This window comes from Pseudomonas sp. UBA5666, from assembly GCF_002420785.1.
GTDB lineage: Bacteria > Pseudomonadota > Gammaproteobacteria > Pseudomonadales > Pseudomonadaceae > Aquipseudomonas > Aquipseudomonas fulva.
The window spans coordinates 1-44997 of sequence record NZ_DIIQ01000034.1 but is presented as its reverse complement, the minus strand read 5'-3'; the positions used below and the strand labels follow the sequence as shown (position 1 = coordinate 44997).

The window sequence follows — 44997 nt, the reverse complement described above, 5'->3', positions numbered from 1 at the left end:
GGGATGAGTTGACCACTACACTAGCGACCGGTCGAATTTTCCGTTCCTGCTGCCCGACGACCTGCCCGGCGATGTGCCAGCCAATGCCTGCGTGTTGCTGTCCAGGCGCGTCCTGCACCGGGCGGCCTACGCCAATGGCTTGACTGGGATGTTCGATGCTGCCGCGTTCAGCTATACCCACGCGGGCCAGGTATTGACTGAGATGCGGGCGACCTCCGGTGTGCTGCGCGGGGCTCGTAGGCAGGTGCGCACACGTGATTTCATGTTCAACTGCGAAGCATTCGAAGTGCCGGCGGCGGGCGGAATCGAGCCCTTGGGCGCGTTGTTCGACGACGACGGGGTGCAGATGACATGGCGTTCGCAGTTCGCGCTGAAGTGCTCCTATACCCGGCATGACTCGCAGTATCCGCAACTGCTGGCAGTAACCTTTGCGTTCACCATGTCGCACCGCTTCGACCTGTGCCTGGCGACCCCGGCCGAGGACGCCGGTGGGCTATTGCTGGGCTATTTCCACTGGCCCTTGGGTGTTATCGGCGAAGTCACCCCAGTATCGGGCATGCCCACCTTGCCGGCAGCTGAGGTGGCGCAAATCGAACACGCCGCCGGGTTGGTCCTCAAGCAGGCCATACTCGAAGGGCTTTCACGCAACCTGACGGCCTATGTTCCAGAGCAGTTGTTGGCCACCGCCTTGCTGCCCGGGGGCACGTCGTTGTTCGTGGAGCACGCCGAGTACCCCCATGGACTGGCGGCCTTCGTCAAGGCACAAGGCGCCGACGCTTTTCGCTTGATCGACGAGAATGTCCACTTGGCGGCAGGTGCATCCCATGTGTTTCGCGTCTATCCCCCACAGGTCGGTGTGCGTTGGAGCGTTGCAATCTTGCCGGGCGAGCGGGGCGAGCCCGGCAGAATCGACCCGACCACCGGTGTCTACACGGCGCCGCCACGGCATGCGATTGACGAGAATGGGGTGAAGATAAGGATAACCGTCACTCAACCCTCCACCGCAATACAGCAGGTTGGCTTGATCACCGTGTTGCCTCACGCACTGACCGTCAATCCGTTGATCCAGGTGTGTTGGTCGGAAGATCAGGTGGAGTTGTCGGCCGGGACCACCGGCGAGCAGCTTGAGTGGCAAATCATCAACCCGCGTCCAGGCAGCGGTACCTTGGACGTCGTGGAAGGGGCGCCGTTCAAGCGCACCTACATCGCCGGTGCCCAGGTCGCGGACCTGCACTATGTGCTGGACGAGGTACAAGTGCGCGACGTGACCAGCGGGCAGGAGCGCTCACTGCATGTGCTGGTCCGGCAAAAACCATCGAGCCTCACCCTGACGTGTACGCCACTGGCTGCCGGGCGTCGGCAGTTCACTGCGATGTTCAATGGGCAGCCCATGGCCGACGTGAATTGGCGCGTGGCCCTCGGACCGGGCCATTTCGTGCAGCGTGGCCGTTATGAGCCAGGCTCGAACGATGGTGAGCGTTTCCTGCTGGTGTTCGCCGACCTGGACTCCCCCTTCGGTCTTTTGGAAGGGCACCTGATTGTGGTGCTCGATGAGCGTTGGCCGGACGCGGTATGGGTCGGGTCCGAAACCACAACGCACTCAGACATAGATCCACGAGGATAGATCATGGCCTATTCAAAAAGACAAATGCTTGAGCGGCTGGGTAAAGGTTCCGCGACCTTGGGCTGGGGTGCAGTGGCGGCCTATAGCCGGTCCAGGCTTAACCGCTTGCTGATGCAACAGTATCAACAGCGCTTGGATACACTGAGCTTTCTGCCGCCCTTCAACGATGAGCTGGCGTTCACCGGCGCGCGTGCGGCGGTCATCGAGCTGGAGGGACTGGAGTTCGGTGCACCGCGACTGTCGTTCATCAACGCTTCTTTGAGCAATTCGCGGGCGCGTTTGATCATGAACCTGATCGCAGGGCGCTGCACCACCGTGCAACTGAGCGATGGCGCCTTGATCAACACGTTCAACGTGACCGAGGCCATGGGCTATACCCTGGAGATTGACCTGGACCTGATGCTGGTCACAGGCGAGGTCGATCGCCATGGCCGGGTTAGCCTGGACCTCGCCCATGGCAGCAGCCTGCGCTGCAGTTTGCTGCAAGACCAGCCAACCCTCAACGAGCAACTGGTGACAGCGCTTGAAACCTGGTTTCATGGCCTGCCTGCACGCATGACCCAGTTCGATCTGGGGATTGTTGATCTTCAAGGCTATCACCCACTGAGCCCACGGCGTTTCATCATCCGCACCCAGGCAGCGCCGGGCGCCAAGTTGAGTCAGGCTGTCAATCAGGGCGATGGCGCGGTACTGGTGTTCATTCGTGTGAGTGCCAACAGTGCCGACGGCTACTACCCCGACAGCAGTTACCCTTACCTGATCCCCGATGGTAACTACTCAGCCAGTTTGCTGTTGGACCGTTCGTTGACCAGGTATGCAGACGGTCAACAACTGGAAATACTCAATAGCCTGTTGTTTCCTGGCACCTATGCCTTCGTGGAGGCCGAGCGCCATGAGCCCTTCGACATGCTGGTGCTGGGCAATATCGACCCGCTGGTTACCACCTATTCGGTGGAGCCCGCCGAAGCGGTTATCAAGGCGGGCGAGGCGCTGAGTTTTACCTTGCATGACGGCCAGGGCAGGGCCGTAAGCGCTAGCCGTTGGCATGCAGTAAGCCTGCACAGCCACTTGCCGCAAGGGCATGGGCAGATCGACTCAAAGGGGCGCTACAGTGCGCCCAGCCCCCAGGACATTGGCCACCAGAGCCTGACCGTGGTGGTGACCGCCGAGCTCGATGGCACAAAGCCGGGCGAGGTCTTCGTCGCCTCCGCTCGCCTGCAAGTGAGTTTCGAGTCGCTAGCGACGTTTCCCAACGCTGCGAGTTACTGGCCAGACCAACAGGAGGTGATTCCTTTGGCTGGCTGGCAGAAGGATGCACAAGGGGTGCAGTGGTCGTTGCTCGAACCGTTTCACGGTGAGTTGTCCGACCAGGACCAGCACCGTGCGCTGTTCGTACCCGACCGCGGGCCTGGCGTACGGCCACTGGTCGTACAACAGGTGCAGGCGCACGCCGGACAAGCTCGCGATGCGGCATTGGTGATGGTCAATAGCCAGCCGCTTTTGAGCCTGTACCCAGCCCATGTGGCGAATGTACAACATGGGCAAACTGCGCAACTGAGTGAGCCCGTGCAGTTCATGCCAGGCGCCGACCGCCGCTGGCGTGTGTTATCAGGGGAGGGCGAAGTTGACCAGACTGGCGCCTTCTCCAGCCGTGGCCAGCACAGTGGCACCAGCGTGGTGACGTGTGAGGTGGTGAGTAATGGCGTGGTGTTCGCCAGCGGCCATAGCGTTGTGCAGCATAGCGACCTGGAAATGGAAGGCAGTTGGAAAGAGCTGAATCAGTTCACGGTCAGGGTCATGAGCGGCCAGGATGGCAACCGCCAGGGCCGCCAATTCAACAATGGCTTCCAGCAGCTGGAACTGGAAGTCTATGTCGAGACAGCTCAGGTCAATGGTAAGGACTATCCCTTGAGCGTGACCGAATTGGCAACGCTGGGGCTTTACCACGAACGCACGCCTGAGCGCGTGAGCACGCTTGCCCTGGAACGCGAAGGCATCGAACTGGGCGATCCTGAACTCTGGGCGGTCAGTACCCGACCCAATCGCTTTCACCTGGCGAACGGGCGCGCGGCGGCTGCCGCGCCCCGGCGTGCAGTCACTAACCGCGAAAGCATTGTTTACCTGTACTTGCACTGCCGAGCGGGCGCTGGGCAGACCCGGCAATTCTATGCGGGTTTCCAGGCCGATTCCAAACAGATGCATTATTCCACCGACACCACCGTGCATAACGCGAGGATCGAAGTGTCGGCGGCGCAGTTGCAGGTGCTCGAGAACGACTACAGTTTCACGCGCCAACGGGTCGATGGCGGGGGCGGCGATAATGAGCAAGATGATTTCGATTTTTTCCTGACGACCATTGATTACTGGACGTTCCGCTACGCGCACGCCAAATTCGTATCCTGTGAAGTGCTGGGTATGGAAGGAAATCAGGTGTCACCGCTTACAACACCGAACATATCGATGATCACGTGGGAAGGGCCCAGCCAGCATGACCGGATGTTCAGCTACACAGGGCTGATTTTCCATGACTCTCTTGAACCTTACCCTGAGACTGTAGAGTTTGATACTGTCATGGAATCCGTTCGCAAAGATCTTGAGTTGGACGCGCTGCCAGTTGATCGACGGTGGTATGCCTCTGGGTCATTGGTGCTGGTGAACTTGCGCCGGGAAGATGTTTACAGGCTCACTCTCCTGGATTGGGTAAAGCGGTGGTTGACACCATCGCTGGTCGTGTTGCTGCGTGACGAAAATGGCAACAGCCACTACCGTCGCTTCAGTTACTTGTCAACCAGTAAGCCTGAGCACCGTAATTACTTTGATCACGTCAGCGTTTCGCCGCACGTTCTGAACGCGCCCCAGCGCGCCGTATTGACCTTGCATAATAACGCTTGAATGAAAGGGGTCGACGATGAAAATCCAGTACTTGATGGTGCCAGTGCTATCGCTGCTCCAGGCGTGTAGTCATGGGACCGATGCGGTAGCTGCACAAGACTACGGCAGGTTGCTGATTGCTGAGCGTTATGAAAACCAGGCACCTGTCAATTCCTGTTCCATCCCGATACCGGCGCCAAGTTATTCGATGCACACCTATACATTAGAAGATCACGGTTGTAAGAGGAACTCGGATTATTTTTCCATGAGCAACGTCGCCTCGGCGGTGGAGATACGGTTCTATGATCAAGTTGATTGTAAAGAGGTGCCTGTGAAGCCTGTGTTTCCGCCCTTTGAAAACAATTGGACTGCCCACGTCGAAACGATAAAACATCCGACGACCACCCGGTGGGTAAAAATGACTGAAGTGCGAGACACGCCGGTCCGCGGTATTGTGGTAGCGGGTGTCCAATTACTTAAAAAAGAAGTGATTTCTTCCTTCGTTCCTCCATGGGAGCATCAACTCAGCTGCGTAAAGATTCGTAATCTCCCATAGCATCCAACCCACTGTTACCGCCAAGGCCGGGGGGGCACCATGTCCGTCAAGCACTCACTCCATTCCAACGCCTTCAACTTCATGAGCTTCATCCAGGGCGGTGTCGATCCGCGCACCGGGCAATACACGATGAAGATCGAACTCCCCGACCTCTGTGCCAATACGTTGCTGGGCCCGGAATTCACACCGACGTTGTCATTCTCGCCCCTCAATATCATCGACTCCGGCTACGGCGCTGGCTGGACGCTCCAGTTATCCCAGTACACACCGGATAACCAGGTGCTGGCCTTGGGCACAGGCGAAACGTACCGCATCACCGACCGGAATGCGCAGCCGATGGTGCTGGCAGAGCAGAAACTGGTCAATTTCAAGGTCTATCGTGACAGTGATGATGCCTTCAGGATTGAGCACCGCTCGGGCTTGGTAGAGATACTGACTCGCCAAGGCAGTAACCAGGCCCCGGTATTCTTGCCGGCTCGGCTGTTCTCGGCCCAGGGCCAGAGCCTGGCTTTCACGTATCGGCTGTTCAACAGCCAGCATCCGGTACTCGACTCCATCAGTGACGACACTCAGCAGAACGATGGCAAGCGCCGTATCCTGTTCCAGACCGCTCGCACGGCCAATGCCGTCGTGTTGAAGCTGCACCCGTTCGTCGGTGCAGACGGAGCGCCCCTGGTCACCTACGACATGCAGCTCAAGGAGGATGATCAACGGGTCGAGCGCATCAGTGTATTGGGCGAAGCGCAGGGCAAGCAGGTCGAACAGGCGCGGTGGGATATGATGTACGTACGTACACACGGGCACCTCTGTCTGAGCCGTGTGACTACGCCAACGGGAGCAGTGGAAATGCTCTCATACGCTGATGCCGGTCACCAATTCCCTGCTGGCAGCGGCCGGCCTTCGCCGCTTCCCCGGGTCACCCGGCATCAAATCGAACCCGGGGCAGGGCAGCCTTTGGTGGATGTGGACTACCGCTACCCTGGCGCGCACAACTTCATAGGTGGCGGCACATCGCTGCCATGGCGCGACGATGGCTTGGATAACCTCTACAAACTCGCCGACAGCGATACCTACGAGTATCAGAGCGTGGAGGTCTGGAAACAGGAAGGCCAGGAGATTCGTAGCATCACCCGCACCTTCAACCGTTACCATCTGCTGACTGAAGTAAAGACCCTGCAAGGCAATTGCCAACAAACCTCTGCCACGGGATACACCATTAACGCAGGTGGCTTCCACCGCCAGCCGCCCACGTTCCAGTTGCCCACCGAGGAAACGCGCCGGTGGGTGGTGGTCGGCAGCGAAGTACCCGCGCGTTCGGAATCGGTTATCAGTACCTACGATAACCATGGCAACGTCTTGACCCGCAAGGAAGCCAACGGCATCGAGGTGCGCAACGAATGGTTCCAGGCGGCGGAGCAAGAAGGGCATCCGCACGACCCCAGTGGCTTTGTGCGGCACCTCAAAAGCACGACCACCTATCCGGCCAGCGACGGGCAGGGCTTGGCACCGGTGCTCAGCCAACGTTTCAGCTATGTGGCCTATGCGCCGCTTGACGACGCCGAGCAGCCCGGTCCAAGGTTGACGGTGCCGTGGTTCGAAGTCGAAAGCGAAACGCTGGTCGATGTGGACGATGGCGAGCGCTGGCTGGAGTGCACGCGTTATGAGTACGAACATCAGGCAGCCAGCTGTATGGGGCGGGTGAGGGAAAAAACCGTGCAGTACCCCGCAGGACCGGAGGATCCACCCGAAGCGACCCTCGATACCGTCACCCATTATGACTACTCTACGCCACTGAGCACCTACACCCGGCAGAGCGTCTTGCACACGCTTGAGACGCTGACCGGGTACGACGGTGAGGTCAAGCAGACCACCCTGGAGCATTCGCTGCACACCGGCCAGCCGCTGCTCAACCGCGATGACAATGACGTCGAAATCCGTTACGAGTACGACGCGTTGCAACGGGTGACCCAAGAGACGGTAGCGCCGGGCAAACCCCACGAAGCCACTCGACGCTATACGTATTTCTTGCGAGATTCCGCTAACGGTGTGCCCGAACAGTGGCAGTTTGACGTCAAGGGCGTAAAGACCATCACCTATCTGGACGGCCTGAACCGGGTGGTCGAGGAACAGCGCATGGACGTCGATCACCCTCTGCTCGGCGAAACGCTGCGCCAGACCTACCGCGCCGGGTACGACGCACTGGGTCAGATGCAGACGCAAACCGAAATCGACTGGCTCGGCGATCAGCAGCTGGAACTGACCAGCACGTTCGAGTACGACGACTGGGGCGAGCAGGACTGCGTGGTTGGGCCAGACGGCGTGCGCGAGTACACGCGCACTGACCCCGTCGGTACCCCTGCTTCCAAAGGCCCTGTTATCACCCAATGGCGTGAGGTACTCGACGAGCAGGGGAACCTCGTCTCCAGCGGTATCACCGTTACGTGGCTCAACCTGTTCGATAAACCCACGCGTATAGAACGCTTTGCGCCTGGCAAGCTGGAGCCAGCTGACGCCATCAGCCTGCAACGCAATCAGTACGACGGGCTCGGGCGCCTGTTCGAGGAGAGCGTAGGCATGGCGGGCAAACCTCAGCGTGTCAATCGATACACCTATGACGCCTTCGAGCGCTTGGTGATCCACACCCTGCCCGATGCTGCCCAAGTGCGGCGAAGCTTTGCCGCCCATAGCCGCGAAGACCTGCCCACGCGTATCAGCGTATCGAGCAGCCGCGGCGGCGATCAACTACTGGGTGAACAAGGCTTCGACGGCCTGAACCGGCGTATCAGCGCCACGACCGGGGGGCGCCTGCAGCGCTTCGAGTACGGACCCGGCCAGCGCAAGCCGTGCTGGGTAACCATGCCCAGCGGCGAGCGTGTCCATTACGAGTACCAGCCCAGCCTCAGCGAGCAGCCTACGGTGCGTACGGTCGGCGGCGTCACCACCCGCTTCACCCACGATCCACAAAATGCGCGCTTGATCGACTGTGAAATCCCTGACCTGCGCTTGACTCGGGATCATTTCAGTAATGGGGACGTGAAAGTGGAAAGGCGCTGGGTTGAGGGCGAGGCTGCGCCTTTCGAGATGCGTTACGACTACAGCTATCGCAGCCGTCTGCTGGAGTACCAGGATGTGCTCGGCCAGGTTCAAAGCAACGACTACGATGCCCTGGGGCAGCTGAAACGCACCACCTTGTACGCCGCACTAACCGACCAGCCGTTGCTTCAGGCCCACTTCAGCTACGACCTGTTTGGTCGCCTGCACACCACGACCACCCGGGACATGGCCAGTGATCAGGCGCTGCGTACGCAACTGCGGTATGACCCACATGATCGCGAAGACCTACGCACCTTCGAGTTCGGCCGCTTTGCGCTGGACGAGGATACGGGCGAGTGGGTCTTCGTGGCCGAGCATACTCAGACCCTCAGCCAAGCTTATGATGACGTCGACAAGCTCGTCCTGCGGGTACTGTCCGATGAAACCGGTGTGCTACGCGAAGAATCCTACAAATACGATTTGCGCGGACGCCTGACCGACTACAACTGCGCGGGCGAGCAATGTCCGATTGACCCCTATGGCCAGCAAATCAAGACTCAACTGTTCCGCTTGGATGCGATCGACAACATCGACCTGTTGACGACCACTGCGGCCGACAATAGCCGTTCGCGGGTCATCTACAAATTCGAAAATGCCGCGGACCCAGCGCAGTTGACCTCCATCGAGCATTCATCTCTGCCGGCGGTGCAGCTGCGCTATGATGCCAATGGCAACCTGATCCAGGACGAAGCCGGCCGTACCCTGACGTACGATGCGTTGAACCGCCTGCAGAGTGTCGATGGACCCACCGGTGCTGCTCGCTACCATTACGATCCCGAAGATGTACTCAGCGGTATGAGCCAGTAGAAGGTGCATAGGCGGGGTAGGGCATCGAAGCGCAGTTTAGCGGTAGCGAATGGTGAAGTTGAGTGCTCCGTTGGCGTCACCCGCACGCACGGCGGTGGCCGCTTCCACCTGAATGAACTGCGCACTGAAACGCAGCGGCGTGGTGCCATCGGCCAGGGGTCTCAGCGGCACCTCTTTGTTCAATGCCAGGGGCGTGCCATCTTGCTTGAGAATTCGTATGCCTACGCCTCGCGCCGACGATGTGGTAGTCAGTGAAAAAATACCTTCCAGGGGCGAGCCGATCGGAATTGAACCATTGATGCCGGTGAGCTCGATGGTGGCGTAGGTGTTGTGCTCAGGGTCGACCTCACAGCCGCTGAGCGTGATGGTGAAGGGTTCTGCCGGCGTGGTGACTCCGGGCGCGCTAAATCGCGAGCGCTCCCACTCGCCTAGCTTGACCGGGTTAGGGCTGACGCCTGTGCCTGCCAGGCTGCACTCGCTGTTGACCACTTCGGCTTGCAAATAATAGGTCAGCGCCAAGCCAACGGTCGGTTCATCAAAGTACCCTGTGAACATGCTCGTATCGAGTTTGTGGATGCCGGGCGGAATTGGCCCGGTCTTGTACAGGGTCACGTTGTTTTCAATGAATCTCAGCTGAAACGCTGACGTGTTCTCGGCATCGTGATAGGCAGTAAACGGCACCAGCGGCGGGTTGCGCCCGTAAGGTATGAATGTTGTCGGACCTTGGTCACTGAATGGCCAACCCAACTCGATACGTGCACCAATACCCGGGATATTGGTTTGCAAGATCGGGCTGCCATCGATGGTATGGATGGGGAGCAACGGGCGTACCGGTTCAAACTTGAAGTGCCAGCGCGTCCCGCGGTTAAAACACTCCAAGAGGCTGTTCGCCTCGTTATTCGTGAAATCATAAACGTTGAAACCGCCCAGTTGGCGACCTACCTGGGCATCGCGCGGCACATGCACGGTACCGATTTTACGAATGAACGTCATTGGGCCTGTTGGGTATTTATCGTACCACCAGCAGGCCTTGCTTTTGACTTCGGAGGCGGCCACTGCTGGCTGGCTGCTGATGCTTAGCACCAACGCAGCGCACACTGTCAGGTATTTCATCATTGGGACTCCTTCACAGCCCAGCCTGTGCTCAGGCTGGGCGCTACAAACATAGGGCCTAGCCGCAGACCAGCGATAGCAGGTGATAGCCTTGCTGAGCAGGCGAGTCTTTGGGGTCAACTGCGACTTGGCACATGCCGTCCTCATGCTCGTTCCAGCGCACGCTCAACACCTGCGCCTGGGTATGCGTGGAAAGCATGACTTGGCCCGCCTGGCCGACGATGCCCAGCTGCTTGCCCAGGCTGTCGACTACTTGGGCGCCGAAAGGCAACGGTCTGCCTTGTGCAGTACGCAGCGTCAGCACCAAGCGGGTCACGCGGCGGGCCTCGAAGCGGTGCTTGACCACGGCGCCTCGGCTTGGCACCACGCGTGCCGAACCGTTGTCGATTTCCACCTCCGGGCCGAGGCGGTCGGTCTGCAGCACCAGACTATTGTTGCGGTAGGGTTGCAGGTGCGGTACCAAGGCAAAGCCCTTGGCATTGGTCAGCGCTCCGGTGGCATTGCGCACACCCACATCCGCAATGTCGGGGACCTCGATCAGGGCCGCCGTATCCCCAAGGTACGGGCCAACGGCCAAGCCATCCTCATGGAACAACAACGCACCACTGGCATTGAGGGAAAGGCTGCGGTAATCACCGGCTTCGGTGAAACCTGCGCCCAGCGAGCCACTGCGGCCTTGGTGCGCGATGCTCAATGCTGCGGCCTTCTGCTTGCTTTCGTTCTGACTGAGGCTGGCGCTGTAGCTGATGGGGTACTGTGTGCTGGAACCGTTGAGCGTGGCACGCTGACTGTGGCCCTGGTTGTTGCTCAGCGCATCGAAGGACGCCGTGGCGCTGTGACCGATGTCCAGCGGCATACTCAGCGTCAGGCCGAACAGGCGTTGGGACGGGAAGTCGTCGTTCAATGACTGGGAGGCAAACAGGCTGTAGTTGACCCCGCCATGGTGGGTTGTGAAATTGACCTGATACTGACGCTGGGTGGTCGAGCGTTGCCAGTAGTCTTGCTGCGAATAGGTCATGCTCAGGCCGCTGCGCTGCCCCACAGGCTGGTGAACGGCCGCTTCCAGGCGGCTTCGACGGGCTCCCATGAAGCTGTCTTGTCCGCTATGTTCACGCACGGCTTCGTCGAAGTCGCGGTATCCGCGGGTCGAGTAACGATAGCCGGCAAAGCGCAGGGTGGTCTGGCTGGCAAAGGTCTTGCCATACCTGATCGCGTGGCTTTGGCCTTGTTGGTTGCCAGAGGCCGCTTCGCTGTTGGCCTGGGTGATGTCCAAGCCAAGCGCGCCCCAATCGCCTAAATCCTTGCCCAGGCCGATATTGGCGGCGTGGTAGTAGTGGCTGGCCATCAGCCCACCGTAGAGCGTGGTGTTCCACGGCATGCCCACTGCGGCGGTGGATTGCCATACGGTCGGGCGGTCGAAGCTAGCGGCTGGGTTGTAGCGACCCACGGCAATGCTGTAGCGCCACACGCCTTCACGCAACAGGTTGCTGAGCGTGGCATAGGGCTGGGTATAGCGTTGTACGCGGCCATCGTCCTCGGTCAGGACAATATCCAGCTCACCGCTGCCGCCTGGGCTCAAGTCGTCGATGGCATAGGGCCCAGGGCTCACGTAAGTGGTGTAGATCGGATACCCGTTCTGCCACACCTCGAGCTTGGCCCGGGTTTGCGCCACGCCACGGATGATCGGGGCGTACTGCTGCAGCGTCTCGGGCAGCATGCTCGTGTCCGAGGCAACTTGGACGCCAAGCAGAGGAATACCGCGAAAGACATCGCTGTCGAGAAACGTTTCGCCGATCGTGAGATTGCCGCGCAGCCCTGCGATACCTCGTTGTGCGTAGGTTTGGGACCGGCTCCAGCGTGTTGCACCCGTACCGTTTTCGCGCCATGCCTGGCTGCTGCGCAGCCGCCAGGCGCCAAGGTTGACACCGCTGTTGATGTTCAGGTCAGCGCTCGAATAACGCCCCGAATAGCGGTTGTGGCCTTGGTAGGTGGAGGCTTGGTAATTGATGAAGGCTGCGTTGATGCCATGGTCCCACTGCGCAGTCTCCACCTGGCTGGCCAGATCACGGCGCATGGCGATCTGTGGCACCGACAACGTCAGGCGTAGCGTTGCGGCATCGAACGTCGATGTGGCGCCTGGAATGACGGCAGGCAAATCCAGGCAGGTCGCCGTGGCCAGTGTAGGATCCTGCAGGCTTTCGAGCCGCACTCCCATGCCGACGAGCAAGGGCCCGGGCAAGCAGGCGTCCAGGCGCTCGTCTTGCAGGATGAACGTCAATTCATGGTTGCCCACGAACTCCAGGTTGAGCACGACATCGACCCGGTAGCGGCCAGGCGGCAGCGAGGTCGAGTCGGCAAGGGCGTCCAGTGCGATACTCGACACGCTGTCAGGCTGGGTACCGGCCTGGCGCAAGAAATGCGCATCGAACTGCATTGCAGGTTGGCTGTGGGAGCTGGCATGGGCGACTGGCAGCCAGGGGCTGATGCCGATTAGCAGGCACAAGCAGGCGCCGCACGGGCGTCCGGGCGTGATTAATGGCATGGAAAGTTCCTCGCCTATGACGGCAAGCTAGGGGCGATTGGCGATAGGCAGGGTGAAAGGCTTGGTGTAGCCACCGAAGTCATTGATGATGCTGAACCTGGCCTGCAGGTCAGGACCAGGCCGAACTCCGTCCAGCGGCAAGTAGTGATCGCCAAACGGTGGCAGCATCGGAAGGTTTTCCAACTTGCCGGAACGCTGCGCACCGACCACCTCCAGCTGACTGAAGGTGACGTGGAACGGGGTGGGGTTGTGTGCCCTCAGTTGCGTCTGGCCGTTGGCCGAATGCAGTGAAAACTGCAAGTGGTTTGCCTGGGTGGCAGGGCTGCCCTTGAGCTGGTGGGGCCGGTAAAACAGCTTCAGACGTGTACGCAGCGCGATGTTCAGGGTGTTGTACTGGCCTGGCACGGCTTGCGGGATTTCCTGGAGGTTCAGGAAAAACAGGCTTTCTCTGTCATCGGCCAGATCGTTGGGCAAGGCGCTGATCTGCAACAGTTGCTCCTGACCAGGATCGAGGCGAAACAACTGCGGTGAAGGCATCAGCGGCACTGCGGTGACACTGTCGTCAGCCTGGGTATTGATCCAGACTTGCGCTGCATACGTCTGTTTACTGGGGTTACGCACCACGACGGATGTGCTGCGGCTGTCGCTTGGGTAAACGATCCGCGTGTTGCTCAATGTGAGCGCAGCCTGACTGCTGCCAACGGGCAGGATAAGCAGCAATGCCGCTGCGCAGGTGCTGAATATCGCGCGCAGCGAAGCCGCCCGTACTGAAAAACCTGGCATTGAAAGTCGTCCTCTAGACCAGGTGCGCAACGGCACCTGGACGCGATGGGGGTACAGGGTGTGAGCCCGGCCTCTAGCCGGGCTCGGCAGGTCAGATGATGTCGACGGTGAAGTGAATGCTGGCCGACGCTGCGCCTGGCAACACAGGTACGCTGGTTGCGCGGTAGGTCGCGTGGAACACCATGCGAGACTGGCCCGTATCATTCAGGTCGTACTCGGCCGATGCGCTACCTGGGGCGACCGAACTGCCAGTGCGGTCACGCAGCGCGATGGCTACGTTCTTGGCACCATCGGAAGTAGGGGTGACCGCGAAATAGTTGCCACTGACATCGGCAGTGCCCTCGAAGGTGACGGTGGCTTTGTTGCTGCTGAAACCACACACCGCGCCCTCTTCCACTACCAGTGCGAAGGTGCGTTGGTTGTACTCTTCACCACTGGCCTTGAAGGCGCTGGCTGGCAGCTCACCCATCTCCACGGAGCTGCCGATGGCGCCGGAAGGTGGCGAAATGATGATCGGGCAAGTGTCGGCAGTGATTTTGCCGTCAAACATTACAAGGCCTGTGTTGGCGTTTGCCGACGTGCCAATGGCCGTCATGAGGAAGCCGAGCGATGCGGCCAGGAGAGACGTTTTCATAAGGATCCTTGTTCGAGTGACTAATATTAAATGACTGAAAGGTTAATTGAACGCCAGTGGTATTGGTGTTTTTTAACTTCGGCGCGAATTTTATAGAAGTCACTTTTTTAGTTGCAAGGATAATATGAGTTCGATGTTTGTTATATTTTTTAACTATAAGACTATGTATTAGTTGTGTGTTGATTTTTCTGAGGGGCGGGGGAATTTTTTTCGAGTTAATAATTGAGCGGTGTGGCGCAATAGGCCTATTCTCTACAAAGAGTAAGAAAGCGTGAATACGGCATCAGCTGAAGGCAACGTATTAATAAGAACACGTTCCATGGGAGGACGAGGTATCCCACGTCCGGCGTGGGATACCTGGGTGAATCAGTGGCTACTGCCTTGGCGTTGTTGGCTCAGCAGCTGCTTGTGCTGATGCCAGTCAAAGGGTTGACCGCTTTCCTGCGCTGCGAAGCGAAGCTCCTCGAGCTGTTGATACATATCCAGCTCTTCATCAGGCATGAAGTGCAGGCAATCACCGGCAAAGAACCATAGCAGATCGCGGGGCACCAAATGTGCGATTTGCGGGTAACGCTGAATCACTTGGCAGATCAAGTCCTGGCCCAGGTACTGGCTTTGCAGTGGGTCTTGTGGCAACACGGTCAGCAGTTCGTCAAAGCGCTCGAGGAACAGGGTATGGCTTTCTTCCGGCACCTGCTCCGCTTCGCCCAGCGCCACGAGGATGGTGCGCAGGTGCTGCAGCAATTGCAGGTGGTATTCCAGGTGTGGGTTGGCCATGGCAGGGGTCCTCGGTATGGCTGAAAGGGGGGCGGAGTATACGCCTCCCTTGTCGTTCGGAAAGACTCAGCGCACTTTCCCGGGTTCGGGTGTCAACTGCACCTTGTCAAAGGCATCCACATCGATGACCTTGCGCCGCGCCTGTTCAGCCGCGTGCAGGCGTTGCCCCTCGTCCGGTTGCAAGACGCCAGCCTCGACCGCTGCATCGATGGTCGACTGGCCAGGCGCAGGGCGGACATCGCCTTGCTTGAGCGCCTGGTGCAAGGCCTTGCTCAGCGGTGCCGTGCTGTCGAGCAGATCGCTGGCCTGCTGGAGGGCGGCAACGGGGTCGTTCTCGCCCTGTGGGCGGTAGCAGCCGGCAAGCAGTTCTTCCAGGGCCGGATCACCCTTTCTACGGCCGATCAGCTGAGCCACTTGGGCATCGAGTTCGTCACTGGGGCCGGTATGGCGCCGACCGAAAGGGAACACCAGTACGCGCAGTGCACAGCCCACGAAGCGATTGGGGAAGTTATCGAGCAGCCGATCCAGGGCGCGTTCGGCTTGCCCCAGACTCTCTTCCAAGGCCCAGCGCAACAGCGGCCGCAGGTGCTCGGCCGAGCCCTGATCGTGGTAGCGTTTGAGCGCTGCGCTGGCCAGATACAGATAGCTCAGTACATCACCCAGCCGCGCGCTCAGTCGCTCGCGGCGCTTAAGTGCACCACCGAGCAGCATCATGGAGAGGTCGGCCAACAGGGCAAATGCCGCCGCCTGGCGGTTGAGGGCGCGGAAGTAGCCTTGGCTCAGGGCATCGCCGGGCACCTGCTCGAAGCGGCCCAGGCCCAGTCCGTAGATCAGGGTGCTGGCCGCATTGCCCGTCGCAAAACCAATGTGCTTGGCCAGCAAATCATCGAACTCCACCAGCGCCTGTTCCTGGTCCTGGCGCGCGGCCAGGGCCATTTCCTTGAGTACGAACGGATGGCAGCGTATGGCGCCTTGGCCAAAGATCATCAGGTTGCGCGAGAGGATGTTGGCCCCCTCGACGGTAATGAATATGGGCGCGCCCTGCCAGTTGCGGCCCAGGTAGTTGTTGGGGCCCATGATGATGCCCTTGCCGCCGTGCACGTCCATCGCGTGCTGAATGCACTCACGGCCGCGCTCGGTCAGGTGGTACTTGAGAATCGCCGACAGCACCGACGGTTTCTCACCCAAATCCACGGCCTTGGCCGTGAGCAAGCGGGCGCTGTCCATCAACCAGGCGTTGCCGCCGATGCGTGCCAACGATTCCTGGATACCCTCGAAGGCCGCCAGGGGCACGTTGAACTGCTCGCGGATGTTCGCGTATTGGCCTGTGACCAGGCTGGTGTACTTGGCAGCGCCCGTGCCAACTGCCGGCAGCGAGATGGAGCGGCCTACCGACAGGCAGTTCATCAGCATCATCCAGCCTTTGCCGAGCATGTCCTTGCCGCCAATCAGGTAGTCCAGGGGGATGAACACGTCCTTGCCACTGTTGGGGCCATTCATGAAAGCCGCGCCCAACGGCAGGTGGCGTTTGCCGATCTCAACGCCGGGTGTGTCGGTGGGAATCAGCGCCAGGCTGATGCCAAGTTCTTCTGTCTCGCCGAGCAAGTGGTCCGGGTCGTAAGCCTTGAAGGCAAGGCCCAGCAGGGTGGCGACCGGCCCGAGGGTGATGTAACGCTTCTCCCAGTTCAGGCGCAGGCCTATGACGTCTTCCCCCTTCCACTGGCCTTTGCAGATCACGCCAGTGTCGGGCATTGCCCCGGCGTCGGAGCCAGCGTGGGGACCTGTGAGGGCAAAGCAGGGGATGTCCTCACCGCGAGCCAGGCGCGGCAGGTAGTGATCGCGCTGTTCGTCGGTGCCGTAATGCAGCAGCAACTCGGCAGGGCCCAGGGAATTGGGGACCATGACCGTGGAGGCCAGGTCACCGCTGCGCGTGGCGAGTTTCATCGCCACCTGGGAGTGGGCGTAGGCGGAAAAGCCCTTTCCCCCGTACGCCTTGGGGATGATGAGGGCGAAGAACCCGTGATCCTTGATGTGCTGCCAGGCCTGCGGTGGCAGGTCCATGTCCTGGCCGATCTGCCAGTCGCTGACCATCGCGCAGAGTGCCTCGGTCGGGCCATCGAGGAAGGCCTGCTCCTCTTCGGTGAGCATTGGCGCAGGGTAGGCGAGCAGGGTACGCCAGTCGGGGCGGCCACTGAACAGCTCGCCGTCCCACCACACGGTGCCGGCATCGATCGCCTCGCGCTCGGTCTGCGACATGGGGGGCAATGTGCGCTTGAACCATTTGAACACCGGGCCCGTGAATATCTTGCGGCGCCACTCGGGCAGTAACACGAGCGCGGCGTTGAGCGCGATCACCAGCCACACCACAACCAACAGCCAGCCGGGGGCTTTGCTGAAGATGCCCATCAGCAGCGTGTAGACGGCAACGATGCCAAGTATCTGCAAGGGCGGCAGGCGCCGGTGCATGAGGTAAAGAGTGCCGATCACCAGCACTAGCAGCCACAACAGCAACATAATCACTCCTCCTTGGAACCAGGGGCTTGGCCATCCCACAGAGCTTAGACACCACGCTATGAACGGCACTGTCAGAACAGTGACAGGGTGTGGCAGCGTGAGTTTCAGTTCATGCTCGTTCTTGCCGGTATCTTCGCGCGTACAGCCGGCTAATGTCTGGAGTAGACTGCATGACCTGAGCATTCCTGAGGACGTCGTCATGCTGAAGATCTGGGGCCGCAAGAACTCGAGCAATGTGCGCAAGGCATTGTGGATTGCCCATGAGCTGGATCTGGATTTCGAGTCGATCGACGCTGGAGGCGCTTTCGGCGTGGTAGATGAGCCGTACTACCGCGCACGCAACCCAAATGGCCTGGTGCCTATGCTGGAAGATGGCGACCTGACCCTGTGGGAATCCAACGCCATCGTCCGGTACTTGTGCGCCGAATATGGTCAGGCGCAGGGCTGGTACCTGGACGATCCGCGCCAGCGCGCCCTGGCCGATAAGTGGATGGACTGGACCACCTCTTCCCTGGCGACCCCTTTCCGTCCGCTATTCTGGGGCATGCTGCGCACCCCTGAAGATCAGCGGGACTGGGTGGCGATCAATGCGGCGCACAAGCAGTGCGCACAGTTGCTGTCCATGGCCGATCAGGTCCTGGCCACACAGCCGTATCTGTCGGGAGAACACATTGGCATGGGTGATATCCCACTGGGGTGCTTCGCCTACGCCTGGTTCGAGATGCCCATCGAGCGTCCGGACATGTACCACCTCAAAGCGTGGTACGAACGCCTCAAGAGCCGCCCGGCCTATCAGGCTGGCGTGATGACTGCGCTGACCTGATCGAACACCGCAGCCGTTTCGATAGTCACTATCGATACACGTGACTGTACTTGTGCGGCCGAGCCTTGCACCATTGGCCGCACTCACTGCGCCAGTGAACCTGTCTGGCGTGTCCTGAACCCTATTCTTCGGTAAGTGACCCGCTATGAGTTCTGCCCTGTCCATCCGACAGCTGACCAAGACCTACGGCAACGGCTTTCAAGCCCTCAATGGCATCGACCTCGATGTTGCCGAAGGCGACTTCTTCGCCTTGCTTGGCCCCAACGGCGCCGGCAAGTCCACCACCATCGGCATCCTTTCTACCCTGGTGAACAAGACCAGCGGCACAGTCAACGTGTTCGGTCACGACCTGGACCGTGCGCCGTCTGCGCTCAAGCGCTGCCTGGGCGTCGTGCCGCAGGAATTCAACTTCAACCAGTTCGAGAAGTGTTTCGACATTGTCGTGACCCAGGCCGGCTACTATGGCATTGCGCCAAAAATCGCCAAGGAGCGGGCCGAGCAATACCTGACCCAGCTGGGCCTTTGGGACAAGCGCGATGTACCGTCGCGTTCGCTTTCTGGCGGCATGAAACGCCGCTTGATGATTGCCCGCGCGCTGATCCACGAACCGCGCTTGCTGATTCTCGACGAACCCACTGCCGGGGTGGACATTGAACTGCGCCGTTCGATGTGGAGCTTTCTCACCGAACTCAACGAGAAGGGCATCACCATCATCCTCACCACCCATTACCTGGAAGAGGCCGAACAGCTGTGCCGCAACATCGGCATCATCGACCACGGCACCATCGTCGAGAACACCAGCATGCGCAACCTGCTGGGCAAGCTGCACGTTGAAACCTTCGTGCTCGACCTCAAGCAGGACCTGGCCAGTGCCCCGGCCCTGCAAGGGTATCCTTGCCGATTGCTGACGCCTCATACGCTGGAAGTACAGGTGGACAAGGACATCGGCATTACCGCGCTGTTCAGCCAGTTGGCGCTGCTGAACATCGAGGTATTGAGCCTGCGAAACAAGACCAATCGACTTGAGGAGCTGTTCGTGTCACTGGTGGAAAAGAACCTGTCGAAGGTGGCCGTATGAGTGTGGAGCTGCGCACCAACTGGGTCGCCCTGAACACCATCGTCTATCGCGAGGTACGGCGCTTCCTGCGCATCTGGCCGCAGACCTTGCTGCCCCCGGCGATCACCATGGTCCTGTACTTCGTCATCTTCGGAAACCTGATTGGTCGGCAGATCGGCGACATGGGTGGGTTCACCTACATGCAGTACATCGTACCGGGGCTGATCATGATGTCGGTGATCACCAACTCCTACGGCAACGTGGTCTCGAGCTTCTTCGGTAGCAAGTTCCAGCGCTCGATCGAGGAGTTGATGGTTTCGCCGGTGTCGCCACACACCATCCTGGTGGGCTACGTACTGGGTGGAGTACTGCGTGGCTTGGCGGTAGGTGTGATCGTGACCATCCTGTCGATGTTCTTCACCGACCTGCAGGTGCATCACCTGGGGGTGACCGTGGTTGTGGTGCTGTTGACGGCGACCATCTTCTCGTTGCTAGGCTTCGTCAACGCGGTGTTTGCTCGCAATTTCGACGACATCTCGATCATCCCGACGTTCGTGCTGACCCCGCTGACCTACCTGGGCGGCGTGTTCTATTCGATCACCCTGCTGCCACCGTTCTGGCAGACCGTCTCGTTGGCCAACCCTGTGCTGCACATGGTCAATTCGTTCCGCTACGGCATTCTAGGGGTGTCGGACATCAGCATTGGCACGGCGATCACCTTCATGCTGGTGGCCACTGCCGTGCTCTACCTGCTGTGCGTGCGGCTGCTGGTCAGTGGCCGGGGCATGCGTGCCTGAAACGTTGCACCGGCATTGGCGACGACGCCATTGCCGGCCCACCCACCAGCGCCAGTACAGCAGGGTGCTGAAATAGCCGAGCATACCCAGCAGCACGGCGCAGACGATTGAACCGAGCAGGAAGGGTTGCCAGACCGTCGACAGTTGGTCGGTGATCCACTGGAAGGTCAATGTGTCGGGCAGCGCGCGTGGCGGTACCTGCATCAGCCAGGCACCGACCATGTAGGTCACGAAAAACACCGGTGGCATGGTCAGCGGGTTAGTCAGCCACACCAGGCTGACGGCGATCGGCAGGTTACCCCGCAACGGAATGGCCAACGCAGCGGCCAGCAGCATTTGCGCAGGCATCGGGATCAAGGCGGCGAACAGGCCGACGCCCATGGCTCGTGCTACCGAATGACGGTTCAGGTGCCACAGGTTCGGGTCATGCAGCAACGTGCCGAAAAAGCGTAAGGACTTGTGTTCCCGAATACTGCTCGGGTCCGGCATGTAGCGTTTGAATAGTCGGCGCGGCATGGGGGCTCCCGGAGCGTTGACCGAGGCAGTATGCCCTGATTCCCGGTCGGCCTCGTTCAGAGTTTGTGACAATTGTTGAGCAAGCATTGCCGACAAGTGGGCTATGCCTCAGAGGTTGATTCAGCTTCTGGAGCTCTACCTCATGCGCACAGGGATGTTGGCGCTTGCACTTGGTCTGCTCAGCCTCGGCCTGGTGCCTCAACTGCCATCGGTCGGATGGCTGTTATTGCTTGCGGCGGGCGCTGTCGTCAGTCTGTTCACCCGCGGGTGGTTACTGGGCGTGTTCCTGCTGGGCTTTTGCTGGGCTTGCTGGTCTGCCAAGCAGGCCATGGATGATCGTCTGGCGCCAGGGCTCGAGGATCGCACGTTATGGCTGGAAGGGCGCGTGGTCGGCCTGCCGGCGCGCACCGCGCAAGGCGTTCGCTTCGACCTTGAGGGGGCGCATTCCCGGCGTGCCGAATTGCCGCAACGCCTGCAATTGAGCTGGTTTGACGGGCCCCCGCTGCGTGCCGGCGAGCAGTGGCGCCTGGCCGTGACCCTGCAGCGGCCGGGCGGGCTTTTGAACCCCTACGGGCCTGACCGGGAGGCGCAGTTGCTGGCACGTCGGGTCGGCGCCAGCGGAACGGTCAAAGCCGGGCAGTTACTGACGCCCGCGCCAGCCAGCTGGCGCGATGCGCTGCGCGAGCGGCTACTGGCGGTCGAGGCCAATGGTCGGCAAGCCGCGCTGGTGGCGCTGGTGCTTGGCGATGGGGCAGGCCTGGCACGCGAGGACTGGCAGGCGCTACAGGCAACCGGCACCGTGCACCTGCTGGTGATTTCGGGCCAGCACATCGGTCTGGTGGCGGGTCTGCTCTACGCCGTGGTCGCGTGGTTGGCCCGCTGGGGGCTGTGGCCGGCCCGGGTGCCGTGGCTGCCTTGGGCCTGTGCGCTGGCCATGAGTGCGGCGCTGGCCTACGGCTGGCTGGCTGGGGCAGGGGTGCCAGTACAGCGCGCCTGTCTGATGCTGGCCGTGGTGCTGCTGTGGCGGCTGCGCTTTCGTCATCTGGGTGCGTTTCACCCCTTGTTACTTGCGCTGGTTGCCGTACTGCTGTTCGAGCCATTGGCAGCGCTGCTTCCAGGTTTCTGGTTGTCATTCGGCGCCGTGGCCACGCTCATCTACACCTTCAGTGCCCGGCTAGGGGCTTGGCAACCCTGGCAGGCGTGGACGCGAGCGCAGTGGGTCATCGCCGTCGGGCTGCTCCCAGTGCTGCTGGCGGTGGGCTTGCCGGTGAGCCTGAGTGCCCCGCTGGCCAACCTGGTGGCGGTGCCGTGGGTGAGCTTGGCGGTATTGCCGCTGGCGCTATTGGGCACCTTGTTGCTGCCCTTGGGAAGCGCAGGTGAGGCCTTGCTGTGGCTGGCAGGCGGCCTGCTGGATATCTTGTTTCGCGCCTTGGCGCTGGTCGCCCAGCAGCGCCCGGCATGGGTGCCTCCCGCATTGCCGTTGTGGGCCTGGCTGCTGGTCTGCCTGGGTGCACTGCTGCTGTTGCTGCCACGGGGTGTGCCGCTGCGTGGGTTGGGTGCGGTGATGCTCGTGGCGCTCTGGGCACCTCGCGAGCCTGTCCCGGATGGCCAAGTCGAGGTGTGGCAGCTGGACGTGGGCCAAGGCTTGGCGGTGTTGCTGCGTACCCGGCAGCACAGTCTGCTGTATGACGCAGGTCCAGCCAGGGGTGAAAGCGATCTGGGTGAACGGGTCGTGTTGCCCACCTTGCGCAAGTTGGGGGTCGACCGCCTGGATCTGCTGGTGGTCAGTCACGCCCATGCCGATCACGCCGGCGGTGCAGGTGCAATCGGGCGCGGGCTGCCGATCAGGCGGGCGATTGGCGGTGAGCCGCTGGAAGCGGTTCAGTTACAGCCTTGCGTCAGTGGCGAGCAGTGGGAGTGGGACGGCGTGCGCTTTTCCCTGTGGCGCTGGGCGGATGCGCGCACCAGCAATGACCGCTCCTGCGTGTTGCTGGTCGAGGCGTCGGGCGAGCGTTTGCTGCTGGCCGGGGACATGGAGGCGGGGGCCGAACGTGCGTGGCTGGCTGCCATGGACTCACCACGCATCGACTGGCTGCAGTCGCCTCACCACGGCAGCCGCAGTTCGTCGAGCGAAGCCTTCATCCGCGCTGCAGCCCCGCGTGGGGTACTGATATCCCGCGGGCGCAACAACAGCTTCGGGCATCCCCATGCACAGGTGGTCGAACGCTATCGCAGGCATGGCATGACCCTTCACGACACGGCGGTGGAGGGGGAGTTGCATCTGGTGCTGGGTGTGCAAGGAAAGGTCGAGGGTATGCGCAGCCAGCGCCGGTTCTGGCGTGACGCCAGGGGTGGTTAATGCTGATGAGCCCCTGGCGCGCCTATGGTAAAGTGGCGACCTTTTCCAGAGGGCTTCTACTGTGTGGGAATTGGTCAAGTCAGGCGGTTGGATGATGCTGCCGATCATTCTGAGTTCCATCGCCGCCATGGCTATCGTCGTCGAGCGCCTGTGGACCCTGCGCGCCAGTCGCGTCAGTCCTCCCCACCTGCTGGGCCAGGTGTGGATGTGGATCAAGGACAAGCAACTGACCAGTGACAAGCTCAAGGCCCTGCGTGCCGACTCGCCCCTGGGGGAGATCCTCGCGGCAGGGCTGGCCAACTCGCGTCATGGTCGCGAAATCATGAAAGAGTGCATCGAGGAAGCCGCCTCGCGCGTCATCCACGAGCTGGAGCGCTACATCAGCACGCTGGGCACCATTGCCGCCATGGCGCCGCTGCTGGGCCTGCTGGGCACCGTGCTGGGCATGATCGACATCTTCAGCGCATTCATGGGGTCGCAGATGACCGCCAACGCCTCGGTGCTGGCGGGCGGTATTTCAAAGGCCCTGGTAACTACCGCAGCCGGGCTGATGGTCGGTATCCCGGCGGTGTTCTTCCATCGCTTCCTGCTGCGCCGCATCGATGAGCTGGTGGTGGGCATGGAGCAGGAGGCGATCAAACTGGTGGAGGTGATTCAGGGGGACCGTGAGGTGGAAGTGGCGGGAGGCAAGGCGTGAAGTTTCGGCGCAATCGCCAGCGCGAGAACATCGACATCAACCTCGCGTCGTTGATCGACGTAGTGTTCGTGTTGTTGCTGTTCTTCGTGGTCACCACCACGTTCACCCGCGAAACCCAGCTGCGCGTCCAGTTGCCCGAAGCGGCCAGCGCCGAGCGGGCACCGGGCGATGAGGGCAAGTTGGTAGAGATCACCATCAGTGCCGAAGGGGTGTATTCAGTGAATAACCACCTGCTGCCCAAGAGCGACCTGGCCACCCTCAGCGAGGCCATCGAGCGTGAATCAGGTGGCGACAACACACTGCCCCTGGCCATCAGTGCCGACGGCAAGACCCCGCACCAGGCTGTGGTCACCGCAATGGATGCCGCCGGCAAGCTCGGCTTCAGCCAGTTGCGCATGACCACCGTCGAGGCGGCCCAGAGCACACCCTGATGACACTAGCCGATCGCCTGCTTGCTGCCTGGTACACCGGCCATCCTGCACTGGCGTTGCTGCGTCCGCTGGAAGCGCTGTACCGCTGGGTGGTCAAACGCAAGCGCAGGCGTTTTCTCAACGACCAGCGGGCCAGCTACCGCGCCCCGGTGCCCGTCATCGTGGTGGGAAACATCACCGTCGGCGGTACGGGCAAGACCCCCATGATTCTCTGGCTGATCGAGCACTGCCGCCAGCGGCGCTTGAGGGTAGGGGTGGTCAGCCGTGGCTATGGCGCCAAGCCGCCGCAGTTGCCTTGGCGGGTCACGGCCGATCAGGCTGCCGAGCAGGCGGGCGACGAGCCGCTGCTGATCGTGCAGCGTACCGGTGTGCCGCTGATGATCGACCCGGACCGCGCCCGTGCGGTGCAGGCCCTGCTGGCCAGCGAAAACCTGGACCTGATCCTGTGTGACGACGGCATGCAGCACTACCGCCTGGCGCGAGACCTAGAATTGGTCTTGATCGACGCCGCTCGCGGCCTGGGCAACCGCCGATGCCTGCCGGCCGGCCCCTTGCGCGAGCCTGTCGAGCGCCTGAAGGCGGCCGACGCGATCCTGTTCAATGGCGCGGAGCAAGACACTGCCGAAGGCTTTGGTTTTCGCCTGCAGCCCAGCGCATTGGTCAACCTGCGCACGGGCGAGCGCCGGGCACTCGACCATTTTTCCGCCGGCCAGCGCCTGCATGCAGTGGCCGGCATCGGTAATCCGCAGCGTTTCTTCAATACTTTGCAAGGGCTAGGCTGGCAGCCGCTGCCGCACCCCTTTGCCGACCACGCACAATTCAGTGCCCAGAACCTTGCCTTCACACCGCCACTGCCGCTGGTCATGACCGAGAAGGATGCGGTGAAGTGCCGCTCTTTCGCGGCCGAGAACTGGTGGTACCTGGCTGTGGAAGCCCAACCCACGCCGGCATTTGGCACTTGGTTCGACCTGCAGTTGCAACGTTTGCTACCCAAGCCCTGATCCCGTTTTCAATGTCGGCCATCTGGCCAAAGGAAGCCTTTTATGGACACCAAACTGCTCGATATCCTGGCCTGCCCAATCACCAAGGGCCCGCTCAAGCTCAGCGCCGACAAGACCGAGCTGATCAGCAAGGGCGCCGGCCTTGCCTATCCCATTCGCGACGGTATCCCGGTCATGCTGGAAAGCGAGGCACGTACCCTGACCGATGATGAGCGCCTGGACAAATGAGCCTGGATTTCACTGTCGTCATTCCAGCCCGCCTGCGCTCCACGCGCTTGCCAGGCAAGCCCCTGCTGCCCATCGCCGGCAAGCCAATGGTGCAACACGTGTGGGAACAGGCGCGCCGAAGTGCCGCCAGCCGTGTCGTCATCGCAACCGACGATGCCGGCATTTACGAAGCTTGCCAGGCATTTGGCGCCGAAGTGCTGATGACCCGCGTCGACCATGAATCCGGCACTGACCGACTGGCCGAGGTGGCCGTGCAGCTCGGTCTGCCCAGCGACGCCATCGTGGTCAACGTGCAGGGTGACGAGCCGCTGATTCCGCCAGTGATCATCGACCAGGTGGCCGCCAACCTGGCGGCTAACCCGCAAGCCGGTATTGCGACCTTGGCCGAGCTGATCCACGAACCGCAAGCGGTGTTCAACCCCAACGCAGTCAAGGTGGTGAGCGACAAGAACGGCCTGGCCCTGAGCTTTAGCCGTGCGCCGCTGCCGTGGGCCCGCGATGCGTTTGCCAAAGGCCAGGATCTGCCACCCGGTGTGCCTTACCGTCGCCATATCGGCATGTATGCCTATCGGGTTGGTTTCCTCCATGATTTCGTCGGCTGGGGCCCATGCTGGCTGGAGCAGACCGAGGCGCTGGAGCAGCTGCGTGCGTTGTGGCACGGCGTGCGTATTCATGTTGAAGATGCCATCGAGGCCCCCGCCGTGGGCGTGGACACCCCTGAAGACCTGGAGCGCGTACGGCGCTTGCTGGAGGCCTGATGCGCGTTCTGTTCGTGTGCCTGGGCAACATCTGCCGCTCGCCTACTGCCGAAGGCGTGCTGCGTCATCAACTGCAGGCCGCAGGGCTTGCCGATCAGGTGCAGGTAGCCTCGGCCGGTACGGGCGACTGGCACGTTGGCAAGGCGCCCGATAGCCGCACCCTCAAGGCCGCGCTGGCACGTGGCTACGACCTGTCGAAGCAGCGTGCCCAGCAGGTCAAGGTGGCGCACTTCGCCGAGTACGACCTGATCCTGGCGATGGATCAGAGCAACCTGCGCGATCTGCGTGCCCTGCGCCCGTCCACGGCAGTGGGTGAGCTCGACCTGTTTTTGCGCCGCTACGGTTCTGCGCTCGATGAAGTGCCAGACCCGTACTATGGCGGTGCCGACGGCTTCGAGCAGGTGCTCGACCTGATCGAAACCGCCTGCCAAGCGCTGGTCGTGGAAATCAAGGGGCGGTTATGACCGAGCATTGGCAGGAGCAGGTCTCGCTCAAGCCGTACAACACCTTTGGCATCGACGTGAAAGCGCGCTATTTCATCCAGGCCAAAGACGACCTGCAGGTGCGTCAGGCGCTGGACGGTGCGCAGCAGCAGGGTGTACCGGTGCTGGTGATCGGTGGGGGCAGCAACCTGCTGCTGACCCGTGATGTCGATGCCCTGGTGCTGCACGTCGCAACCCAGGGTCGTCGCGTGCTCACTGACGATGGCGAACACGTTGTGGTCGAGGCCGAGGCGGGTGAGGCCTGGCACCCGTTTGTGCAGTGGACGCTCGCGCAGGGGTTTTGCGGGTTGGAGAACCTCAGCCTGATTCCCGGCACAGTAGGCGCTGCACCCATGCAGAACGTGGGCGCTTATGGCGTCGAGATCAAGGATGTCTTCGCTGGCTTGACCGCGCTGGACCGCAAGACGGGTGAAGTCCGTGACTTCGCCTTGACCGACTGTGCGTTCGGCTACCGTGACAGCCTGTTCAAGCGTAACCCTGGTCGCTGGCTGATACTGCGTGTGCGTTTCGCCTTGAGTCGCACCTTGCAGGCGCGCTTGGACTACGGCCCGGTGCGTCAGCGCCTGGCCGAGCAGGGCAGCACCGTGCTCACTGCGCAGGCCATCAGTGATGCTATCTGCAGTATTCGTCGTGAGAAATTGCCTGATCCGGCCGAGCTGGGTAATGCCGGGAGTTTCTTCAAGAACCCCGTAGTCGCGGCGCAGGTGGTTGAGCGCATTCGTGCGCAGCATCCAGATGTCATTGCCTACCCTCAGGCCGATGGCCAAGTGAAGCTGGCAGCGGGCTGGCTGATCGAGCAGGCGGGCTGGAAGGGCTATCGCGAAGGCGATGCCGGGGTGCATCGCCTGCAGTCGCTGGTGCTGGTCAACCATGGCCAGGCGAGCGGGGCGCAAATGCACGCTCTGGCGCGGCGGATCCAGGCCGACATCCTGGAGCGGTTCGGGGTTGAGCTCGAGATGGAGCCCAATCTTTATTGATGCTGCCTACAGCGTCGTCCAGGCGCCGTGTCCGTCCACAAGGGTAAACGCCCGACCAAGAAAAAGCCCCGCCAGTTCGCACTGGCGGGGCTTTTTCATTCAGCCTTGGCTATCAACCCTGGTGGGTTTTTTGCTCGTCGGCGGTCTCTGGCGTTGGCGCGTCGGTAGCAGCGGTAGCCTGAGCGGCTTTGGCGGCAGCCTCGGCTTCACGCTTGCGGCGACGCACTTCACGTGGATCGTTTGGTGCGCGGCCGTTGGACAGCATGACGGTGGCAGGCTCTGCCACGGCGGCTGCGGCGGCTGCTGGCTCAGGCTCAGGCGCGGCCGTTTCAGGCTCGGCCACAACCTCTGGCTCGGCCACCTTTGGCTGGGCCTCGACCGCCGGGGCGGGCTGTTCGGCTACCGGGGCAACCTCGATCACGGAAGGTGCCTGCTCGATTTCGCCGGCTTCGATAGCCGGGGCTTCTGCAGGTACTTCAGTGACTGGCGCTTCAGGTGCCTGAACGTCTGCCGGGGCTTCAACGGCTGCGGTTTCGGTGGCCGCGGCTGGCTCAGCAACGGAGGCTTGTTCAATTGCCGGCTGCGGGACGACCTCAACCACTGGCTCGGCCGAGGCCTCGACAAACGGCGCTGGCTCGCTGACTGGCTGCTCGACCGCCGGGGCCACGGCGGCCGCTTCTGCTTGGGCCACAGCGTCAGTCTGCTCGACCGGTTGGGCGATTTCGCTGCTGTCGGTTGGGGCAACAGCGGCGACTTCGGCGGTAGCGCGCTCGGCCTGCTGATTGGCCTGGGCCTCGGCGTCGGTGCTGATGTTGCTGGTCGCAACCGCAGCGGTCACCGCGACGCCTGCGGCCAGCTCTGCGCCCAGCTCGGTGGCCTGGCGCTGTTGAGGCTGCTCTTCGCTGCCTTCTTCTTCACCGTCGATCAACTCACCATTGGCGTTGCGCTGGCGCTCGCGACGGTTGCTGCGGCGACGCTGGCCACGCGAGCGGCGGCGCGGACGCTCGCCATCGTTGCCGTCCTGCTCATCCTGCAGTTGCTCTTCGTTCGGCAGTTGCTCTTCGGCCAGCTCGGCGGCGTGTTCTGCTGCTTCCTCGGTCGTGCGTGGCTGACGTTCTTCACGAGGTTGGCGCGGGGCGCGTTCTTCCCGGGCTGCACGCTCTTCACGAGGCGCTTGATCTTCACGCGGAGCACGCTCTTCGCGAGGTGCGCGCTCTTCACGTGGGGCGCGCTCTTCACGCGGAGCACGCTCTTCCCGAGGCGCGCGCTCTTCACGCGGAGCACGTTCTTCGCGAGGTGCGCGCTCTTCACGCGGAGCACGTTCTTCGCGAGGCGCGCGATCTTCACGTGGAGCACGTTCTTCGCGGGCTACGCGCTCTTCACGCGGCTGACGCTCCTCGCGTTCTGCTGGCGGTGTAGCGTCCAACGGCTCGCGCAGTTCACGCACGCGCTCTTCGCCACGGTTGCCGCGACGGTCCTCGCGCGACTGGCGTGGTGCACGCTCTTCGCGCGGGGCACGTTCTTCTCGTGGTGCACGTTCTTCACGCGCAGCACGTTCCTCGCGTGGCTGGCGTTCCTCGCGCGGGGCGCGCTCGGCACGCTCTTCACGCGGCTTGCGCTCTTCGTCGCGACGACCGTTACGGTTACGGCTCTGCTGGCGTCCGTTACGGCGTTCCTCGTTGCGCGGGCTGCGCTCGGTAGTCGGCTTTTCAGCGGCAGGGGCGACAGGCGCGGCAGCAGGTTCTTCCTTGCCAGCGAACAGGCTCACCAGCGACTTCACCAAGCCCTTGAACAGGCTGGGCTCCGGGGCGCTTGGGGCAGGGGCGGCGGCTGGCGCAGGCTGTGGCTGCTCGGTGGCAGGCACAGGTGCGTTCGCACGGGCCGGGGCGGTTTTCACAGCGGCTTCCTGGCGAACCAGGGTGCGGGTGGCGGTCGGCTGTGGCGCTTCTTCGGTCTCGCTGGCGGCGATTTCGTAGCTGGACTGGTTGTTCAGTACTTCAGGGTTGTCGTCGCGCAGGCGCTGGACTTCGAAGTGTGGGGTTTCCAGGTGATCGTTCGGCAAGATGATGATGCGTGCACGGGTACGCAGCTCGATCTTGGTGATGGAATTGCGCTTCTCGTTGAGCAGGAAGGCGGCCACCGGGATCGGCACCTGGGCACGGACTTCGGCAGTGCGATCCTTCAGGGCCTCTTCTTCGATCAGGCGCAGGATAGCCAGCGACAGCGATTCCACGTCACGGATGATGCCGGTGCCCGAGCAGCGCGGGCAGACGATGCCGCTGCTTTCGCCCAGCGACGGACGCAGGCGCTGACGGGACATTTCCAGCAGGCCGAAGCGCGAGATGCGGCCAACCTGCACGCGAGCGCGGTCGGCCTCGAGGCATTCACGCACGCGCTCTTCCACGGCGCGCTGGTTCTTGGCAGGGGTCATGTCGATGAAGTCGATCACGATCAGGCCGCCGATGTCACGCAGGCGCAGCTGGCGGGCGATTTCCTCGGCCGCTTCCAGGTTGGTCTGCAGCGCGGTTTCCTCGATGTCGCTGCCCTTGGTGGCGCGTGCCGAGTTGATGTCGATGGACACCAGCGCTTCGGTCGGATCGATCACGATCGAACCGCCTGATGGCAGCTCGACCACGCGCTGGAACGCGGTTTCGATCTGGCTCTCGATCTGGAAGCGGTTGAACAGCGGGACGCTGTCTTCGTACAGTTTGACCTTGCTGGCGTACTGCGGCATGACCTGGCGAATGAAGGTCAGGGCTTCTTCCTGGGCATCGATGCTGTCGATCAGCACTTCGCCGATGTCCTGGCGCAGGTAGTCGCGGATGGCGCGGATGATGACATTGCTTTCCTGATAGATCAGGAACGGCGCGGCGCGGTCCAGCGAGGCTTCCTTGATGGCGGTCCACAGCTGCAGCAGGTAGTCCAGGTCCCACTGCATCTCTTCGCTGCTGCGGCCAAGGCCGGCGGTGCGAACGATCAGGCCCATGTCGCCTGGTACGGTCAGGCCATTGAGCGCTTCGCGCAACTCGTTGCGCTCTTCACCTTCGATGCGACGGGAAATGCCGCCGGCGCGTGGGTTGTTGGGCATCAACACCAGGTAGCGGCCGGCCAGGCTGATGAAGGTGGTGAGGGCGGCGCCTTTGTTGCCGCGCTCTTCCTTCTCGACCTGGACGATGACTTCCTGGCCTTCGCTGAGCACTTCCTTGATGTTGACGCGGCCTTCAGGGGCCTTCTTGAAGTATTCGCGGGAGATTTCTTTCAGCGGCAGGAAGCCGTGACGTTCGGAACCGAAGTCGACGAAGGCGGCTTCGAGGCTAGGTTCGATGCGAGTGATCTTGCCTTTGTAGATGTTGGCCTTTTTCTGCTCACGTGCACCGGACTCGATGTCCAGGTCGTAGAGGCGTTGGCCGTCCACCAGGGCTACGCGCAACTCTTCGGGTTGAGTGGCGTTAATCAGCATTCTTTTCATGTTGTACCGTCGGTTTCCGGGCTGCCGGAAACGGCGTTCGGCACACACGACGTCTCATGGTCGGTGCCAAGGTGCGCAAAGGGTGGTTAACCACCCCCGTGTCGAGCGACGTTCGGCACCAGCCGGTTGCCCAGCCTGCCGTTGTCGCGACGACGCGTCCTGTTTTGCTGCGGTGCCAACAAGGCCCCGGAGGCTTCGAATTGTTATCCGAATCAACCAAGCGGGCCTGGTGCACTCAGTCAGGAGGAGGAATCAACCTTCAGCCGTGGACGCCCAGGGGCATCTGTTCAGGACCTTATCCGCTCGCCAGCCGTATGATGGGGCTGGTGGCCGGACGCGGTGCTACACGGTCCGAGGGCTGTGCATCTCCACCCTGCACGTATCCCTGATAATTCGGGTGCTGCCGCGCGCTGAATCCGCAACGGGTTGCATTTTTCGCCAGCGCGATTCTGCGCTGGCGCCATTCATGTCCAAGGCAGGTATTTCCGAGGCATTCGCCATGGGTTGCGTGGAAGCGACGGGCGGGCAGAGGTACTGCGAAAAGAAGCGTGTAAGCAGGTTTGACACCGCACTTGTCGTTTATTTTCGGTCTTCTCTACACGGCGCTGGTGGCGATTCCAGGCAATTCGGTAAACTGGCGAACCCCCGTAGGACGGCCTCGCGTCCTGGAGAATTGCGTAGGTCAGTGACTGGCGCACAGCCTGATTCCACTGGCCTGCCGCTTATGGCGGCGTTCGCGACTATAGCAGCAATGATTAAGTGCTTCAATTCCATAAAAATTGTATGATTGCGCCATGACAACCAATACCTCTCCGACTTCCGGCGTCCAGCTGATTGAAGTCGCGCCGGAACTTGCCGGCCAGCGTATCGACAACTTTCTCATCACAGCCCTCAAGGGTGTGCCCAAGACCTTGGTCTATCGCATCCTGCGCAAGGGCGAGGTGCGAGTGAACAAAGGTCGGGTCAAGCCCGAGTACAAGATCCAGGCGGGCGACATCGTGCGGGTGCCGCCCGTGCGACTGCCTGAGCGCGACGAGCCGGCGCCGGTGGCTCAGGGGCTGCTGCAGCGGCTCGAAGCCGCCATCGTTCACGAAGACAAGGCGTTGATCGTGATGAACAAGCCTGCCGGGATCGCCGTGCATGGCGGTAGCGGGCTGAGTTTTGGGGTGATCGAGGCGCTGCGTCAGTTGCGCCCTGATGCCAAGGAGCTGGAGCTGGTGCATCGCCTGGACCGGGACACCTCTGGCCTGCTGATGATCGCCAAGAAGCGCAGCATGCTGCGCCATCTGCATGCTGCGCTGCGCGGGGATGGCGTGGACAAACGCTACATGGCCCTGGTGCGCGGTCACTGGCCAACCGCGAAGAAACAAGTCAATGCACCGCTGCTCAAGAGCAACCTGCGCTCAGGCGAGCGCATGGTCGAAGTCAACGACGAAGGCAAGGAGGCGCTGACCCTGTTCCGTGTACTGCGCCGCTTCGGCGACTTCGCCACCCTCGTGGAGGCGCGCCCGATCACGGGCCGTACCCACCAGATTCGCGTGCATGCCCTGCATGCCGGGCACATGATCGCAGGCGACAGCAAGTATGGCGACGAAGATTTCAGTCGCGAAATCCGCGAGCTGGGCGGCAAGCGTCTTTTCCTGCACGCGTATGCGCTGACGGTGCCGCTTCCGGATGGTGGGGAGCTCAAGTTGGAGGCGCCCGTGGATGAAATGTGGGCCAAGACCGTGGAGCGTTTGAGTGCGCCGTGACTACGCGCTGCTGATCTTCGACTGGGACGGCACCTTGGCCGACTCCGTCGGGCGCATCGTCGAGGCCATGCAGGTTGCTGCCGAGCGCGCCGGCCACGCGCCCAGTCAGGAACAGGCCATCAAGGGGATCATCGGGCTGTCGCTGGCCGAGGCGATCCACACCCTTTATCCGCGTCTGACACCTGAGCAGGTAGAGCGCTTTCGTCAGCACTATGCCGATGTCTACACGGCGCTCGATCAACAGCCTTCGCCGCTGTTCGACGGCGTCGTCGAATCGCTGGCGGCCTTTCGCGCCGAGGGCTATCGAATGGCGGTGGCTACCGGCAAGGCGCGCCGCGGTCTTGACAGGGTGCTCAAGGCCAACGGCCTTGAGCGGTTTTTCGATATCACGCGTGCGGCCGATGAGACGCGCGGCAAGCCCCACCCACTGATGCTCGAACAAATACTCGACCATTGCGGCGTCGAACCGGGTCATGCGCTGATGGTCGGAGATTCTGCGTTCGATCTGCAGATGGCCAGTAACGCGGGGATGCACTGCGTCGCCGTGGGTTATGGCGCAATGTCGCTCCAGGCGCTGGCCGAGTTCGGGCCGCAGGTTTGTATCGATCACTTTGGCCAGCTGCGCGAGTGGCTGTCCGGTTCCGCAGGTTCATTTTCGAGGTAGGTGAGCATGGCAGGCGAATGGAAGGCCCCCGAGGCCGAGCCCGAGGAGCGCGAGGAGCGCAAAAGTTGGAAGCTGCTGGAAAAGACCTTGCTGGCGGGGATCCAGGAACAGCGCCGGTCGCGACGCTGGGGTATCTTTTTCAAGCTGCTGACGTTCATCTATCTCTTCGGCATCCTGGCGCTGTTCCTGCCCTGGGCCGACATGGACAAGGCTGCCTCGGGCGGTGCCAGTCATACAGCCTTGGTGGAGGTACGCGGGGTCATCGCCGACCAGGAGGCTGCCAGTGCCGACAACATCGTCAAGGGCCTGCGCGATGCCTTCAAGGACAGCAAGACCAAGGCCGTGGTCCTGCGCATCAACAGCCCGGGCGGCAGCCCCGTGCAGGCAGGCTATGTGTATGACGAGATTCGCCGCCTGCGTGCCGAGCACCCTGGCATCAAGCTGTACGCCGTCATCACCGACCTGGGTGCGTCGGGAGCCTATTACATCGCCAGTGCCGCCGATGAGATCTATGCCGACAAGGCCAGTCTGGTCGGGTCGATTGGCGTGACGGCTGCGGGCTATGGTTTCGTTGGCGCCATGGACAAGCTTGGCGTGGAGCGCCGGCTCTACACGTCCGGTGAGCACAAGGCGTTTCTCGATCCCTTCTCACCGCAGAAACCTGAGGAGACTCAGTTCTGGCAGGGCGTGCTGGACACCACCCACAACCAGTTCATCGCCATGGTCAAGCAGGGGCGGGGCGAGCGACTCAAGGACAAGGATCACCCGGAGCTGTTCAGCGGCCTGGTCTGGTCCGGCGAGCAGTCCAAGGCGCTTGGCCTGATCGATGGCCTGGGCAGTGCCAGCTATGTGGCGCGTGAGGTGGTGGGCGAAAAGGATCTGGTGGATTTCACCGTGCAGGAATCGCCACTGGACCGTTTCTCCAAGCGCATGGGCGCCAGCGTGGCAGAGCGCCTGGCCATGTGGATGGGTTTCCAGGGCCCGCAATTGCGTTAAGCCCAGTCGCCTCTAGGGGGTCGGTGCACGACCCCCGGTTTGGCTATGGTACGCGCACTCCCTCCAGGGCCAGCATGTCGACGAGCCGTATCAGTGGGAGCCCCACCAGGCTGGTCGCATCGCACCCCTCGGTGCTTTCGAACAAACTCACGCCAAGCCCTTCGGCCTTGAAACTACCGGCGCAATCGAGGGGCATTTCCGCTGCCACGTAGCGTTCGATACGCTCTCGGTCCAGCGTCCGCAGCTTCACGGTGAACGGCACGCAGTCCACCTGGCACTGCCCGGTGGCGCTGTTGAGCAGCGCCAGTGCGGTAAGGAACGTTACCTGCTGGCCACTGCAGGCGAGCAGCTGTTCGCAGGCTCGCTCGACCGTGTGGGGCTTGCCCAGAATGTGCTCGCCTAGCACCGCGACCTGATCCGAGCCGATGATCAGGTGGTTTGGGTGGCTGCCCGCAAGGGCTTGGGCTTTTTGCATGGCCAGGCGCTGGACCAGGTCGATTGCAGGCTCTTGCGGCTGGCGCGTCTCGTCTATGTCAGGGCTTGCCCAGGTGAACGGAAGGCGCAGGCGCGCAAGCAGTTCGCGGCGATAAAGGGAACTGGAAGCCAGTAACAGTGCAAGCATGGTAAGCTCCTGATTCGGTTGAACCCATCCTATCACGCACGATGCCACCAAATTCCTTTGACAGGGACGGGGGGCATCCCTAGAATGCTGCGCCTATGTTGAATGACCCGATTCCACCTCACGTTGACCCGCGCAAATTGGCTGATCGTGGCGTAACCCTTAGCGGTTCGCTACCACTCGCTGATTTGGAAAGACTCTGCGACCCGCTTTCCGACAATGTCGGTACGGTGCAGGCGAAGTTCGATTTTGAACGAGACGAACAGCACACTGTGGTTATCCACAGCGAGCTGGATGTCGAGGTCAAGATGGTTTGCCAGCGTTGTCTTGAGCTGGTCACCCTGCCGATCCACAGCGAGTGTACCTACGCCGTGGTGAAGGAGGGTGCGAATACCCAGTCGTTGCCGAAAGGCTATGACGTGCTGGAACTGGGCGAAGATCCATTGGATCTGCAGGCGCTGATCGAGGAAGAGCTGTTGCTCGCCTTGCCCATCGTGCCTGCTCATCATCCGGAAGAATGCCAGCAGCCGGCGGGCGCAGACGAGCCCGACTCGAGCAAGGACGAGGTATCGCGGTCCAACCCGTTCAGTGTTTTGGCGCAGTTAAAGCGTGACCCAAACGTTTAGGAGTTAATCAATTATGGCTGTTCAGCAGAACAAAAAATCCCGCTCTGCCCGTGACATGCGTCGTTCGCACGATGCCCTGTCGGAAAACGCGCTGTCGGTAGAGAAGTCCACCGGCGAAGTGCACCTGCGCCACCACGTTTCGCCAGAAGGCGTATACCGTGGTCGCAAAGTGATCGATAAGGGCGCTGACGAGTAATCCTTGTCCGCTCAGATCATCGCGATCGACGCAATGGGCGGGGACTTCGGTCCCCGCAGCATTGTCCAGGCTAGCATCGCCTGCCTGTCGGCTACCCCCTCGCTTCACCTGACCCTCGTCGGTCAACCCTCCCTCTTGGAAGAACTTGTCAGCGGCTATTCAGCTGCCGATCGCGCGCGCCTGCACATTCTCGGTGCCGCAGAAGTGATCGGTATGGACGAGCGGCCTTCACAGGCATTGCGCGGCAAACCGGATTCATCCATGCGTGTTGCCTTGGAGCTGGTGCGTGACGGCAAGGCCCAAGCCTGTGTCAGCGCCGGTAATACCGGGGCCCTGATGGCGCTGTCTCGTGGCGTGCTCAAGACGCTGCCAGGCATCGATCGTCCAGCCATGGTAGCCGCCATCCCGACACGCACCGGCTACTGCCAGCTGCTTGACCTTGGCGCCAATGTCGACTGCACGGCCGAGCAGCTTTACCAGTTTGCGGTGATGGGGTCGGTGGCGGCGCAGTCGCTGGGCGTGCAGCGCCCGCGAGTGGCACTGCTGAACGTGGGCACCGAAGACATAAAGGGTAATCAGCAGGTCAGGCTGGCGGCAAACCTGTTGCAAGGGGCTCGCGGCCTCAATTACGTCGGTTTCATCGAAGGTGACGGCTTGTACGAAGGGGCAGCGGACGTGGTGGTCTGCGACGGTTTCGTTGGCAATATCCTGCTCAAGTCCAGCGAAGGGTTGGCCACCATGATTGCGCAGCGTATCGAGCAAGCGTTCAGGCGCGGGCTGTTGTCGCGCCTGGCGGGCGCTGTGGCCATGCCGCTGCTCAAACGTGTGCAGGCTGATCTGGCCCCGGCACGGCACAACGGTGCCAGCTTTCTGGGGTTGCAGGGCATCGTCGTCAAAAGCCACGGCGCGGCAGGCGTGGAGGGTTTTCAGAGTGCAATCCAGCGCGCCCTGATCGAAATTCAGGAGAATCTGCCAAAGCGCCTCCATGGTCGCCTGGAGGATTTGCTCACGTAGTGTGATGCGAGCCCGCGCTTAGCGGTCTTGCCGACGAAATGCTTAAATGTGACCGCACGGTTTCGGTCTTCATCCAAATGTTCAGATTCTGCGCCCGGCATGCGCCAGGCGCCTCTATCCGACGACAAGATCATAAGGGCTTGTTCAATGTCTGCATCTCTCGCATTCGTCTTTCCAGGTCAAGGTTCCCAGTCGCTGGGCATGCTCGCCGAGCTCGGCGCGCAGAAGCCGGTGATCATCGAGACCTTCAAGGAAGCTTCCGAGGCGCTGGGTTACGACCTTTGGAAACTGGTTCAGGAAGGTCCGCAAGAGCAACTCGATCAGACCGATAAAACGCAGCCGGCCATTCTGACCGCCTCCATTGCGCTATGGCGCCTGTGGCTTGAGGAGGGCGGCGCCAAGCCTGCATTCGTCTCGGGTCATAGCCTGGGTGAGTACAGTGCCCTGGTCGCAGCGGGCAGCATTAGCCTCAAGGACGCCGTTCGCCTGGTCGAGCGCCGCGGCCAGTTGATGCAGGAAGCCGTGCCTGCCGGGCACGGTGCCATGGCCGCAATCCTGGGGCTGGACGACGCCGTCGTGGTACAGATCTGCACCGAAGCGGCTGAAGACGAAGTCGTCAGCGCGGTCAATTTCAATTCGCCGGGCCAGGTGGTGATCGCCGGTAACAAGGCCGCCGTGGACCGGGCCATGGAGCTGTGCAAGGCAAAAGGCGCCAAGCGCGCCTTGCCGCTGGCAGTCAGCGTACCGTCGCACTGCGCGCTGATGAAACCTGCGGCCGAACGATTTGCCGCTGCGGTCAATGCCATCGAGTGGCAGGCGCCACAGATTCCGGTTGTGCAGAATGTGACAGCTGCTATCGCACCCGATCTGGAGGCGCTGAAGCGTGATCTGCTGGCCCAGCTGTACCAGCCCGTGCGCTGGGTCGAGTGCGTCCAGGCGCTGGCTGCCAACGGTGCGGTGCACCTGGTCGAGTGCGGTCCGGGCAAGGTCCTGGCTGGCCTCAACAAGCGCTGCGCCGATGGCGTAACCACCTACAACCTCAACACCCCTGACGCCGTTGCCGCCACGCGTGCGGCACTGGCCTGATTTGGAGAAGCTTGCATGAGCCTGCAAGGTAAAGTTGCACTGGTCACTGGCGCCAGCCGTGGCATTGGCCAGGCCATCGCCCTGGAACTGGGTCGCCAAGGCGCCACCGTCATCGGTACTGCGACCTCGGCCTCGGGTGCCGAGCGTATTGCCGCGACCCTGAAGGAACATGGTATTGCCGGTACCGGCATGGAGCTGAACGTGACCAGCGCCGAATCGGTTGATTCGGTACTGTCGGCCATCGGCGAGCAGTTCGGTGCGCCGACCGTTCTGGTGAACAATGCGGGTATCACGCGTGACAACCTGATGCTGCGCATGAAGGACGACGAGTGGTTCGATGTCATCGATACCAACCTGAACAGCCTCTACCGTCTGTCCAAGGGCGTGTTGCGCGGCATGACCAAGGCGCGCTGGGGCCGTATCATCAGCATCGGCTCGGTGGTCGGCGCCATGGGTAACGCTGGGCAGGCCAACTATGCTGCGGCCAAGGCCGGTCTGGAAGGCTTCAGTCGCGCCCTGGCGCGTGAAGTGGGCTCGCGCGGTATCACCGTCAACTCGGTCACTCCGGGTTTCATCGATACCGACATGACCCGCGAGCTGCCAGAAGCGCAGCGCGAAGCCCTGCAGACCCAGATTCCGCTGGGCCGCCTGGGTCAGGCAGATGAAATCGCCAAGGTGGTTTCGTTCCTGGCCTCTGACGGCGCAGCGTACGTGACGGGCGCAACCGTGCCCGTCAATGGCGGGATGTACATGTAATATCGCCGTTCAATGTGACGGATTTCGTAAAAAAAGAGTCATACTGCGAGCCTAAAATCCGTTATAAAGCTGCAATCAGATTCCAGGGGGCTGGTCGTGGGACTAGGCTGAAGGCGCGTTGAGCTTGAAAAGCGGACGTTCTTCTATAAAATTAGCCACCGGCCAGCTGCCTGACATATATCCATTAGGAGTGAAAACTAGGTATGAGCACCATCGAAGAACGCGTCAAGAAAATCGTCGCCGAGCAACTGGGCGTCAAGGAAGAAGAAGTGACTAACGAGAAGTCCTTCGTCGATGACCTGGGTGCCGATTCGCTTGACACCGTTGAGCTGGTGATGGCTCTGGAAGAGGAATTCGAGACCGAGATTCCTGACGAAGAAGCCGAGAAGATCACTACCGTTCAAGCTGCCATCGACTACGTCAACAGCCACCAGGCCTAAGACGCTGTAGTCGACGCTTCTTGTCGGGAAAAACCGCACTGCCTTGACTGGCGTGCGGTTTTTTCTTTGCAAGCTTTGGCTGTCGCCGTGTCGGCTGCCAGGCCCCGCATCGAGAGCTTGTTGCCATTTCATTCCGTCCAACTGGATGCAATGGCAAGAAACTCTGTCATTAGAAAAGGAGAGTACTGTGTCGCGTAGACGCGTCGTGGTCACCGGTATGGGCATGCTGTCGCCACTGGGTACCGATGTACCGAGCACCTGGCAGGGCATTCTGGCTGGCCGCAGTGGCATCGGTCCGATCGAGCATACGGATCTTTCTGCCTACTCCACCCGTTTTGGTGGCTCGGTGAAGGGCTTCGAGGTTGAACAGTACTTGTCGGCCAAAGAGGCTCGCAAGCTGGATCTGTTCATTCAATACGGTTTGGCAGCCGGTTTTCAGGCAGTGCGCAACGCCGGCCTGGAAGTGACCGACGCCAACCGTGAGCGCATAGGCGTGGCCATGGGCTCGGGCATCGGCGGCCTGACCAATATCGAGGAGACCAGCCGTACATTGCACGACGCAGGCCCTCGGCGCATCTCGCCGTTCTTCGTGCCAGGCTCGATCATCAACATGATCTCCGGCTTCCTGTCGATCCACCTGGGCCTGCAAGGGCCGAACTACGCCATCGCCACCGCCTGCACCACCGGTACCCACTGCATCGGCATGGCTGCGCGCAACATTGCGCATGGCGAGGCTGACGTCATGATCGCCGGCGGCGCTGAAATGGCCGCCTGTGGGCTCGGCATGGGCGGGTTTGGCGCATCGCGCGCGCTTTCCACCCGCAACGATGAGCCTGCGCGGGCCAGTCGCCCCTGGGACAAAGGCCGTGACGGCTTCGTCCTGTCCGACGGTGCCGGTGCCTTGGTGCTCGAAGAACTTGAGCACGCCAAGGCACGGGGTGCAACGATCTACGCCGAGCTCGTAGGGTTTGGCATGAGCGGTGATGCTTATCACATGACGTCGCCACCCGAATCGGGCGAAGGCGCAGCCCGTTGCATGGTCAATGCCCTGCGCGATGCCGGCGTGCAGCCGCAGGAGGTCAGCTACATCAACGCCCACGGCACCTCGACGCCGGCGGGGGACTTGGCCGAAGTGGCAGCCATCAAGCGCGTGTTCGGCGAGCACGCCTACAAGCTGGCCGTGAGCTCCACCAAGTCGATGACCGGGCACCTGCTGGGGGCTGCCGGTGCGGTGGAGGCCATCTTCAGTGTGTTGGCGATCAACAGCCAGATGGCGCCGCCGACCATAAACCTGGATGAGCCGGACGAAGGCTGTGACCTGGACTTCGTGCCGCACCAGGCCCGCAGCATGCCGATCGATGTCGTGCTGTCCAATTCGTTCGGCTTTGGTGGCACCAACGGCTCCCTGGTGTTCCGCCGGTTCGCCGAGTGATGCAAAGCTGGGTCGATGGCACGCCTGCGGCTGCGATCAACCTGCACAACCGCGGGTTGGCGTATGGGGATGGTCTGTTCGAGACCTTCGCTGTGCGCAAGGGGCAGCCCTCGCTGCTGGATGAGCACATGGCGCGTTTGGCACTGGGCTGTCAGCGCCTGTCCATCGCCACCGACGTGGCCCTGGTGGCCGATGAAGTAAGACGCTATGCCGCTCAGCTGGGTGAGGGCGTGGCCAAGCTGATCCTGACCCGCGGTGACAGCCAGCGCGGGTATGCACCCGCATCTGGCGTCGTGGCGCGGCGCATCCTGCAAGCCAGCCCGTTGCCCATCTACCCAGCCGAACACGCCGAGTTGGGCGTGCGCCTGTTCATGTGCCAGACCCGGCTCGGGGAACAACCCTTGCTGGCAGGGCTCAAACACCTCAACCGCCTCGAGCAGGTGCTGGCACGGTCCGAATGGCAGGGCGGCGAATACGCCGAAGGCCTGATGCGTGACGGTCAGGGCCGGCTGATCGAGGGTGTCTACAGCAATTTGTTCCTGGTCAAGCAAGGCACGCTTCTTACTGCCAAGCTTGATCGCTGCGGGGTAGCGGGCGTGATGCGCGCCGCACTGCTGGCGCGGGCGAAGCTGATGAATATCCCTGTGCAAGTGCGTGACCTGGCGTTCGATGAGCTCGGACAGGCTGATGAAGCATTCGTTTGCAATAGTGTTTACGGCATCTGGCCCGTCCGCACTGCAGGCGCGCTAAACTGGCTGCCTGGCCCGCTCACCCGAACGTTGCAGGCCGTTGCCCGTACGTTACTGGAAACCTGAATTCGTGAGACGTAAATTCCTGCTGCTGCTGGAAATGTGCCTGATCGTCATGGGCCTGGCCCTTGGCTGGTCGGCCTGGAAGGTCCATTCGGTGTTGGATCAACCTGTGCATGTGGCACAGGAGCGCCTGCTGGATGTGCCCAATGGCGCTACGCCCAATCGCATGTTCTACCGCATGCAACAAGAGGGGCTGTTGGACGACGCGCTATGGCTCAGGTTGTACTGGCGCTTCAACATGGCCGGCGTGCCGCTGCATACGGGCGAGTATCGCCTGACCCCCGGCATGACCGTGAAACAGCTTTTCGACGCCTGGCAGCGGGCCGACGTGGTGCAATACAACCTGACCCTCGTCGAAGGCTGGACGTTCCGCCAGGTGCGCGCGGCGGTGGCCAAGCACGAAAAGATCAAGCAGACACTTGATGGCCTCTCCGATGCCCAAGTCATGGAAAAGCTGGGGCACGCTGGCGTGTTCCCGGAGGGCCGCTTCTTTCCGGACACCTATCGCTTCGTGCGCGGCATGAGCGATGTGGAACTGTTGCAGCAAGCCTACATGCGCCTGGAAGAGGTGCTGGCGCGCGAGTGGGCGGAGCGCGCCCGCGACCTGCCTTATCGTGATCCTTATCAGGCACTGATCATGGCCTCGCTGGTGGAAAAGGAAACCGGCATTCCACAGGAACGCGGGCAGATCGCAGGCGTCTTCGTCCGCCGTCTGCGCCTGGGCATGATGCTGCAGACCGATCCAACGGTCATCTATGGCATGGGCGAGCGTTACAACGGCCGCATCACACGCGCTGATTTGCGCCAGCCGACGCCTTACAACACCTACACCATGACTGGGCTGCCGCCGACACCTATTGCGATGGTCGGCCGTGAGGCCATCCATGCGGCGTTGAACCCGGCAGATGGCACCAGCCTTTACTTCGTCGCGCGCGGTGACGGTAGCCACGTCTTTTCCGATGATTTGGACGATCACAACTCTGCTGTACGCGAGTTTCAGCTCAAGCGTCGGGCAGATTACCGCTCAAGCCCCGGCACTGCGCAGCCAACCCCCTCGGACAATGTGGCGCCGTCCGGTTCATCTCAGGCGCCTGAGGCGGGAGCATCGGATGATGCATCTGCTCCGGCCGCTGCGCCTGAACAGGGTAAGGTCGATGGCGATCGGGCGACCGAACCGTCGGCGCCCGACGCCCCCCAATAAGGACTGTATGTGAGCGGCTTGTTTATTACACTGGAAGGCCCCGAAGGCGCGGGCAAGAGCACCAACCGGGAATACCTGGCTGCCCGGCTGCGCGAGCAAGGGCTGGACGTGGTGCTGACCCGCGAGCCAGGCGGCACGCCACTGGCTGAAAAGATTCGTGAGTTGCTGCTGTCGCCGAGCGATGAGGCGATGCACGCCGATACCGAGCTTTTGTTGGTGTTCGCTGCACGCGCTCAACACCTTGCACAGGTGATCCGACCGGCGCTGGCGGGTGGGGCGGTGGTGCTGTGTGACCGGTTCACAGATGCAACTTACGCCTATCAGGGGGGCGGGCGCAGCTTGCCCGTCGACCGTATCGCGACGCTTGAGCAGTTCGTGCAGGACGACCTTCGCCCTGACCTGACGTTGGTGTTTGATCTGCCAGTCGAAGTAGGCCTGGCCCGCGCCGCAGCGCGAGGGCGGCTGGATCGGTTCGAGCAGGAAGGGCAGGCGTTTTTCGAGGCGGTCCGTCGCGCCTACCTGGAACGCGCAGCTGCGGCACCCCAACGCTATACGTTGCTGGATGCGTCGCAGTCGCTGGCGAACGTTCAGCAAGCGTTGGACAGATTGCTGCCAGGTATCGTGGAGCGCTGCCGTGGCTGATGCCTATCCTTGGCAGCAGACGCTATGGGAGCAACTGGCTGGCCGCGCCCAGCATGCCCATGCCTATCTGCTGCACGGTCCCAAGGGGATAGGCAAGCGTGATCTGGCCGAGCGTCTGATGGCGCGGCTGCTGTGCCAGCGGCCTAATGGCACGCTGCCTTGTGGCCAGTGCAAGTCCTGCCATTTGCTCAAGGCCGGTAGTCACCCTGACAACTTCATGCTTGAGCCTGAAGAGCTGGACAAGCCAATCAAGGTGGATCAGGTCCGTGAACTGGTTGCATTCGTCGCTCAGACCGCGCAGTTGGGCGGGCGCAAGGTCGTCATGATCGAGCCTGTCGAATCGATGAACGTGAACGCCTCCAATGCGCTGCTCAAAAGCCTGGAGGAGCCTTCTGGCGACACGGTGCTGCTGTTGGTGACCCACCAACCCAGCCGCTTGCTGCCTACCATCAAGAGCCGGTGCCAGCAGGTCACCTGTCCACAGCCGACCAAGGCCCAGAGCCATGCCTGGCTGGCCAGCGCCTTGCCGGAGACTGATGAGGCCCGGCGTGACGATCTGTTGACCTTGTCTGCCGGCTCGCCGCTGTTGGCCCTGAGTCTTCATCAACACGGCGTGCATGAACAGCGTGCCCTGGTGACCGACGGTGTGAAGAAGCTGCTCAAGCAGCAGCAGTCGCCCAGCCAGTTGGCCGACGCCTGGACAGCCGTGCCGTTGTTGTTGCTGTTCGATTGGTTTTTCGACTGGGCCCAGCTGATCCTGCGTTACCAGTTGACCCAGGACGATGATGGCCTTGGCATGGCCGACATGCGCAAGGTGGTGCAATACCTTGCGCAAAAGAGCCGTCCGGCGAACGTCCTCGAGGTTCAGGCCTGGATCCTTGAGCAGCGTCAGAAAGTGCTGGGCAAGGCGAACCTGAACCGTGCTTTGCTAATCGAATCGTTGCTGGCTCATTGGCTACAACTGCCAACTGGGCGCTGACTTTAATCCTTATCCGTGTGTGTACCCATGCTTGTAGATTCCCATTGCCATCTTGACCGCCTTGACCTCAGCGCCCACGGGGGTTCGCTCGATGCTGCCTTGAAGGCAGCACGCGCTCGGGGTGTCGGGCACTTTCTGTGCATCGGTGTCAGTGCCGAAAATGCAGGCGCAGTCAAAGCGTTGACCGAGCAATACAGCGATGTGGATTGCTCGGTAGGCGTTCACCCGCTGGACCTAGCGCCGGGTGCAGCGCCTGCCCTGGACTGGCTGTTGACCGAATTGGCCCATCCCCATGTAGTGGCGATCGGTGAAACCGGCCTGGATTACCATTACGAGCCGGAAGCTGCCGAACTGCAGCAGGCGTCATTTCGCTTGCACCTGGAAGCTTCGCGGCAGACGGGAAAACCGGTGATCGTCCATACCCGAGCGGCCCGTGCCGATACCTTGGCGCTGTTGCGTGAGGCGAACTTGCCGCAGGCAGGCGTTCTGCACTGCTTTACCGAAGACTGGGAAATGGCCAAGGCGGCGTTGGATCTTGGGTATTACATCTCGCTTTCGGGGATCGTGACGTTCCGTAATGCCGAGGCGTTGCGGGAGGTGGCGCGGCAGGTGCCGACGGATCGGCTTCTGGTGGAAACCGACTCGCCGTATTTGGCGCCGATTCCCTATCGGGGTAAACCTAACCTGCCTCAATATGTGCGGGAAGTCGCTGAATATGTGGCTTCATTACGGTGCGTCAGCTATGAACAGTTGGCTGAGCAGACCACTACAAACTTCAAGCGGTTGTTTCCGTTGGCAAGGGTTTGCTAAGCCGCATACTCTGAGTTAACGCTGCAGCTGCAGCTGCAGCTGC

39 protein-coding genes are annotated in these 44997 nt (G+C 61.6%); 30 read left to right on the top strand and 9 right to left on the bottom strand.

Going from position 1 to position 44997, the window contains the following annotated elements:
- Positions 1-148: 148 nt before the first annotated feature.
- Genes B2Y33_RS14955 through B2Y33_RS14940 form a run of 4 tightly spaced genes read left to right on the top strand, consistent with a single transcriptional unit; the run spans position 149 to position 8951 of the window.
- Entirely contained in the window at positions 149-1624 is a 1476-nt protein-coding gene (locus B2Y33_RS14955) for a hypothetical protein (protein WP_206406089.1), read from the top strand.
- Between the two features lie 3 nt (positions 1625-1627).
- Positions 1628-4516 carry a hypothetical protein gene (locus B2Y33_RS14950; protein ID WP_125922636.1) on the top strand — a complete coding sequence of 963 codons (2889 nt, stop codon included), beginning with the start codon at positions 1628-1630 and terminating at the stop codon, positions 4514-4516.
- Between the two features lie 16 nt (positions 4517-4532).
- Entirely contained in the window at positions 4533-5051 is a 519-nt protein-coding gene (locus B2Y33_RS14945) for a hypothetical protein (RefSeq protein WP_125922635.1), read from the top strand.
- A 39-nt stretch (positions 5052-5090) separates the two neighbouring features.
- On the top strand, positions 5091-8951 hold the full coding sequence (locus B2Y33_RS14940; protein WP_206406090.1) for an RHS repeat domain-containing protein: 3861 nt from the start codon (positions 5091-5093) through the stop codon (positions 8949-8951).
- Positions 8952-8987: 36 nt separating this feature from the next.
- Here B2Y33_RS14940 and B2Y33_RS14935 read toward each other — a convergent pair whose 3' ends face one another.
- From B2Y33_RS14935 to B2Y33_RS14910, 6 genes are all read right to left on the bottom strand, one after another.
- Positions 8988-10067 (bottom strand): fimbrial protein, encoded by a 1080-nt coding sequence (locus tag B2Y33_RS14935; RefSeq protein WP_201871053.1) that lies wholly within the window; start codon positions 10065-10067, stop codon positions 8988-8990.
- A 55-nt stretch (positions 10068-10122) separates the two neighbouring features.
- The gene (locus tag B2Y33_RS14930; protein ID WP_206406092.1) at positions 10123-12606 is read right to left on the bottom strand and encodes a fimbria/pilus outer membrane usher protein; all 2484 of its coding nucleotides are present in this window, start codon (positions 12604-12606) and stop codon (positions 10123-10125) included.
- Positions 12607-12633: 27 nt separating this feature from the next.
- Entirely contained in the window at positions 12634-13389 is a 756-nt protein-coding gene (locus B2Y33_RS14925; RefSeq protein ID WP_027914341.1) for a fimbrial biogenesis chaperone, read from the bottom strand.
- A 91-nt stretch (positions 13390-13480) separates the two neighbouring features.
- Positions 13481-14023 (bottom strand): fimbrial protein, encoded by a 543-nt coding sequence (locus B2Y33_RS14920; protein WP_027914342.1) that lies wholly within the window; start codon positions 14021-14023, stop codon positions 13481-13483.
- Between the two features lie 366 nt (positions 14024-14389).
- Positions 14390-14800 carry a PA2817 family protein gene (locus tag B2Y33_RS14915; protein ID WP_027914343.1) on the bottom strand — a complete coding sequence of 137 codons (411 nt, stop codon included), beginning with the start codon at positions 14798-14800 and terminating at the stop codon, positions 14390-14392.
- Positions 14801-14866: 66 nt separating this feature from the next.
- Positions 14867-17314 (bottom strand): acyl-CoA dehydrogenase, encoded by a 2448-nt coding sequence (locus B2Y33_RS14910; RefSeq protein WP_206406093.1) that lies wholly within the window; start codon positions 17312-17314, stop codon positions 14867-14869.
- A 199-nt stretch (positions 17315-17513) separates the two neighbouring features.
- Here B2Y33_RS14910 and B2Y33_RS14905 point away from each other — a divergent pair, with 199 nt between their 5' ends.
- The 3 genes from B2Y33_RS14905 (at position 17514) to B2Y33_RS14895 (ending at position 19991) form a co-directional block, all read left to right on the top strand.
- The gene (locus tag B2Y33_RS14905) at positions 17514-18137 is read left to right on the top strand and encodes a glutathione S-transferase (RefSeq protein WP_181074060.1); all 624 of its coding nucleotides are present in this window, start codon (positions 17514-17516) and stop codon (positions 18135-18137) included.
- Positions 18138-18282: 145 nt separating this feature from the next.
- Positions 18283-19215, top strand: a complete 933-nt coding sequence (locus B2Y33_RS14900; RefSeq protein WP_027914346.1) for an ABC transporter ATP-binding protein — start codon at positions 18283-18285, stop codon at positions 19213-19215.
- Positions 19212-19991, top strand: coding sequence for an ABC transporter permease (locus B2Y33_RS14895; RefSeq protein ID WP_023533108.1), 780 nt, complete (start codon positions 19212-19214; stop codon positions 19989-19991). The genes B2Y33_RS14900 and B2Y33_RS14895 overlap by 4 nt, the downstream gene beginning before the upstream one ends.
- Here B2Y33_RS14895 and B2Y33_RS14890 read toward each other — a convergent pair.
- Positions 19875-20507 carry a DUF2062 domain-containing protein gene (locus B2Y33_RS14890; protein WP_115933573.1) on the bottom strand — a complete coding sequence of 211 codons (633 nt, stop codon included), beginning with the start codon at positions 20505-20507 and terminating at the stop codon, positions 19875-19877. The two genes, B2Y33_RS14895 and B2Y33_RS14890, sit on opposite strands and share 117 nt — an antisense overlap.
- Positions 20508-20649: 142 nt before the next feature.
- On the opposite strand from B2Y33_RS14890, the gene B2Y33_RS14885 reads away from it, so the two are divergent.
- From B2Y33_RS14885 to murB, 8 genes are all read left to right on the top strand, one after another.
- Complete coding sequence (locus B2Y33_RS14885; RefSeq protein WP_206406094.1) at positions 20650-22866, top strand: DNA internalization-related competence protein ComEC/Rec2; 2217 nt, start codon at positions 20650-20652, stop codon at positions 22864-22866.
- Between the two features lie 61 nt (positions 22867-22927).
- The gene (locus B2Y33_RS14880) at positions 22928-23563 is read left to right on the top strand and encodes a MotA/TolQ/ExbB proton channel family protein (protein WP_023533075.1); all 636 of its coding nucleotides are present in this window, start codon (positions 22928-22930) and stop codon (positions 23561-23563) included.
- On the top strand, positions 23560-23994 hold the full coding sequence (locus B2Y33_RS14875) for an ExbD/TolR family protein (protein ID WP_028687688.1): 435 nt from the start codon (positions 23560-23562) through the stop codon (positions 23992-23994). Before B2Y33_RS14880 ends, B2Y33_RS14875 begins: the two co-directional genes overlap by 4 nt.
- Positions 23994-24995, top strand: coding sequence for a tetraacyldisaccharide 4'-kinase (gene lpxK / locus B2Y33_RS14870; RefSeq protein WP_104925956.1), 1002 nt, complete (start codon positions 23994-23996; stop codon positions 24993-24995). Before B2Y33_RS14875 ends, lpxK begins: the two co-directional genes overlap by 1 nt.
- Positions 24996-25037: 42 nt before the next feature.
- On the top strand, positions 25038-25223 hold the full coding sequence (locus tag B2Y33_RS14865) for a Trm112 family protein (protein ID WP_003247142.1): 186 nt from the start codon (positions 25038-25040) through the stop codon (positions 25221-25223).
- Entirely contained in the window at positions 25220-25981 is a 762-nt protein-coding gene (gene kdsB, locus B2Y33_RS14860) for a 3-deoxy-manno-octulosonate cytidylyltransferase (RefSeq protein ID WP_023533083.1), read from the top strand. Before B2Y33_RS14865 ends, kdsB begins: the two co-directional genes overlap by 4 nt.
- A complete protein-coding gene (locus tag B2Y33_RS14855; protein WP_028687685.1) occupies positions 25981-26445 on the top strand; it encodes a low molecular weight protein-tyrosine-phosphatase in 465 nt (154 codons plus the stop codon). Before kdsB ends, B2Y33_RS14855 begins: the two co-directional genes overlap by 1 nt.
- Entirely contained in the window at positions 26442-27461 is a 1020-nt protein-coding gene (gene murB, locus B2Y33_RS14850; RefSeq protein ID WP_206406095.1) for a UDP-N-acetylmuramate dehydrogenase, read from the top strand. The genes B2Y33_RS14855 and murB overlap by 4 nt, the downstream gene beginning before the upstream one ends.
- A gap of 112 nt (positions 27462-27573) precedes the next feature.
- Here murB and rne read toward each other — a convergent pair whose 3' ends face one another.
- On the bottom strand, positions 27574-30930 hold the full coding sequence (rne, locus tag B2Y33_RS14845) for a ribonuclease E (RefSeq protein WP_206406096.1): 3357 nt from the start codon (positions 30928-30930) through the stop codon (positions 27574-27576).
- A gap of 794 nt (positions 30931-31724) precedes the next feature.
- Here rne and rluC point away from each other — a divergent pair.
- Genes rluC through B2Y33_RS14830 form a run of 3 tightly spaced genes read left to right on the top strand, consistent with a single transcriptional unit; the run spans position 31725 to position 34341 of the window.
- Complete coding sequence (gene rluC, locus B2Y33_RS14840; RefSeq protein WP_023533098.1) at positions 31725-32681, top strand: 23S rRNA pseudouridine(955/2504/2580) synthase RluC; 957 nt, start codon at positions 31725-31727, stop codon at positions 32679-32681.
- Positions 32671-33345: an HAD family hydrolase gene (locus B2Y33_RS14835; RefSeq protein WP_049696349.1), complete on the top strand. Its 675-nt coding sequence runs from the start codon at positions 32671-32673 to the stop codon at positions 33343-33345. The genes rluC and B2Y33_RS14835 overlap by 11 nt, the downstream gene beginning before the upstream one ends.
- A gap of 6 nt (positions 33346-33351) precedes the next feature.
- Positions 33352-34341, top strand: a complete 990-nt coding sequence (locus tag B2Y33_RS14830; RefSeq protein WP_206406097.1) for a S49 family peptidase — start codon at positions 33352-33354, stop codon at positions 34339-34341.
- Between the two features lie 43 nt (positions 34342-34384).
- Here B2Y33_RS14830 and B2Y33_RS14825 read toward each other — a convergent pair whose 3' ends face one another.
- Positions 34385-34963 carry a Maf family protein gene (locus B2Y33_RS14825; protein ID WP_027914356.1) on the bottom strand — a complete coding sequence of 193 codons (579 nt, stop codon included), beginning with the start codon at positions 34961-34963 and terminating at the stop codon, positions 34385-34387.
- A gap of 95 nt (positions 34964-35058) precedes the next feature.
- Between B2Y33_RS14825 and B2Y33_RS14820 the strand changes: the two genes are divergently transcribed.
- From B2Y33_RS14820 to B2Y33_RS14765, 12 genes are all read left to right on the top strand, one after another.
- Positions 35059-35586 carry a YceD family protein gene (locus B2Y33_RS14820; RefSeq protein ID WP_027914357.1) on the top strand — a complete coding sequence of 176 codons (528 nt, stop codon included), beginning with the start codon at positions 35059-35061 and terminating at the stop codon, positions 35584-35586.
- A 13-nt stretch (positions 35587-35599) separates the two neighbouring features.
- Positions 35600-35782: a 50S ribosomal protein L32 gene (gene rpmF, locus B2Y33_RS14815; RefSeq protein ID WP_008096416.1), complete on the top strand. Its 183-nt coding sequence runs from the start codon at positions 35600-35602 to the stop codon at positions 35780-35782.
- A gap of 3 nt (positions 35783-35785) precedes the next feature.
- Positions 35786-36796 (top strand): phosphate acyltransferase PlsX, encoded by a 1011-nt coding sequence (gene plsX / locus B2Y33_RS14810; protein WP_080992891.1) that lies wholly within the window; start codon positions 35786-35788, stop codon positions 36794-36796.
- Positions 36797-36943: 147 nt separating this feature from the next.
- A complete protein-coding gene (gene fabD / locus B2Y33_RS14805; RefSeq protein WP_080992890.1) occupies positions 36944-37882 on the top strand; it encodes an ACP S-malonyltransferase in 939 nt (312 codons plus the stop codon).
- Between the two features lie 15 nt (positions 37883-37897).
- On the top strand, positions 37898-38638 hold the full coding sequence (gene fabG / locus B2Y33_RS14800; RefSeq protein ID WP_027914360.1) for a 3-oxoacyl-ACP reductase FabG: 741 nt from the start codon (positions 37898-37900) through the stop codon (positions 38636-38638).
- 203 nt (positions 38639-38841) lie between these two features.
- The gene (gene acpP / locus B2Y33_RS14795) at positions 38842-39078 is read left to right on the top strand and encodes an acyl carrier protein (RefSeq protein WP_027914361.1); all 237 of its coding nucleotides are present in this window, start codon (positions 38842-38844) and stop codon (positions 39076-39078) included.
- A gap of 187 nt (positions 39079-39265) precedes the next feature.
- Positions 39266-40510, top strand: a complete 1245-nt coding sequence (fabF, locus tag B2Y33_RS14790) for a beta-ketoacyl-ACP synthase II (RefSeq protein WP_023533084.1) — start codon at positions 39266-39268, stop codon at positions 40508-40510.
- Entirely contained in the window at positions 40510-41325 is an 816-nt protein-coding gene (gene pabC, locus B2Y33_RS14785; protein ID WP_027914362.1) for an aminodeoxychorismate lyase, read from the top strand. The genes fabF and pabC overlap by 1 nt, the downstream gene beginning before the upstream one ends.
- A gap of 4 nt (positions 41326-41329) precedes the next feature.
- Entirely contained in the window at positions 41330-42523 is a 1194-nt protein-coding gene (gene mltG / locus B2Y33_RS14780) for an endolytic transglycosylase MltG (protein ID WP_042139780.1), read from the top strand.
- A 9-nt stretch (positions 42524-42532) separates the two neighbouring features.
- Positions 42533-43165, top strand: coding sequence for a dTMP kinase (gene tmk, locus B2Y33_RS14775; protein WP_027914363.1), 633 nt, complete (start codon positions 42533-42535; stop codon positions 43163-43165).
- Positions 43158-44144, top strand: coding sequence for a DNA polymerase III subunit delta' (locus B2Y33_RS14770; RefSeq protein ID WP_028687679.1), 987 nt, complete (start codon positions 43158-43160; stop codon positions 44142-44144). Before tmk ends, B2Y33_RS14770 begins: the two co-directional genes overlap by 8 nt.
- A 27-nt stretch (positions 44145-44171) precedes the next feature.
- Positions 44172-44954, top strand: a complete 783-nt coding sequence (locus B2Y33_RS14765; protein ID WP_027914365.1) for a TatD family hydrolase — start codon at positions 44172-44174, stop codon at positions 44952-44954.
- Positions 44955-44997: the final 43 nt, after the last annotated feature.

Excerpts from the sequence above, each read along its gene's own strand:
- B2Y33_RS14955 (WP_206406089.1), top strand. The coding sequence starts at position 149 with ATGTTCGATGCTGCCGCGTTCAGCTATACCCACGCGGGCCAGGTATTG.
- B2Y33_RS14950 (WP_125922636.1), top strand. The coding sequence starts at position 1,628 with ATGGCCTATTCAAAAAGACAAATGCTTGAGCGGCTGGGTAAAGGTTCC.
- B2Y33_RS14945 (WP_125922635.1), top strand. The coding sequence starts at position 4,533 with ATGAAAATCCAGTACTTGATGGTGCCAGTGCTATCGCTGCTCCAGGCG.
- B2Y33_RS14940 (WP_206406090.1), top strand. The coding sequence starts at position 5,091 with ATGTCCGTCAAGCACTCACTCCATTCCAACGCCTTCAACTTCATGAGC.
- B2Y33_RS14935 (WP_201871053.1), bottom strand. The coding sequence starts at position 10,067 with ATGATGAAATACCTGACAGTGTGCGCTGCGTTGGTGCTAAGCATCAGC.
- B2Y33_RS14930 (WP_206406092.1), bottom strand. The coding sequence starts at position 12,606 with ATGCCATTAATCACGCCCGGACGCCCGTGCGGCGCCTGCTTGTGCCTG.
- B2Y33_RS14925 (WP_027914341.1), bottom strand. The coding sequence starts at position 13,389 with ATGCCAGGTTTTTCAGTACGGGCGGCTTCGCTGCGCGCGATATTCAGC.
- B2Y33_RS14920 (WP_027914342.1), bottom strand. The coding sequence starts at position 14,023 with ATGAAAACGTCTCTCCTGGCCGCATCGCTCGGCTTCCTCATGACGGCC.
- B2Y33_RS14915 (WP_027914343.1), bottom strand. The coding sequence starts at position 14,800 with ATGGCCAACCCACACCTGGAATACCACCTGCAATTGCTGCAGCACCTG.
- B2Y33_RS14910 (WP_206406093.1), bottom strand. The coding sequence starts at position 17,314 with ATGTTGCTGTTGTGGCTGCTAGTGCTGGTGATCGGCACTCTTTACCTC.
- B2Y33_RS14905 (WP_181074060.1), top strand. The coding sequence starts at position 17,514 with ATGCTGAAGATCTGGGGCCGCAAGAACTCGAGCAATGTGCGCAAGGCA.
- B2Y33_RS14900 (WP_027914346.1), top strand. The coding sequence starts at position 18,283 with ATGAGTTCTGCCCTGTCCATCCGACAGCTGACCAAGACCTACGGCAAC.
- B2Y33_RS14895 (WP_023533108.1), top strand. The coding sequence starts at position 19,212 with ATGAGTGTGGAGCTGCGCACCAACTGGGTCGCCCTGAACACCATCGTC.
- B2Y33_RS14890 (WP_115933573.1), bottom strand. The coding sequence starts at position 20,507 with ATGCCGCGCCGACTATTCAAACGCTACATGCCGGACCCGAGCAGTATT.
- B2Y33_RS14885 (WP_206406094.1), top strand. The coding sequence starts at position 20,650 with ATGCGCACAGGGATGTTGGCGCTTGCACTTGGTCTGCTCAGCCTCGGC.
- lpxK (WP_104925956.1), top strand. The coding sequence starts at position 23,994 with ATGACACTAGCCGATCGCCTGCTTGCTGCCTGGTACACCGGCCATCCT.
- B2Y33_RS14865 (WP_003247142.1), top strand. The coding sequence starts at position 25,038 with ATGGACACCAAACTGCTCGATATCCTGGCCTGCCCAATCACCAAGGGC.
- kdsB (WP_023533083.1), top strand. The coding sequence starts at position 25,220 with ATGAGCCTGGATTTCACTGTCGTCATTCCAGCCCGCCTGCGCTCCACG.
- B2Y33_RS14855 (WP_028687685.1), top strand. The coding sequence starts at position 25,981 with ATGCGCGTTCTGTTCGTGTGCCTGGGCAACATCTGCCGCTCGCCTACT.
- murB (WP_206406095.1), top strand. The coding sequence starts at position 26,442 with ATGACCGAGCATTGGCAGGAGCAGGTCTCGCTCAAGCCGTACAACACC.
- rne (WP_206406096.1), bottom strand. The coding sequence starts at position 30,930 with ATGAAAAGAATGCTGATTAACGCCACTCAACCCGAAGAGTTGCGCGTA.
- rluC (WP_023533098.1), top strand. The coding sequence starts at position 31,725 with ATGACAACCAATACCTCTCCGACTTCCGGCGTCCAGCTGATTGAAGTC.
- B2Y33_RS14830 (WP_206406097.1), top strand. The coding sequence starts at position 33,352 with ATGGCAGGCGAATGGAAGGCCCCCGAGGCCGAGCCCGAGGAGCGCGAG.
- B2Y33_RS14825 (WP_027914356.1), bottom strand. The coding sequence starts at position 34,963 with ATGCTTGCACTGTTACTGGCTTCCAGTTCCCTTTATCGCCGCGAACTG.
- B2Y33_RS14820 (WP_027914357.1), top strand. The coding sequence starts at position 35,059 with ATGTTGAATGACCCGATTCCACCTCACGTTGACCCGCGCAAATTGGCT.
- rpmF (WP_008096416.1), top strand. The coding sequence starts at position 35,600 with ATGGCTGTTCAGCAGAACAAAAAATCCCGCTCTGCCCGTGACATGCGT.
- fabD (WP_080992890.1), top strand. The coding sequence starts at position 36,944 with ATGTCTGCATCTCTCGCATTCGTCTTTCCAGGTCAAGGTTCCCAGTCG.
- fabG (WP_027914360.1), top strand. The coding sequence starts at position 37,898 with ATGAGCCTGCAAGGTAAAGTTGCACTGGTCACTGGCGCCAGCCGTGGC.
- acpP (WP_027914361.1), top strand. The coding sequence starts at position 38,842 with ATGAGCACCATCGAAGAACGCGTCAAGAAAATCGTCGCCGAGCAACTG.
- pabC (WP_027914362.1), top strand. The coding sequence starts at position 40,510 with ATGCAAAGCTGGGTCGATGGCACGCCTGCGGCTGCGATCAACCTGCAC.
- B2Y33_RS14765 (WP_027914365.1), top strand. The coding sequence starts at position 44,172 with ATGCTTGTAGATTCCCATTGCCATCTTGACCGCCTTGACCTCAGCGCC.